This window comes from Achromobacter sp. JD417, assembly GCF_041879325.1.
GTDB classification, from domain to species: domain Bacteria; phylum Pseudomonadota; class Gammaproteobacteria; order Burkholderiales; family Burkholderiaceae_B; genus Achromobacter; species Achromobacter mucicolens.
Genome location: NZ_CP087159.1, coordinates 1136140 through 1191246 on the forward strand (window position 1 = coordinate 1136140; position 55107 = coordinate 1191246).

At 65.4% G+C, this 55107-nt stretch carries 54 protein-coding genes and 4 tRNA genes (2 of these 58 cut by a window edge); 22 read left to right on the forward strand and 36 right to left on the reverse strand.

Annotated features, from left to right (window positions below):
• The 4 genes from LN047_RS05190 to LN047_RS05205 form a co-directional block, all read right to left on the reverse strand.
• Positions 1-262 carry the beginning of an arginyltransferase gene (locus tag LN047_RS05190; protein ID WP_373981254.1) on the reverse strand. The gene continues 476 nt to the left of window position 1, outside the view, so only the first 262 of its 738 coding nucleotides appear in the window; the start codon lies at positions 260-262; the stop codon falls past the left edge of the window.
• 82 nt (positions 263-344) lie between these two features.
• Positions 345-1115, reverse strand: a complete 771-nt coding sequence (gene aat, locus LN047_RS05195; protein WP_373981255.1) for a leucyl/phenylalanyl-tRNA--protein transferase — start codon at positions 1113-1115, stop codon at positions 345-347.
• The gene (locus LN047_RS05200; RefSeq protein ID WP_056321247.1) at positions 1112-1693 is read right to left on the reverse strand and encodes an NUDIX hydrolase; all 582 of its coding nucleotides are present in this window, start codon (positions 1691-1693) and stop codon (positions 1112-1114) included. Before LN047_RS05200 ends, aat begins: the two co-directional genes overlap by 4 nt.
• 10 nt (positions 1694-1703) lie before the next feature.
• Complete coding sequence (locus LN047_RS05205) at positions 1704-2636, reverse strand: LysR family transcriptional regulator (RefSeq protein ID WP_056321249.1); 933 nt, start codon at positions 2634-2636, stop codon at positions 1704-1706.
• A 131-nt stretch (positions 2637-2767) separates the two neighbouring features.
• Here LN047_RS05205 and LN047_RS05210 point away from each other — a divergent pair, with 131 nt between their 5' ends.
• Complete coding sequence (locus LN047_RS05210; protein ID WP_062840371.1) at positions 2768-3169, forward strand: DoxX family protein; 402 nt, start codon at positions 2768-2770, stop codon at positions 3167-3169.
• 10 nt (positions 3170-3179) lie between these two features.
• Here LN047_RS05210 and LN047_RS05215 read toward each other — a convergent pair whose 3' ends face one another.
• The 6 genes from LN047_RS05215 to LN047_RS05240 all read right to left on the reverse strand — a co-directional run bounded on the left by LN047_RS05215 (position 3180) and on the right by LN047_RS05240 (position 4914).
• The gene (locus LN047_RS05215) at positions 3180-3779 is read right to left on the reverse strand and encodes a DUF2946 family protein (protein WP_373981256.1); all 600 of its coding nucleotides are present in this window, start codon (positions 3777-3779) and stop codon (positions 3180-3182) included.
• A gap of 4 nt (positions 3780-3783) precedes the next feature.
• The gene (locus LN047_RS05220; RefSeq protein WP_373981257.1) at positions 3784-4119 is read right to left on the reverse strand and encodes a hypothetical protein; all 336 of its coding nucleotides are present in this window, start codon (positions 4117-4119) and stop codon (positions 3784-3786) included.
• A 100-nt stretch (positions 4120-4219) separates the two neighbouring features.
• A tRNA-Cys gene (locus tag LN047_RS05225) sits at positions 4220-4293 on the reverse strand.
• Positions 4294-4348: 55 nt separating this feature from the next.
• Positions 4349-4424 (reverse strand) — tRNA-Gly (locus tag LN047_RS05230).
• Between the two features lie 124 nt (positions 4425-4548).
• Positions 4549-4624: transfer RNA gene (locus LN047_RS05235), tRNA-Gly, on the reverse strand.
• Positions 4625-4838: 214 nt separating this feature from the next.
• Positions 4839-4914, reverse strand: a tRNA-Gly gene (locus LN047_RS05240).
• Positions 4915-5119: 205 nt separating this feature from the next.
• On the opposite strand from LN047_RS05240, the gene murB reads away from it, so the two are divergent.
• Positions 5120-6163: a UDP-N-acetylmuramate dehydrogenase gene (murB, locus tag LN047_RS05245; protein ID WP_373981258.1), complete on the forward strand. Its 1044-nt coding sequence runs from the start codon at positions 5120-5122 to the stop codon at positions 6161-6163.
• A gap of 63 nt (positions 6164-6226) precedes the next feature.
• Here the strand turns inward: murB and dapB are convergent, their stop codons facing one another.
• A complete protein-coding gene (dapB, locus tag LN047_RS05250) occupies positions 6227-7018 on the reverse strand; it encodes a 4-hydroxy-tetrahydrodipicolinate reductase (RefSeq protein WP_373981259.1) in 792 nt (263 codons plus the stop codon).
• Between the two features lie 15 nt (positions 7019-7033).
• Positions 7034-7570, reverse strand: coding sequence for an outer membrane protein assembly factor BamE (locus LN047_RS05255; RefSeq protein ID WP_373981260.1), 537 nt, complete (start codon positions 7568-7570; stop codon positions 7034-7036).
• A gap of 154 nt (positions 7571-7724) precedes the next feature.
• On the opposite strand from LN047_RS05255, the gene fur reads away from it, so the two are divergent.
• A complete protein-coding gene (gene fur, locus LN047_RS05260) occupies positions 7725-8144 on the forward strand; it encodes a ferric iron uptake transcriptional regulator (protein WP_056321269.1) in 420 nt (139 codons plus the stop codon).
• A 117-nt stretch (positions 8145-8261) separates the two neighbouring features.
• On the opposite strand, the gene recN is transcribed toward fur, so the two are convergent.
• Both recN and LN047_RS05270 read right to left on the reverse strand, forming a co-directional pair.
• The gene (gene recN / locus LN047_RS05265) at positions 8262-9923 is read right to left on the reverse strand and encodes a DNA repair protein RecN (protein ID WP_373981261.1); all 1662 of its coding nucleotides are present in this window, start codon (positions 9921-9923) and stop codon (positions 8262-8264) included.
• Positions 9924-9935: 12 nt separating this feature from the next.
• Positions 9936-10835: an NAD kinase gene (locus LN047_RS05270; RefSeq protein ID WP_056321271.1), complete on the reverse strand. Its 900-nt coding sequence runs from the start codon at positions 10833-10835 to the stop codon at positions 9936-9938.
• Between the two features lie 140 nt (positions 10836-10975).
• Between LN047_RS05270 and hrcA the strand changes: the two genes are divergently transcribed.
• From hrcA to dnaJ, 7 genes are all read left to right on the forward strand, one after another.
• A complete protein-coding gene (hrcA, locus tag LN047_RS05275; RefSeq protein ID WP_062840377.1) occupies positions 10976-11980 on the forward strand; it encodes a heat-inducible transcriptional repressor HrcA in 1005 nt (334 codons plus the stop codon).
• Between the two features lie 45 nt (positions 11981-12025).
• A complete protein-coding gene (gene hemH, locus LN047_RS05280) occupies positions 12026-13141 on the forward strand; it encodes a ferrochelatase (RefSeq protein WP_373981262.1) in 1116 nt (371 codons plus the stop codon).
• Complete coding sequence (locus LN047_RS05285) at positions 13131-13367, forward strand: hypothetical protein (RefSeq protein ID WP_056321277.1); 237 nt, start codon at positions 13131-13133, stop codon at positions 13365-13367. Before hemH ends, LN047_RS05285 begins: the two co-directional genes overlap by 11 nt.
• 127 nt (positions 13368-13494) lie before the next feature.
• Positions 13495-14052: a nucleotide exchange factor GrpE gene (gene grpE, locus LN047_RS05290; protein ID WP_056321280.1), complete on the forward strand. Its 558-nt coding sequence runs from the start codon at positions 13495-13497 to the stop codon at positions 14050-14052.
• A gap of 13 nt (positions 14053-14065) precedes the next feature.
• Entirely contained in the window at positions 14066-14470 is a 405-nt protein-coding gene (locus LN047_RS05295; RefSeq protein WP_062840379.1) for a thioredoxin family protein, read from the forward strand.
• Positions 14471-14554: 84 nt separating this feature from the next.
• Positions 14555-16480 carry a molecular chaperone DnaK gene (gene dnaK, locus LN047_RS05300; RefSeq protein WP_056321286.1) on the forward strand — a complete coding sequence of 642 codons (1926 nt, stop codon included), beginning with the start codon at positions 14555-14557 and terminating at the stop codon, positions 16478-16480.
• 109 nt (positions 16481-16589) lie between these two features.
• Positions 16590-17720 carry a molecular chaperone DnaJ gene (gene dnaJ / locus LN047_RS05305; protein ID WP_056321287.1) on the forward strand — a complete coding sequence of 377 codons (1131 nt, stop codon included), beginning with the start codon at positions 16590-16592 and terminating at the stop codon, positions 17718-17720.
• Positions 17721-17807: 87 nt separating this feature from the next.
• On the opposite strand, the gene LN047_RS05310 is transcribed toward dnaJ, so the two are convergent.
• The 3 genes from LN047_RS05310 to LN047_RS05320 form a co-directional block, all read right to left on the reverse strand.
• Complete coding sequence (locus LN047_RS05310) at positions 17808-18089, reverse strand: DUF4148 domain-containing protein (protein WP_373981263.1); 282 nt, start codon at positions 18087-18089, stop codon at positions 17808-17810.
• A gap of 833 nt (positions 18090-18922) precedes the next feature.
• Positions 18923-19312 carry a DUF4148 domain-containing protein gene (locus LN047_RS05315; RefSeq protein ID WP_062840384.1) on the reverse strand — a complete coding sequence of 130 codons (390 nt, stop codon included), beginning with the start codon at positions 19310-19312 and terminating at the stop codon, positions 18923-18925.
• Between the two features lie 284 nt (positions 19313-19596).
• Positions 19597-22344, reverse strand: coding sequence for a pitrilysin family protein (locus LN047_RS05320; protein WP_152383575.1), 2748 nt, complete (start codon positions 22342-22344; stop codon positions 19597-19599).
• A 132-nt stretch (positions 22345-22476) separates the two neighbouring features.
• On the opposite strand from LN047_RS05320, the gene LN047_RS05325 reads away from it, so the two are divergent.
• The 3 genes from LN047_RS05325 to LN047_RS05335 all read left to right on the forward strand — a co-directional run bounded on the left by LN047_RS05325 (position 22477) and on the right by LN047_RS05335 (position 24377).
• Complete coding sequence (locus LN047_RS05325) at positions 22477-23076, forward strand: GNAT family N-acetyltransferase (protein WP_373981264.1); 600 nt, start codon at positions 22477-22479, stop codon at positions 23074-23076.
• A gap of 247 nt (positions 23077-23323) precedes the next feature.
• Positions 23324-23704, forward strand: a complete 381-nt coding sequence (locus tag LN047_RS05330) for a hypothetical protein (protein ID WP_217617783.1) — start codon at positions 23324-23326, stop codon at positions 23702-23704.
• 115 nt (positions 23705-23819) lie between these two features.
• Entirely contained in the window at positions 23820-24377 is a 558-nt protein-coding gene (locus LN047_RS05335; RefSeq protein ID WP_373981265.1) for an N-acetyltransferase family protein, read from the forward strand.
• Positions 24378-24402: 25 nt separating this feature from the next.
• Here LN047_RS05335 and LN047_RS05340 read toward each other — a convergent pair whose 3' ends face one another.
• Both LN047_RS05340 and LN047_RS05345 read right to left on the reverse strand, forming a co-directional pair.
• Entirely contained in the window at positions 24403-25575 is a 1173-nt protein-coding gene (locus LN047_RS05340) for a VWA domain-containing protein (RefSeq protein ID WP_373981266.1), read from the reverse strand.
• A 25-nt stretch (positions 25576-25600) separates the two neighbouring features.
• On the reverse strand, positions 25601-26482 hold the full coding sequence (locus LN047_RS05345) for a MoxR family ATPase (protein WP_062840388.1): 882 nt from the start codon (positions 26480-26482) through the stop codon (positions 25601-25603).
• Between the two features lie 175 nt (positions 26483-26657).
• Between LN047_RS05345 and LN047_RS05350 the strand changes: the two genes are divergently transcribed.
• On the forward strand, positions 26658-27011 hold the full coding sequence (locus LN047_RS05350) for a cytochrome c (RefSeq protein ID WP_142050644.1): 354 nt from the start codon (positions 26658-26660) through the stop codon (positions 27009-27011).
• Positions 27012-27023: 12 nt separating this feature from the next.
• Positions 27024-27386 (forward strand): cytochrome c, encoded by a 363-nt coding sequence (locus LN047_RS05355; RefSeq protein WP_062840389.1) that lies wholly within the window; start codon positions 27024-27026, stop codon positions 27384-27386.
• Positions 27387-27449: 63 nt separating this feature from the next.
• Here the strand turns inward: LN047_RS05355 and LN047_RS05360 are convergent, their stop codons facing one another.
• A complete protein-coding gene (locus LN047_RS05360) occupies positions 27450-27875 on the reverse strand; it encodes a DUF1841 family protein (protein ID WP_062840390.1) in 426 nt (141 codons plus the stop codon).
• Positions 27876-28080: 205 nt separating this feature from the next.
• Between LN047_RS05360 and icd the strand changes: the two genes are divergently transcribed.
• The 3 genes from icd to LN047_RS05375 all read left to right on the forward strand — a co-directional run bounded on the left by icd (position 28081) and on the right by LN047_RS05375 (position 32520).
• On the forward strand, positions 28081-29337 hold the full coding sequence (gene icd, locus LN047_RS05365; RefSeq protein WP_056321319.1) for an NADP-dependent isocitrate dehydrogenase: 1257 nt from the start codon (positions 28081-28083) through the stop codon (positions 29335-29337).
• 153 nt (positions 29338-29490) lie between these two features.
• A complete protein-coding gene (locus tag LN047_RS05370) occupies positions 29491-30750 on the forward strand; it encodes an O-antigen ligase family protein (RefSeq protein ID WP_373981267.1) in 1260 nt (419 codons plus the stop codon).
• A 213-nt stretch (positions 30751-30963) separates the two neighbouring features.
• On the forward strand, positions 30964-32520 hold the full coding sequence (locus tag LN047_RS05375) for a methyl-accepting chemotaxis protein (protein ID WP_373981268.1): 1557 nt from the start codon (positions 30964-30966) through the stop codon (positions 32518-32520).
• On the opposite strand, the gene LN047_RS05380 is transcribed toward LN047_RS05375, so the two are convergent.
• From LN047_RS05380 to kdpF, 9 genes are all read right to left on the reverse strand, one after another.
• Positions 32483-33382 (reverse strand): 4-hydroxy-tetrahydrodipicolinate synthase, encoded by a 900-nt coding sequence (locus tag LN047_RS05380; protein ID WP_373981269.1) that lies wholly within the window; start codon positions 33380-33382, stop codon positions 32483-32485. The genes LN047_RS05375 and LN047_RS05380 overlap by 38 nt on opposite strands.
• Before the next feature lie 3 nt (positions 33383-33385).
• Positions 33386-33712, reverse strand: a complete 327-nt coding sequence (locus tag LN047_RS05385; RefSeq protein WP_373981270.1) for a hypothetical protein — start codon at positions 33710-33712, stop codon at positions 33386-33388.
• A 141-nt stretch (positions 33713-33853) separates the two neighbouring features.
• Positions 33854-34615 (reverse strand): TorF family putative porin, encoded by a 762-nt coding sequence (locus LN047_RS05390; protein WP_373981271.1) that lies wholly within the window; start codon positions 34613-34615, stop codon positions 33854-33856.
• A gap of 116 nt (positions 34616-34731) precedes the next feature.
• Positions 34732-35424 (reverse strand): two-component system response regulator KdpE, encoded by a 693-nt coding sequence (kdpE, locus tag LN047_RS05395; RefSeq protein WP_152383582.1) that lies wholly within the window; start codon positions 35422-35424, stop codon positions 34732-34734.
• A gap of 9 nt (positions 35425-35433) precedes the next feature.
• Entirely contained in the window at positions 35434-38250 is a 2817-nt protein-coding gene (locus LN047_RS05400) for a DUF4118 domain-containing protein (protein WP_373981272.1), read from the reverse strand.
• 51 nt (positions 38251-38301) lie between these two features.
• Positions 38302-38910: a potassium-transporting ATPase subunit KdpC gene (gene kdpC / locus LN047_RS05405; protein ID WP_373981273.1), complete on the reverse strand. Its 609-nt coding sequence runs from the start codon at positions 38908-38910 to the stop codon at positions 38302-38304.
• A 55-nt stretch (positions 38911-38965) separates the two neighbouring features.
• On the reverse strand, positions 38966-41173 hold the full coding sequence (gene kdpB / locus LN047_RS05410; RefSeq protein ID WP_373982107.1) for a potassium-transporting ATPase subunit KdpB: 2208 nt from the start codon (positions 41171-41173) through the stop codon (positions 38966-38968).
• Between the two features lie 37 nt (positions 41174-41210).
• On the reverse strand, positions 41211-42989 hold the full coding sequence (kdpA, locus tag LN047_RS05415) for a potassium-transporting ATPase subunit KdpA (RefSeq protein ID WP_373981274.1): 1779 nt from the start codon (positions 42987-42989) through the stop codon (positions 41211-41213).
• A complete protein-coding gene (kdpF, locus tag LN047_RS05420) occupies positions 42989-43078 on the reverse strand; it encodes a K(+)-transporting ATPase subunit F (RefSeq protein WP_056321339.1) in 90 nt (29 codons plus the stop codon). Before kdpF ends, kdpA begins: the two co-directional genes overlap by 1 nt.
• 739 nt (positions 43079-43817) lie before the next feature.
• Between kdpF and LN047_RS05425 the strand changes: the two genes are divergently transcribed.
• Positions 43818-44096 (forward strand): DUF4212 domain-containing protein, encoded by a 279-nt coding sequence (locus LN047_RS05425; RefSeq protein WP_056321343.1) that lies wholly within the window; start codon positions 43818-43820, stop codon positions 44094-44096.
• Positions 44096-46186, forward strand: a complete 2091-nt coding sequence (locus tag LN047_RS05430) for a sodium:solute symporter family protein (RefSeq protein ID WP_373981275.1) — start codon at positions 44096-44098, stop codon at positions 46184-46186. Before LN047_RS05425 ends, LN047_RS05430 begins: the two co-directional genes overlap by 1 nt.
• A 34-nt stretch (positions 46187-46220) precedes the next feature.
• Here the strand turns inward: LN047_RS05430 and LN047_RS05435 are convergent, their stop codons facing one another.
• From LN047_RS05435 to trxB, 3 genes are read right to left on the reverse strand one after another with little or no spacing between them, the layout of a single operon-like run.
• On the reverse strand, positions 46221-46550 hold the full coding sequence (locus LN047_RS05435; RefSeq protein WP_056321352.1) for a multidrug efflux SMR transporter: 330 nt from the start codon (positions 46548-46550) through the stop codon (positions 46221-46223).
• Entirely contained in the window at positions 46547-47224 is a 678-nt protein-coding gene (locus LN047_RS05440; protein ID WP_373981276.1) for a Smr/MutS family protein, read from the reverse strand. The genes LN047_RS05435 and LN047_RS05440 overlap by 4 nt, the downstream gene beginning before the upstream one ends.
• The gene (gene trxB, locus LN047_RS05445; protein WP_056321357.1) at positions 47211-48170 is read right to left on the reverse strand and encodes a thioredoxin-disulfide reductase; all 960 of its coding nucleotides are present in this window, start codon (positions 48168-48170) and stop codon (positions 47211-47213) included. Before trxB ends, LN047_RS05440 begins: the two co-directional genes overlap by 14 nt.
• A 42-nt stretch (positions 48171-48212) precedes the next feature.
• Here trxB and LN047_RS05450 point away from each other — a divergent pair, with 42 nt between their 5' ends.
• Positions 48213-50594, forward strand: a complete 2382-nt coding sequence (locus tag LN047_RS05450) for a DNA translocase FtsK (RefSeq protein ID WP_373981277.1) — start codon at positions 48213-48215, stop codon at positions 50592-50594.
• Positions 50594-51229, forward strand: coding sequence for an outer membrane lipoprotein chaperone LolA (lolA, locus tag LN047_RS05455; protein ID WP_056321362.1), 636 nt, complete (start codon positions 50594-50596; stop codon positions 51227-51229). Before LN047_RS05450 ends, lolA begins: the two co-directional genes overlap by 1 nt.
• 335 nt (positions 51230-51564) lie before the next feature.
• Here lolA and LN047_RS05460 read toward each other — a convergent pair whose 3' ends face one another.
• The 4 genes in view from LN047_RS05460 to LN047_RS05475 are tightly spaced (at most 35 nt apart) and all read right to left on the reverse strand, a layout consistent with a single transcriptional unit that may run on beyond the window.
• Positions 51565-51978, reverse strand: coding sequence for a RidA family protein (locus LN047_RS05460; RefSeq protein WP_373981278.1), 414 nt, complete (start codon positions 51976-51978; stop codon positions 51565-51567).
• A gap of 35 nt (positions 51979-52013) precedes the next feature.
• A complete protein-coding gene (locus tag LN047_RS05465; RefSeq protein ID WP_373981279.1) occupies positions 52014-53486 on the reverse strand; it encodes an amidohydrolase family protein in 1473 nt (490 codons plus the stop codon).
• 13 nt (positions 53487-53499) lie between these two features.
• Entirely contained in the window at positions 53500-54372 is an 873-nt protein-coding gene (locus tag LN047_RS05470; RefSeq protein ID WP_226848319.1) for a MurR/RpiR family transcriptional regulator, read from the reverse strand.
• 29 nt (positions 54373-54401) lie between these two features.
• A protein-coding gene (locus LN047_RS05475) for an ABC transporter ATP-binding protein (protein WP_152383591.1) crosses the window boundary here: on the reverse strand, positions 54402-55107 show its 3' portion. Its footprint extends 293 nt past the window's final position; only the last 706 of its 999 coding nucleotides appear in the window; its start codon lies off the right edge, out of view; it ends in the stop codon at positions 54402-54404.

The window sequence follows — 55107 nt, forward strand, 5'->3', positions numbered from 1 at the left end:
GGCTGCGATTGGGGGCGAAGGCGGCCGCGTCCACGCGCACGGGGATACAGGCCTGGCAGTTGTCGCAATGGGGACGATAGGTAAAGAGTCCGCTGCGGCGAAAGCCCTGTTCCACCAGTTGCGAATACGTGCCCGCGTTGATCAGATGGCCGGGCGCGGCAACCTGCGACCGGGCCTGGCGACCCGGCAGATAACTGCACGGGTAGGGAGCGGTTGCATAGAACTGCAGTGTGGAGAAGGGAAGTTCTTTCAGCTGGCTCATGGGAGCTGGCTCATTGGCGCTGTCGCATGGAATATCCGTTGACGGCGGCGGGCCCGGGACAGGAATCGCTCCATATTAACGCTTAACTCGGCCGGCAATCCGTCCCCTCGGGTGTGTCCGGATGCAGCGTTCCCTGCGTATCCAACCTGCCGCGGAACCATGCGATGCCGGGTTGCATCGTGGCCTGGCGGACATGCCTCAGAAAGCGTTCGCGTGGCAGGGGGCGTGCGCCCATGCTGGCCAGATGGCGCGTCTGCTGCTGGCAGTCGATCCACTCGACGCCCTGCGCCTCCAGGTAGCGAACCAGATGCGCCAACGCGATCTTGGAGGCGTTCGGGACACGGGTGAACATGGATTCGCCAAAGAACATGCGGCCCAGGCTGATGCCGTACAGGCCGCCCGCCAACTCGCCGTCGATCCAGGTCTCGATACTGTGCACCACCCCGGCCTCATGCCACTGGCGGTAGGCCTCTTGCATGGCCGCCGTGATCCACGTGCCCGGCTGTCCGTCTCGCGGCGCGGCGCAGGCCGCCATGACCTGCGGGAACACGGTGTCGACCCGCACCTGCACCCTCGGCGCCGGGTCTTGCTCGCGCGCGGCGATCTGCCGCAGCAGCTTGCGCAGCGAGTGCGACGGCGCGAAATCCTTCACGCGCAGCACCATCCGCGGATCCGGGCTCCACCACAGGACGGGTTCGCCTTCCGAATACCACGGAAAGATGCCGTTGGAATACGCCTGGGTAAGCCGTTCCGGGGACAGATCCGCGCCTGCGGCCAGCAGGCCGTCCGGATCCGTCAGCGCGAATTCCGCAGGGGGAAACGGGGTATCGGCGGCCAGCCAGGGCAGTTTCAACGGTGAGATTCGAGGGTGTAGTGATGAGGACCGAAGGTGCCGCGTTTGCGGTCCTCGAAAAACAGGCGCAGGGTGCTTGCCACGGTGCGAAACGCCAGGTCGTCCCAGGGGATCTCGGCTTCGTCGTACCAGCGCGCTTCAAGGCTCTCCGGGCCGGGGTCCAGTTCGGGACCCACCGCCTGCGCCAGATAGAACACGTGCACCTGCTCGATCTGCGGCACGTCGATGATGGTGTAGATGTCGCCCAGCTGGATCTTGGCGCCGGATTCTTCCAGCGTTTCGCGCGCGGCGCCCTGCGCGGTGCTCTCGCCCAGCTCCATGAAGCCGGCGGGCAGCGTCCACGTGTTGTAGCGCGGCTCGATCGCACGCAGGCAGAGCAGCACGCGGTTTTCCCAGACGGGCACGGTGCCGACCACCAGCCGAGGATTCTGGTAATGGATCGCCCCGCAGTGATCGCAGATGTCGCGCTCGCGGTTGTCGCCTTCCGGCACGCGGCGGTTTACCGGCGTGCCGCACTGGCTGCAAAAGAGGGAACGGCGCGGGGCGGGAAAGTATACGAGGGGCGATTTGGCGGTCATGGGTACGATTCTAACGGCTGCGGCGGGTCGTGGCGCGCCGTCCCGGCGGCGTGGGCGCGGGGCTGCCGAATCGGGCTTCCAGGTGTTCCACGAACGACCGCACCTTGGGCGACAGGAAGCGGCGGTGCGGGTAGACGGCGACCATGGAGATGGGGGTGTGGGCGTAGCCGGTCAGCAAGGCGGTAAGGCGGCCGGCGCGAATGTCGTCGCCCACCAGGAATTCCGGTTGCAGGATGATCCCGTGGCCGGCCAGCGCGGCGGTGCGCAGCACGTCGCCATTATTGGCCCGCAGCGCCGCATTCACGCGCACCAAGTGCGTCACGCCATCCTTCTCGAAATGCCATTCGTTGCCCGTGCTTGCGTAGGCGTAGTGCAGGCAGCGATGCTGCTTCAGGTCTTCAGGCACGGCAGGGGCGCCGTGGCGTTGCAGGTACGAGGGCGCCGCGCAGACGAGCAGTTGCTGCGGCGCCAGCGGCCTTGCCACCAGCGATGAATCCACCAGCGGGCCGATGCGCACCGCGACGTCGTAGCCGTCCTCGACCAGATCCACCACGCGATCGTTCAGGTCCAGGTCGATCACCACGTCCGGATAGCGCTGCAGGTACTCGGCAATCGCCGGTCCCAGATGCAGGATGCCGAAGGACACGGGGGCGCTGACCCGCAACCGTCCGCTGGGCCGCTGGCCTTCCGCCTGCAGCGACAGTTCCAGATCGGCGACCTCGGCCAGGATGGGCCGCACCCGCTCGTAGAAGGCGCGCCCGGCATCGGTCATGCTCAACTTGCGGGTGGTGCGATTGAGCAGGCGCACGCCGTACTTCTGCTCCAGATAGGCAATCTGCCGCGTGACCACGGAGCGCGCCTGGCCCATCTTGTCGGCGGCCGCCGCGAATGAACCCAATTCAACGACCTTGGCGTAGGTCTGCATGGCGGTGTGGGTGTCCAAGATTGTTTCCTATCGAGGAACAATAATTTGCAATTCTGCATGTTTATCTTTGTTTTTGGAATCGCAAGAATACGGCTCCATGAAGGTTCGCCCCGTTTTGAGCGATCCGTTTCTGCACAAGGATGACTGCAATGATTGATTCCCGTACCGCGCCGTATGCGGCACTGCTCCTGCGCGTGGCGCTGGGCGTGATGTTCCTGGCCCACGGCCTGACCAAGCTGCTGGTCTTCACGCTGCCCGGCACGGCGCAGTTTTTCACGAAGATCGGCTTTGCCGGCTGGCTGGCCTATCCCGTGACGTTCTTTGAGGTGGCGGGCGGCATTCTGCTGATTTTGGGCGTGGTGCCGCGCTGGGTGGCCGCCATTGCCGTGGTGCAGCTCTTCGCGGCGTCGACGGTTCACTTCGGCAACGGCTGGGGATTCGGCAACCCGGGCGGCGGCTGGGAATATCCCATCTTCCTGACCGTCGCGGCTGCCGTGCTGGCGCTGCTGGGCGACGGCAAGTTCGCCCTGGTCAAGAGCGGCCGGCGCTAAACGCGCCGTTTCAGCCCGCGCCGGCGTGCGGCGCGGGGTCGAACGCCAGGCGATCGGCAACGTCCGCCTGCGCAATCGAATGCAGCGGCGCGGCTCCATAAACGCCTGGCCACGCCACGCTGATCGACTGGCCGGGCGTCAAACCCGCCAGCGCGTCCATCAGAGACGCGCCCGCCGCCGTCTGCAGGGTTTCGAGCAGCGGCTGCAGATCGCGGTCCAGCACAATGCCGGCGCCCAGGGGCGTCGATGCGAAGAGCCGGCCTGCATCATCCAGCCACCACCCGCTGACCGAGCCGACGGCCGCATCGGTATGCGTGACGAGGCCGCGATTGTCGTCGGCCAGGCGCAACACATAAGGCGCCGCGTCCAACCGCACGAATACGCGCTGCGGCCCGTTCTGGAAAAACCAGCGGCCCACATCGTCATGGTCGTAATTGCGGCCGATGAACTCCAGGATCTGCGTGTTGGTGATCGGCTCGCCCGGCCCGCCTTCGTTGGCCTGACCTTGCGGATGAAGGCGCCAACGCCCGCGCGCATCGAGCGACAGCCAGCCGTACACCGCCGGCACATTCGGCCAGCGGGCGAGGGCGTCTTTCACCGATTGATCCATGGCGTTATGGGCGTATGACGATGGTGGGCGAGATGACGATGCCAGGCTGAACGGGCATCACCGGCACGGCCACGGGCTGTGGCGCGTAGCCATACGCATGGTCGTCGCGGCATTTGCGCTTTTCGCTGTAATCGCCATTGCGCTTCCACTTGCGCTCGACCTTACAGGCGCCATCCCAGTACTTTTCCTTGTACTCGCCACCCTTGTGGCGGTGGTGATGGTGCTTGTCGTGCGCCTCCGCGGCAAGGGGCGAAAGGGCGATCAACGCGGCGGCGGACAGGCTCAGGAAAGCGGGGCGGGTAGCAAAGCGGCGCGGGTGCGATTCCGGGATGTTGTGCATGGACTCATCGTTCAAATGAAAACGGGGTCACCATAACAATCATCCGGCTGACCGGGCGTAGGGATGGGTAACGAGATGCAGGGGGGAGGGAGAAAGATGCTGGAGGCGCAAGCCGGAATCGAACCGACGTACACGGATTTGCAATCCGCTGCATAACCACTCTGCCATTGCGCCAGCACTTGCAAGAAAAAAGGAAGCGCGGTGTGTGCCGTTGCTTCCTCTTTGTATTTGGAGCGGGAGACGAGTCTCGAACTCGCGACCTCAACCTTGGCAAGGTTGCGCTCTACCAACTGAGCTACTCCCGCTTGGGGTATTACTTTGCTACTGCTTTATTTGCTTTTAGTGAAAGCCTGTATTGGTATCAGGGCTGTTCAGCAAAGAAAGCGATTGTACATGCTTTTAAGGGTCTTTGCACTGCAGACCGAAATCTGGAGCGGGAGACGAGTCTCGAACTCGCGACCTCAACCTTGGCAAGGTTGCGCTCTACCAACTGAGCTACTCCCGCATTTGCACACTGACCGCGTCGCTGAGGGTCCGTTTGAATCTTGAAAATTCTGGCGGCTGGCCGATCAGCGAGGCGAGAGTATACATTAATTTTTTCATCCATCAAGCCGAGGCGCCTGCGTTGGCGAACCCGGTGTTTCAGGCATGAAAAAAGGGCCTTTCGGCCCTTGCTTTCAACGATTTGCAGCATTGAAAAAACGCTGCAGATCAAATTCTGGAGCGGGAGACGAGTCTCGAACTCGCGACCTCAACCTTGGCAAGGTTGCGCTCTACCAACTGAGCTACTCCCGCATTGGTTCCGTAAACTGCCCAGAACCGCTTTTCTTATTCACTCTGATCAACTTGGTTATCGATCAGAAGGCGCGCAGTCTAGCACGATTTTTTGAGCTTGTCCTGAGCCGGTCTGGCTGGCTGCGATTTACGCTGTAAATCGGGTCAAGCACTCAATCAAGTAAACTGAGCGAAGACAGAAACTATAGCATACCTCGTAGCACTCATGTCAAATTCCTTCGCGGGATCCGCGCCCGATTCCTTGTCTCCGTCCGTGCAGGACCTCGCTGGTCTGAATACGTTGGGACTGGCATCCCGGGCCGATGCGTTCGTCGCGCTGCGCGAGCCCGCGCAATTGCCCGCGTTATCCGCCCTGGCGCAAACGGCGCCATCGTTGCTCGTGCTGGGCGGCGGCAGCAACGTGGTGCTGCCCGAGCGTGTGCCCGGCCTGGTTGCGCGCGTGGCCTTCCAAGGTGTGCGGCTGCTGGAATCGCGGCCGGACGCGTGGATCGTCGAAGCGGCAGGCGGCGAGAGCTGGCATGGATTCGTGTCGGCCTGCGTCGCGCAGGGATGGGATGGCCTGGAAAATCTGGCGTTGATCCCCGGCACCGTGGGCGCGGCGCCCGTGCAGAACATCGGCGCCTATGGCGTCGAGCTGCAGGAACGCCTTCACAGCCTGACGGCCTGGGATGTGCGCGAGGCGCGCTTTGTGGAAATGCAGGCGGCCGATTGCCAGTTCTCGTACCGCGACAGCGTGTTCAAGCATGATGCGCCCGGGCGCTGGATCATCGTGAGCGTGCGCTTTGTCTTGCCGCGGCCGTGGCGGCCGGTGCTGGCGTATCCCGATCTGCAACGCCATCCGCGGCTGTCGGGCGCATCGCCCAGCGCGCGCGATGTCTTCGATGCCGTGTGCGAGATCCGGCGCGCCAAGTTGCCCGATCCCGCGGTCACGGGCAATGCCGGCAGCTTCTTCAAGAACCCCATCGTGCCGGCCGCGCAGCGTGACGCGTTGGCGCAGCGCTTTCCTGGCCTGGTGTCGTACGCGCAGGCTGATGGCCGCTTCAAGCTGGCCGCAGGCTGGCTGATCGATCAGTGCGGCTGGAAGGGAAGGGCGCTGGGGGCGGCGGGCGTGCATGACCGCCAGGCGCTCGTGCTCGTCAATCGCGGGGGCGCCACCGCCGCGGACATCATGGGATTGGCGCGCGCGGTGCAGGATGCGGTGGCCGATCGCTATGGCGTGCGCCTGGAGCCCGAGCCGGTCGTGGTGTGACCGGGCAGGCTTTCCGGCATGAAAAAAGGACCCCGCGGGGTCCTTTGCTTTTGGCGCCGGAAATCACAGCCCCAGCACGGACTGCATGTCGTAAAGACCGTTGGTCTTGCCATCGAGGAAGCGCGCAGCGCGCAGCGCGCCTTCGGCGTAAGTGGCCCGGCTGGACGAGCGGTGCGTGATCTCGATGCGCTCGCCGATGCCGCAGAACGACACCGTGTGATCGCCAACGATATCGCCGCCGCGCAGCACCGAAAAACCGATGGTGCCGGGCTTGCGCACGCCGGTGTCGCCGTGGCGGCTCCAGGTGGCAACGTCGGGCAGCGCGACGTCCCAGGCCGACGCGATGGTCTCGCCCATCTTCAGTGCCGTGCCGGAAGGCGCATCGACCTTGTTGCGGTGATGGGCTTCGAACACTTCGACGTCGTAGCCGGCGTTCAGGATGCGGGCCGCCATGTCCAGCAGCTTGAGCGTCGCGTTGACGCCCACGCTCATGTTGGGGGCGAACACGATGGCGGTCTTTTGCGCGGCAACCTCGATTGCGGCGCGGCCGTTGTCGTCAAAGCCGGTGGTGCCGATGACGGCCTTCACGCCGTGCTTCACGCAAGCCTGCAGATGCTTGAGCGTGCCTTCCGGGCGGGTGAAATCGATGAGGCAGTCAGCGCCCGCAAGCGCGTCCAGGTCGTCGGTGATGGCAACCCCGGTCTGCTTGCCCAGCGTGGCGCCGGCATCGCGGCCCAGCGCGGCCGAGCCCGGCACGTCCAGCGCAACGGCCAGTTCCAGGCCGTCGGCCTTCAGGATGGCCTCGATCAACATCTGGCCCATGCGGCCGTTTGCGCCGGCGATAGCAATACGCATAAAAAATCCTTCGGTTTAGAGCAGCGGCTCGGGCGCGTTGCCAGGCTGGCCCGGGTATTGGTTGAGCGGGCTGACGGGCGCGTCGGCGTCGCGCTTCTGTTCGTCTTGTTCCTGCTCAATCCGGGCTTCGTCCCGGGCCAGGCGCTTGTCGGTCTTTTCGTCGGCAACGGCGTCCGGCGTGTTGATCTGGTAGGGCTGCAGATCGGGCTGCTTGTCGCCTTCCCAGCGCGTGAGACGGTCGTTTTCGAACCAGACGGTGAACTTGCGCTCTTGCGGGTTGCCGTAGCCCGGCTTGAAGTAGTACGGGTAGTCCCAGCGATTGGCGTGCAGCACGCTGGTGAGCGTGGGGCTGCCGAGCGCGAAGCGGACTTGTTCACGGGTCATGCCGGGCTGGAGCAGCGCAACCTGTTCCTGCGTGATCCAGTTACCCTGCTGGACCGGCGCCTTGTACGGGAAGCCCCATTTGTTCGAGGTGCAGCCCGCCAAGGCAACGGCCAGGGCGGCAACGGCCAAACCGGTCTTCAGAGAGCGGGAGGGAATACGTGCAAACATGGACACTACGCGCCCCTATTATTTGGAAGCAAGCAAAACCGTTATCATAAAGGTTTCATAAGGATAGTTCCGCGAGGCGGCATGAATTCGGCGAGCCGGCTTGCGGTGACCCCAGTCCTTGCCCATGCCAACGCGGACGGAGAGCGATTACACCATGAGCGACCAAAGCGAACTGAAAAACATGGGTTTGAAGGCGACTTTCCCGCGCCTGAAGATTCTTGATATTTTCCGCAAATCGGGTGAACGGCACCTGAGCGCCGAAGACGTCTACCGCGCCCTGATCGGCGAAAACGTCGAAATCGGCCTGGCTACCGTCTACCGCGTGCTGACGCAGTTCGAGCAGGCCGGCATCCTGGCGCGCAGCCAATTCGACAGCGGCAAGGCCGTTTTCGAGCTCAACGACGGCGACCACCACGACCACCTGATCTGCACCAACTGCGGAAAGGTCGTCGAGTTCTCGGATCCCGAGATCGAAAAGCGCCAGCAAAAGATCGCCAAGGACAACGCCTTCGCGCTGGAAAGCCACGCGATGGTGCTGTACGGCATCTGCGGCAGCTGCCTCAAAGGCCGCTAAGCCTGGGCGGGCAGCCGTGAGGCCGGTACATCCGGCTGCGTAGCCAAAAACAAAAGCCCCTTCTGATTGAAGGGGCTTTTTGCATGTTGAGGCCAGTGACGCCGGCAGGCCGCAGACTCAAGGCGTTGTCTGGCCGAACCCTTCCAGCATTTCGCGCGCGTGTTCGCGGGTGGTGGCCGTGAGCTTCATGCCGCCCAGCATCCGCGCGATTTCCTCGACGCGGGCCGGGGCGTCCAGCGGTTCGATGCTGGACCGGGTGGTGCCGCGGGACTCGGCCTTGCTGACCAGGAACTGGTTGTTGGCGCACGCGGCCACCTGGGGCAAGTGGGTGACGCACAGCACCTGATGGCGTTCGCCCAGTTCGCGCAGCAGCTTGCCGACGAATTCGGCCACCGCGCCGCCCACGCCGCTGTCCACTTCGTCGAAGATCAGCGTGGGCACGCGCGCCGCGCGGCTGGCGATGACCGACAGCGCGAGCGAGATACGCGACAGTTCGCCGCCCGAGGCGACCTTGGCCAGCGGACGCGGCGTGGTGCCGGCGTGACCGGCCACCAGGAATTCGACCTGTTCGTTGCCGTGCGCGGACGGCGCCGACGGGGCGAGCGTGGGTTCAAAGCGGCCACCCTGCATCGCGAGCGTCTGCATGGCCTGGGAGACCTGCTTGCCCAGATCCTTGGCGACCTTGCGCCGGGCGGTGGTCAGCTTGGCGGCGGCCGCGTCGTATTGCGCCTGCGCCGTGGCGGCCTGGGCGCGCAGCGCGTCGATGTCGCCGGCGGCCTGCAAGGCCGCAAGCTCCGAATGCAGCGATTCGCGCAGTTCGCACAGGGCATCGGGATCGGTGCGGAATTTGCGGGCGGTCTCGAACACCAGTCCCAGCCGTGCTTCCACGTCGGCAAGTCGCTTGGGGTCCAGGTCGACGCGGCTGACGTAGTTGTTCAGGTCGGACACGGCTTCGCTGATGGCGATGCGTGCCGATTCCAGTTCGTCATGGACGCCCTTGAGGCCCGGATCGTGCCGCAGCATCTGCTGCAGGCGCTGGTTCGCGGCCGTCAGGCGGTGATGCGCCGAATCGCCTTCGCCGTCCAGCATTTCAAGGATTTGCGAGGCGCCATCCAGCAGCGATTGCGCATGCGACAGGCGCGTGTGTTCGGATTGCAGGGCGTCCCATTCGTCCGGTCCGAGGTTCAGCCGGTCCAGTTCGTCGACCTGCCATTGCAGGCGTTCCCGTTCAGAGGCCAGGCTTTCCGCGTCTTTTTCGGCCGATTCCAGCTGGCGTGCCAAGGCGCGCCACTGCTTCCACGCCTGGCCAACCGCGTGGCGAAGCTCGCCGTGGCCGCCGTGCGCGTCCAGCAGGTCGCGCTGGGCGTCGGGACGCATCAGGCTCTGGTGCGCGTGCTGGCCGTGGATGTCGACCAGGCTGTTGCCCAGTTCGCGCAGTTGCGCCACGGTGGCCGGGGTGCCGTTGATGTAGGCGCGGCTGCGGCCTTGCGCATCGATGACGCGGCGCAGCGAGAGTTCGTCGTCGGCGTCGATTTCGCGTTCGGCCAGCCACGCCTGCAGCGCCGCCGGCGTGTCGAACACCGCGGTGATGTCGGCACGGGTCGCGCCTTCGCGCAACATGCTGGCATCGCCGCGCTCTCCGAGGGTGAGCGCCAGCGCATCGACCAGGATGGATTTGCCGGCGCCCGTTTCACCGGAAAAGACGGTAAAGCCGGGGCCAAAGTGGATCTCGGTCTGTTCGACGATGACGAAGTCGCGGATGTGCAGGGTGCGCAGCATAAGGGGCGCTAATTACTCTACGTTGTCGGAGGCTTCGGGCATCAGGTTCCAGTGCAGTTTGCGGCGCAGGGTGGAAAAGAAGCTATAGCCTTCGGGATGCACGAATCGGATGGTGTAGGGCGCGCGCTGCACGACGATGCGGTCGCCCGGTTGCAGGTCGGACCAGGTCTGCATGTCGAAGTGCACGCTGGCGCCGACTTCGACGCGGCCCATGGCCGTGAGCGTCATGTTGAGCACGCCGGTGTCCGGGATGACGATGGGCCGGTTCGACAGCGTTTGCGGCGCCACCGGCACCAGCACCATGGCGTTCATGCCCGGATGCAGGATGGGGCCATTGGCCGACAACGCATAGGCCGTGGAGCCGGTGGGCGTGGCGATGATCAGGCCGTCGGCGCGCTGCGTATACATGAAGGCGCCGTCAAGTTCGACCCGGACCTCGATCATGCCGCCGCGGCCCGCGCGGTTCAGGACCACGTCGTTCAGGGCCGACGCGGAATACATCTTCTGGTCGCCGCGCCACACGCTGCCTTCGAGCAGCATGCGGTCTTCGATCTGGAAGCTGCCTTCGAGCACGCGGGCGAGCGCGGCGTGCGCGTCCTGCAGGGCGATGTCGGTGATGAAGCCCAGGCGCCCGTGGTTGATGCCGATCAGCGGCATGCCGTAGGGCGCGAGATGGCGGCTGGCGCCCAGCACGGTGCCGTCGCCGCCCATGACCACGGTGAGCGAGGCGGTCTTGCCGATTTCCTCGAGCGTGGCGATGGGGTATTCGGTCAGCCCGGTATTGCGCGCCGTGTCCGCATCGATCAGCACATGGCGGCCCGCCTGCGTCAGCGCGTGCGCAAGTGCTCTCAGCGGTGTGTCCAGGCCGGTGTCCTGGTATCTGCCGATCAGGGCGACTATAGGAAAATGCATGGCTGCGTAGGAATGAAAAGGGCGAAACCGCAAAGCTGAACATGCCCAGAATGGGCCAATTAGCCGATTATATGGGGCCGTATATTGTGTTGCGGGACAAAAATCGCCTCAACCTGAAAAGATTCCCTAAAATAGCCGCTATGGATGACCGCGCACGCGCTTTACTGAAAGCGTTGATAGAACGCTACATCGCCGATGGGCAGCCAGTCGGCTCGCGGACGCTATCTAAAGTCTTTGACTTGTCTCCGGCCACCATCCGCAACGTCATGGCGGACCTGGAAGAGCTGGGACTGATCCACAGTCCGCACACCTCCGCCGGCCGTGTTCCCACGCCGCGCGGATACCGCATGTTCGTCGATTCGCTGCTGTCGGTGCAGTCGTACCAGCTGCAGCCGCACAACATGGGTGAAATGCTCTCGGCGGCCGAACCTACCCGCGCCGTCAATGCGGCCGCGGCGCTGCTGTCCAACCTGACGCAGTTCGCGGGCGTGGTCCTCACGCCCAAGCGCGCGCAGGTGTTCCGGCAGATCGAATTCATCCGCCTGTCCGACAAGCGCGTCCTGCTAATCATCGTGACGCCCGATGGCGACGTGCAGAACCGCATCCTTTTCGTCCAGCGGGATTACGCCGAGTCCGAGCTCCTGGAAGCCGGCAACTTCTTCAACATGCACTTCGCCGGCAAGTCGTTCAATGCCGTGCGCCAGACGTTGTCGACCGAGCTGGCCCAGTTGCGGGAAGACATCTCGCGCCTGATGCAGGCCGCCGTCGAGGCCAGCGCCGAAGCGGCCGAGGACGGCGACGCCGTGGTCATCTCGGGCGAGCGCAAGCTGCTGGACGTCACCGACATCGCGTCCGACATGGACCGGCTGCGCAAGATGTTTTCGCTGTTCGAGAAAAAGACCGATCTGCTGCAATTGCTGGACGTCTCGAGCCGCGCGCAGGGCGTGCAGATCTACATCGGCGGCGATTCGCAACTGGTGCCCCTGGAAGATGTCTCCGTCATCACGGCGCCTTACGGCGTGGACGGCAAGGTGGTCGGCACCCTGGGTGTCATCGGTCCGACCCGCATGGCCTACGAGCGGGTTATACCCATCGTGGACATCACGGCGCGCCTGCTGTCCAACGCCCTCAGCCACAACCAGTAGTCCCATTCAAAGCTACATCCTCCTTGCGGAGGAAGGGGAGTTTTTGTGTTTCTTCGCCTGTTCAAGTATCTCTGGCCTGAGCGCTACCTTCCTGAGCCCCACCAAGAAGACCCCTTCAACGAGGATCCGCCGCCGCGCGTGCCCGGCAAGGTCGGCGTGCTGCTGGTCAACCTGGGCACGCCCGACACGACGTCGCCCAAGGACATCCGCAAGTATCTCGGCGAATTCCTGTCCGACCCGCGCGTCATCGAAATCCCGCGCTATCTCTGGAAGCCCATCCTGCACGGGATCGTGCTCGTGCGCCGGCCCAAGCGGCTGGAGCCGCGCTACGCCGGCATCTGGATGGAGGGCGGCTCGCCCCTGATGGTCTATAGCCAACGCCAGACCGATGGCGTTCGCGCCGCCCTGCACGCGGCCAGCGTGGATGCCGTGGTCGAGCTGGGCATGCGCTATGGCAACCCCTCCATCCCCCAGGTGATCGCAAACATGCGCAAGCAGGGCTGCGAGCGCATCCTGACGGTGCCGCTGTATCCCCAGTACGCCGCCAGCACCACCGCCACCGTGGTCGACGCCGTCACCCGATACATGGGCAAGCTGCGCGATCAGCCGGAGATGCGCTTCATCAAGCGCTTTCACGACGAGCCCGCCTACCTGGACCCGCTCGCCGCGCGCATCGAGCGCTACTGGGCCGAACACGGCAAGCCGCAGAAACTCGTCATGAGCTTTCATGGCCTGCCGCGCTACTCCATCGAACTGGGCGATCCCTACTACCGCGACTGCATGGAAACCGCCCGGCTCCTGGCCCAGCGGCTGTCCTTGCCGCGCGACCAGATCGAGGTGACCTTCCAGAGCCGGTTCGGCTCGGCCCGCTGGCTGGAGCCCTATACCGAGCCGACCCTGAAGGCCCTGGCCGCCTCCGGCGTCACGGAGGTCGATGTGGTGTGCCCGGGATTTGTGGCAGACTGTCTGGAAACCCTGGAAGAAATCAGCCTGGAATGCCGCGACGCCTTTCTCGAGGCGGGGGGCAAACAGTTCCGTTACATTCCTGCCATCAATGACGACCCGGCCTGGATCGCGGGGCTGTCCGGTCTGGTGGAACGAAACTTGCAGGGGTGGATACCAGCAGCCACGGACTTGAAGGAGAAGGCGCATGCACCATGATCCCAAGACTGGAAAGACGGTCAAGAAGGGCAAAGTCACCACTCCCGTCGACGAGGACCGCGTCGAACACGACCTGGACGAGGCCCTGGCCGATACCTTCCCTGCCAGCGACCCGGTCGCGATTCCGTCAGATCCGGACGCCGATGACAAGCGCGTGGACCGCGCGCTGAAGGAAAGTTTTCCGGCCAGCGACCCCGTGGCCCCCGCCCAACCCAGCAAAAAGTAGCCGTTCGGTCAGCGGGCGCCCGGCCTTCGGGCCGCGCCCCGGGGAATATTTCGCTTAACCGGGCTTGAATTAGGGGTATTGGCCCCCATTCATGTCTGCGAAAGCCATTCTTTTTGGAGGATTCCCCATGACGGCACCCCACGAGCCTGCTGACCAGGCGCCCGAAGTCGGCCAGAGCGCCGATGCGGCTCCGGCCGCCCAGGACGCCGCGCAGGCCGAGCTGAACGAGTTGCGCGCCCAACTGGACGCCGCCCAGGCTACCGTCAACGAGCAGCACGACCAGCTTCTGCGTGTGCAAGCTGAAGCCGAAAACGTGCGCCGCCGCGCCCAGGAAGAAGTCTCCAAGGCGCGCAAGTTCGGCATCGAGTCGTTCGCCGAAAGCCTGGTTCCGGTCAAGGACAGCCTGGAAGCTGCCCTGGCCCAGCCCGATCAGACGGTCGAAACCCTGCGCGAAGGCGTCGAAGTCACCCTCAAGCAGCTTGCCGCCGCGTTCGAGCGCAACCTGCTCAAGGAAATCGCGCCGGCTCAGGGCGACAAGTTCGATCCGCACCAGCACCAGGCCATTTCGTCCATTCCCAACGAGCAGCCCGCCAACACGGTGGTGCAACTGCTGCAGAAGGGCTATGTGATTGCCGACCGTACCTTGCGCCCGGCGCTGGTGGTCGTGTCGGCCGGCCAGGGCTGAACCGCGTCCCACCATGACCGACCCGCGCTTTGACCCGGCCCAGGTATTCCAGGTGTTCGGCATGCGCCATGTCGACACCGCGGGATTCGATGCGGCCGTGGTGCAAGCGCCCGGGGCGGACCTGCGCTGTGTCTTCCTGTGGGGCCAGGATTGCTACAACTGCAATCTGTTCAAACAGGCGGCGCTGCTGCACCAGGAAACGCTGGTAGGGCTTGGCCTGACGTGGTTCGAAGCCGATGTCTATGCGGATGAACCGCTGGGACGCCGCTTTTCGTTGCATGGCGTCCCCACTTTTGTGCTGTACCGGTCCGGCAAGCGCCTGGGGCGCATCACCGGCTGGCCCGGATTGCCCCAGTTCACGGCGGCGATCCACCGCCTGCAGGAATCGGGCGCCGAAAATTCCAGCCCGGCGTCTTGAAAAACCCTTTGGGCAGCCCCAGTTATGGGGGGACAAGCAGTTTTCCCCAATTTTTCATAGATTTAATAATCAAGGTAACCCACCATGAGCAAGATTATTGGCATTGACCTGGGAACGACCAACAGCTGCGTGGCTGTCATGGACGGCGGGCAGGTCAAGATCATCGAAAACGCCGAAGGTGCTCGCACCACCCCCTCCATCGTTGCTTACATGGATGACGGCGAGACTCTGGTCGGCGCGCCTGCCAAGCGCCAGGCCGTGACCAACCCGCGCAACACGCTCTACGCCGTGAAGCGTCTGATCGGTCGCAAGTTCGAAGAAAAGGCAGTGCAGAAGGACATCAATCTGATGCCCTACGCCATCGTCAAGGCCGACAACGGCGACGCCTGGGTTGAAGTGCGCGGCAAGAAGATGGCGCCTCCCCAAGTGTCGGCCGACGTGCTGCGCAAGATGAAGAAGACCGCCGAGGACTACCTGGGCGAAGAAGTGACCGAGGCCGTCATCACCGTGCCCGCCTACTTCAACGACAGCCAGCGCCAGGCCACCAAGGACGCCGGCCGCATCGCGGGCCTGGAAGTCAAGCGCATCATCAACGAACCCACCGCCGCGGCGCTGGCGTTCGGCCTGGACAAGACCGAAAAGGGCGACCGCAAGATCGCTGTCTATGACCTGGGCGGCGGCACGTTCGACGTGTCCATCATCGAAATCGCCGACGTGGACGGCGAAAAGCAGTTCGAAGTGCTGTCGACCAACGGCGACACCTTCCTGGGCGGCGAAGACTTCGACCAGCGCATCATCGACTACATCATTGCCGAGTTCAAGAAGGAACAAGGCGTTGACCTGTCCAAGGACGTGCTGGCGCTGCAACGCCTGAAGGAAGCCGCCGAAAAGGCCAAGATCGAACTGTCGTCCGCGCAGCAGACCGAAATCAACCTGCCGTACATCACGGCCGATGCCTCCGGTCCCAAGCACTTGAACCTGAAGATCACGCGCGCCAAGCTGGAAGCGCTGGTCGAAGAATTGATCGAACGCACGATCGAGCCCTGCCGCGTCGCCATCAAGGACGCCGGCGTGAAGGTCTCCGACATCGACGACGTGATCCTCGTCGGCGGCATGACCCGCATGCCCAAGGTCCAGGAAAAGGTGAAGGAATTCTTCGGCAAGGATCCGCGCAAGGACGTGAACCCCGATGAAGCCGTCGCCGCTGGCGCCGCCATCCAGGGCTCCGTGCTGTCGGGCGACCGCAAGGACGTGCTGCTGCTGGACGTCACGCCGTTGTCCCTGGGTATCGAAACCCTGGGCGGCGTCATGACCAAGATGATCCAGAAGAACACCACGATCCCGACCCGGTTCTCGCAGACGTTCTCGACTGCCGACGACAACCAGCCGGCCGTGACGATCAAGGTGTTCCAGGGCGAGCGCGAAATTGCTGCGGGCAACAAGGCCCTGGGCGAGTTCAACCTCGAAGGTATTCCGCCGTCGCCGCGCGGCATGCCGCAGATCGAAGTCACGTTCGACATCGACGCCAACGGCATCCTGCACGTGTCCGCCAAGGACAAGGGCACCGGCAAGGAAAACAAGATCACCATCAAGGCCAACTCGGGTCTGTCGGAAGACGAGATCCAGCGCATGGTCAAGGATGCCGAGGCCAACGCCGAGGAAGATCACCGCGTTGCCGAACTGGCCCAATCGCGTAACCAGGCCGATGCGCTGGTGCATGCCACCCGCAAGTCGTTGACCGAGTACGGCGACAAGCTCGAAGCTTCCGAAAAGGAAAGCATCGAAGCCGCCATCAAGGACCTGGAAGACACGCTGAAGGAAGGCGACAAGGCCGCGATCGACGCCAAGGTGGAAGCCCTGTCGACCGCATCGCAAAAGCTCGGCGAAAAGATGTACGCCGACATGCAGGCGCAGCAAGCCGCCGGCCAGCAGCAAGCGGCCGACAACGCGAAGCCGGTGGACGACAACGTCGTCGACGCCGACTTCAAGGAAGTCAAGCGCGACCAATAATGGCCGGGCGCTGACCTGCCTCTGCCGCCCGGTAGCCGGAGAAATCCGCCTACCGGGCGAACTCATTCTGTAGCACTGAAAAGAAGGCTCGGTTTCGAGCCCACGGATCATGGCAAAACGCGACTATTACGACGTCTTGGGCGTGGCAAAAAACGCCTCGGACGACGATCTCAAGAAGGCCTATCGAAAGCTGGCCATGAAATACCATCCGGACCGCAATCCGGACAGCAAAGAAGCCGAAGAGAAGTTCAAGGAAGCCAAGGAAGCCTACGAGGTCCTGGGCGATGAGCAAAAGCGCGCCGCGTACGACCGCTACGGTCACGCTGGCGTCGATCCCAATGCCGCCGGCATGGGCGGCGCGGGCATGGGCGGCGGTTTCGCCGACGCGTTCGGCGACATCTTTGGCGAAATCTTCGGCGGCGGCGGCGGTGGCCGTCGTGGCGGCGGTCCCCAGGTGTACCGCGGCGCCGACCTCAAATACGCGCTGGAAATCACCCTCGAACAGGCAGCCGCCGGTTTCGACACGGAGATCCGCGTTCCCAGCTGGGAAAACTGCGACACCTGCCACGGCTCCGGCGCCAAGCCCGGCACCTCGCCCAAGACTTGCCGCACCTGCGGCGGCTCGGGCGCCGTGCGCATGCAGCAAGGTTTCTTCAGCGTCCAGCAAACCTGCCCGACCTGCCACGGCAACGGCAAGGAAATCACGGACCCGTGCCCGTCCTGCGACGGCGTCGGCCGCATCCGCCGCAACAAGACCCTCCAGGTCAAGATCCCGGCCGGCATCGACGACGGCATGCGCATCCGCTCCAGCGGCAATGGCGAACCCGGCATCAATGGCGGCCCTCCGGGCGACTTGTATGTGGAAATCCACATCAAGCAGCACAAGATCTTCCAGCGCGACGGCGACGACCTGCACTGCGAGCTGACCATCCCGTTCACCACGGCGGCATTGGGCGGCGAACTCCAGGTGCCCACGCTGGGCGGCAAGGCCGAGATCTCCATCCCCGAAGGCACCCAGTCCGGCAAGACCTTCCGCCTGCGCGGCAAGGGCATCCGCGGCGTGCGCGGCAGCTACCCCGGCGACCTCTACTGCCACGTCGTGGTGGAAACGCCGGTGCGCTTGAGCGAAGACCAAAAGAACATCCTGCGCCAGTTCGAAGCGTCGTTGAACGACGGCGGCGACCGCCACTCGCCGCAAAGCAAATCCTGGACGGACCGCGTCAAGGAATTCTTCAGCTGATCACGCCGATCTTCAGCAAAAAGCCGCGACGAGAGTCGCGGCTTTTTTTTCGGGCCTTTCGATATCGGCCCGTCCACATCCGGCTGCTTATCGAGCGACCGGCGGGTAATCCAGTTCGCCAAAGGTGTATTCGCCATTGGCCTTGGCTTGTTGAAGCTCGGCTCGCACATCCTGTTCGGTCAGGCCGGAGGTGCGGGGCAAAGCGGCGGGATAGTCCATTTCGCCAAACGTGTACTGGCCGGTCAGCTTGGCTTCCTGCAACTCGGCCGCGACCTGAGAGCCGGACTTCCCGTGTTCAGCGCCCGCCGCATGCGCGCCGGTGCTGGCCAGGGCCAGGGAAAAGAACAGCGTGGTGGCCAGGATTTTCATGTGTGAGAGCTCCAGTTTGTTTTAAGAGAGATCGAGTCCCACGTCGCTGCCTCACGACCCAGTACATATCAAGAGGGCCGATGCGGCGTACCGTAAGAAACTCGAATAAACCCGCACGCATGAAACCACCTTCCAAATAGCCAAGAAATCGAAGGGTTTCTAAAAATTACGGATATAGGGAATGGGGATTTCGGAGCCAGCCGCGCGCAGCGAACACCCGAAACCGAACCACATCGCGTAAGCGCTGCGAGGCCGCCCGCGCGGCCAACGCAGCGCGGGCCCCGCAAGATCCTCCAAACAACTAAAACCGCGAAAAAAAAACGCCAAGCAAACCACCCCCCCCGACGCCCGTCTTGTTTCCGACACCGCGAGCCCGGTGTGGCTGCGGTGCCCGGTGCGTGGGGCGTCGATAAGCCCAACGGAATCCGAAGGAATCGCCGTAGGCGATGACGAGGATGAGGCAGGGGAAGTCCGGAGCGAAGGCTCCGGACCGCAATCGTGGCCCCGCGCGCCGGGCGCCGTGGCCGCGCCGGGCGCCAAAAGAACCCAGATCCCCACCAGTCGTGAACCGACAAAAAAAGAGACCGTGACGCATCGCCACGGCCTCTTCGCTACTGCAACTACAACTACTAATACAGCAACTGCGAACTTCAACTGCTGACTGCAACTACATCACAGCAACTACAACTGCTACCTCAACTACAACTGCAACTACTGCAACTTCAACTTCGACTACAACAACTACTACTGCTACTTCCACCGCCGCTGTATGCCGAAAATACCGGCCTCAGGCCATGATGCCGCCCGAGGCCGGCCGGGCTACAGCAAGCAGCTCACCGGCTGATCGGCGGGTATTCGAGCTCGCCGAACGTGTATTGACCGCTGGCCTTCGCTTGCGCCAGTTCCTGCTGGACATCGGCGCGCGACTTCGCGGCGCCCGTGGCGGCGGCGACCGGCGGGTACTGCAATTCGCCGAACGTGTATTGGCCGCTGACCTTGGCTTGTTGCAGCTGGGCTTGCACTTCCTGCGAGCTCAGGCTGGTCTTTTGGGGCAGGGCGGGCGGATAGTCCAGCTCGCCGAAGGTGTACTGGCCGCTGACTTTTGCTTCGTGCAGTTCAGTCGCCACCTGGGCGCTGCTCTTCGCTTGCTCGACGCCGGCGGCTTGTGCGCCGACACCGGCCAGGGCCAGGGATAGGAAAAGGGTAGTGGCTAGGGTTTTCATAATGAGACCTCCAATTCGTCGTAAATGGGGACCGAATCCGGCGGCGCTCCGTCGTGTTCGTTTGCTGTTCCCGATGAACTGAATTGTCCTCGTCATCGAACCTGGGATAAACCCTTATTCCTTGAAAACATCTTTCCAAATAACCGAGTAATAGATTCAGGAGGACAAATTATCCCCATCAATGGAATGGTTGAATCCGTTTCCCGCCTTTCCACTCCACGGGATCAAATAGACTATGCAAAAAAAACCCCTGCCTAAGCAGGGGCTTCCCATGCGGCGATGCGTCAGGGCTTCTTGAAGTCACCTGCCAGCGCCGTGCTGAATCCGTCCGGACGCACGTACTTGCGCAGCGCGGCGTTCACCGCGTCAGGCGTCAAGGCCGAGATCTTCTTGTCCATCTCGGCCGACCACGCAAACGTGCGGCCACGCTCCAGATAGTCCAGCCAGGTGCTGGCCAATACATCGTCCTGCGCGCGCGCCAGATTGCGGTAGTTCAGCAGCGCAGTGATGCCCTCCGAGATTTCCTTGTCCGAGAAGCCATCCTTCAGGACCCGCGCCAGTTCCTCATTGATTGCCTTCTCGAGGCGCTCGCGATTCTGCGGCGCGTAGATCGCATAGATGCTCCAGCTTGCGGCAGGTTCGAACGACGATACCGACAGCGAGCTGCGCACGTTGTACGACAGACCTTCGGTCTCGCGCACCCGGTTCCACAGCCGCGACGTTTCCGACGCGCCGAACAGATAGTTGGCCAGATACAGCGCCGCATAATCGGCGTCCGTGTCCTGCAGCTTCAGCGGCATGCGCGACAGATAGAACGCGTTGGCCTTGTCCGGCGTATTGATGTCGAACTGCTTGGCCGGCACGTCGCGATACGGGTTCGGCACGCGGGTATAGGCAGGCGCCTTCTTCCATCCGGCAAGTCCCGCGCGCAGCGATTTTTCCACCGCTTCCGGCTCGAAATCGCCCACCGCCGAGAACTCGATGTCGCCCGCGCCGTAGAACTTCGCGTGGAACTTGGCCAGTGCCTCGCGATTCAGCGCGCGCACGCTGGCCAGCGACTCCTCGAACGTCGGCACGTAACGCAGGTCGTCGGCAGGCCACGGATTGTCGTGGCGGGCCAGCGTACGGCCGGCCAGGGCCGACGGCTCCGTCATCGCGTTCTGGATCGAGGTCTCGAGCTGACGCTGGTATTCCTCGACTTGTTCCTTCGGGAAGCTGGCGTTGCGGATGATCTCCAGCGCCAGCGCCGTCAGCTCCGGCAGATTTTCGCCCTTGGTCGACATCGCTACCTTCAGCGTCGTGCCGCCGCCGCTAAAGCCCAGCTCGGCCTGCAGCTTGTCCAGACGGTCCTGAATGTCCTGACGCGTCAGCTTGTCCGTGCCGCGCAGCAGCAGGTCGGCGGCCGCGCTGGAATTCACGCGTTGGCCCAGCAGGTCCTTTTCGTTGCCGAATTGAATCAGCATCTGCGCCTGCACGCGGCTGCCGCGCGTGGCCTTGGGCAACAGCGCCAGTTTCACCGGGCCATTGGGCAGGTCAAGCGTCGTGCGCTTGGTCAGCTTGTCGATGTTGGCCGGCGAGGGATCGAACGCCGAGGCGGCCTTGAAGTCCGGATCGCCCTTGTAGTCCTTGAACACCGCCGTGAGGTCCACGCGCTGCGTCTGCGGCGCGCGCACCGGCTTTTCGGTCGGGATGTAGCGGCCTTCGATGCGGTTGCTCTGCACCAGATAGGTCGTCGCGGCCTTTTGCACTTCGGCCAGCGTGGCCTGGCGCGCGCGGTCGCGCTGCAGGAAAAAGAGACGCCAGTCGCCCGCGGCGATCGCTTCAGATAGCGCCACGCCGACTTGTTCGGGGTCGCTGTAGGTCTGTTCCCACGAGGTCAGCCACTTGCTGCGCGCGCGGTCCAGCTCCTGCTGCGTGAACGGCTTTTTGTCGAGCGACTCCAGCGTGCCCGTCAGCGCCGTCATGGCCGCGTCCAGGTCCTTGCCCGGCGTCAGTTGCGCGGCGAACATCGCCAGTCCCGGATCCAGATTTTCCATCGTGAAACCGAACACGCCAGAGGCCAGCTTGGTCGGAACCAGCGCATGGTACAGACGGCCCGACGGCGTGTCGGCCAGGATCGTGGTGGCCAGGTCGAACGGCACGAAGTCCGCGCTGGCGCCGGCGGGGATGTGATACATCGCCGCGACCAGCGGCGTGCCGCCCGTGCGGCGCAGCGTCACCGACCGCTCGCCGTCCTGCGCCGGCTCTACCGTGTATTCCGGCGGCAGCTTGCGGTCGGGCTTGGGCAGCTTGCCCAGCGTGGCCTCGATGTCCGCCAGCGTCGTCTGCGGATCGAACTTGCCCGCCACGATCAGCACGGCGTTATCGGGCTGGTAGTACTCGTGGTAGAAGGCGCGCAGCTGCGCGATGTCCACGTTTTCAACGTCCGAGCGGGCGCCGATCGTGTTCTTGCCGTAGCTGTGCCACTGGTAGGCCGCCGACTGCATCTTCTGCATCAGGATGCGGAAAGGATTGTTCTCGCCGCTTTCCATTTCATTGCGGACCACGGTCATTTCCGAGTCCAGGTCTTCCTTGGCGATCAGCGAATTGACCATCGCATCGGCCTGCCAGCCGAGATACCACTTCAGCGTCTCGGGGTTGGCCGCGAAGCTGGCGAAATAGTTGGTGCGGTCACTGGAGGTCGACCCATTGGCCTGGAGGCCGCGGCGCGAGAACTCGCCCATCGCGTTACGCGTGGTGGACGTGCCCTTGAACAGCATGTGTTCCAAGAGGTGGGCCATGCCGGTCTGGCCGTAGTTTTCGTTGCGCGAGCCCACCAGGTAGGTCATGTTGACCGTGGTGGACGGCTTGGATTCGTCGGGTACCAGGAGCACCCGCAGGCCATTGGCCAGGCGGTATTCGGTGATGCCTTCGATCGAGGCGGCCTCCGTGACGCCGGCCGGCAGGCTGGCGGCTCCGGCCTGAAAGGCCAGGAAGGAGGAAAACAGCAGCACACCCAGGGGGCGCGGCAGCTTCGACAGGGACAAGCGCATGGCGGATCATTCCTTTGGCATGGCAGAATCCGTTGGAGTGTATACGTTGGCAATGGTTCAGGCGCTGCGGCGGGCCTCCCGCCAAAGTCGCCGCATCGCTGCAGCGCCATCCGCAATGCCGAGGAAATTCCTATGTCCCTGACCGTTGAAGTCCAAACGCCACGCCTGGTGCTGCGGCAATGGCGGGCCTCCGATCGCAAGCCCTTTGCGGCCCTGAACGCGGACCCGACAGTGACACAGTTCCTGCTGCCGCTCACGCCCCAGGAAAGCGATGCCCCGGCCGACAGGCTGGCCGCAGGCATCGACGAGCACGGCTGGGGCTTCTGGGCGGTGGAAGCGCCCGGCGTGGCGCCTTTCATCGGCTTCGTGGGCATCAAGCCGCTGGCGCCTGCGTTGCCGTTTTCGCCCGGGGTGGAAATCGGCTGGCGTCTGGCGCAGTCATTCTGGGGACGGGGCTACGCCAGCGAGGCGGCCGGCGCGGCCCTTGGTGTGGGCTTCGAGCAGGCCGCGCTGGATGAGATCGTCGCCTTCACCGCCACGGACAACCTGCGGTCCCGCGCCGTAATGGACCGCCTGGGCATGGCGGCCGACCCGCAGCCCTTCGATCACCCCGCCGTGCCGCGAGGCCATCCTTTGCGCGCCCACGTGCTGTACCGCATCGGGCGGGACGCCTGGCGCCGCCGGCGCGAAGCGGGGGGCGCTACAGACGCTGCGGTGTTTGCGGCGGCATAAGCGGCGCGAAGCCGCATCCGGCTTGATGCTGCGGCGCAGCAACTCTGATTTCCCAGGGGATTTGAATCGGTTCCGGTCGCGGGTGTAAGCTTTTAAGCACGCATTCGCTGTTGTTGACGGGATGCGCGACAGCCGTTTTACCGGCTTCCCGTCCAACGCCAGACGCCGCCGCAGCGCGGCGCCGGTGCTTGTCGTTCGCGCCTTCGCCGCCGGCATCCTGCTGGCGCATTCTACGGAGGAACGACCCATGCTGACCGAGATCGTCACGCGTGCCTTGTCCCAACTGACCGGCAATGCCCTGAATGGCGACGGCATCAAAGGACAGTTTCAGTACGCTTATGCCAGTGATGACGGCCAATACGTGGCCATATTGACCCATGACATGACCACCTACGTGGTGGACCTGAGTTCCCAGCGGTATTTCGCGGAGTGCGGCGGATCGCCTCGCGGATTTGCCGGCCATGTGCTTGAAATGGAGGGCGCCACCGCGCGCTCCCATCCGTGGCCCGCCGCGCAAGATTTGTTCGACCTGGACATGGACGCCGACGAATTGGCATGGCGGCAGTGCCCGGGTTTGCGCCATGCGGCAAACGGCGCGCATCGATCTGTGGAGAGCCGCGCCGCCTGAGAGTGGCCAGAAGCGGCAACATTTCACTGAACCGGCGACATCGCCGGTTTTTTTTCGCCCTGTGCCCGGTTCATGCCGGTAGGCGGCGCGCGGCCCGGTCGCTAAAATCCCGGCCATGACGACGCCCGCCGAACTCCGCGCCCCGCGAGGCACCACCCTGGTCTCGTGCACGCACGCGCGCCACGCCGACCAGATCCTGGCCATTTTCAATGACGCCATTGCGAACTCCACCGCGCTGTACGACTACAAGCCGCGGCCGCGCGAGGCCATGCAGGGCTGGTTCCAGGCCAAGGAGCAGGGCGGTTTTCCGGTCTTGGGTCTGGAAAACGAAGACGGCGAATTGATGGCGTTCGCGAGCTACGGCACGTTCCGCGCGTTTCCGGCGTTCAAGTATTCGGTCGAGCATTCCGTCTACGTGGACGGGCGCTTTCGCGGACGCGGCCTGGGCGAGGCGATGATGGGCCTCCTGATCGAACGGGCGCGCGCCGATGGCGTGCACGTCATGGTCGGCGGCATCGATGCGTCCAATCAGGGCAGCATCCGGCTGCATGAAAAGCTGGGGTTCGTGCACGCCGGCACCATCCGCGAGGCCGGCTTCAAATTCGGCCGCTGGCTCGACCTGGCCTTTTATCAGCTGACGCTTAACACGCCGGAAAACCCGGTCGACGGCTGAGATCGGCGGCTGGCGCCCTCGGCCTCTACTTCGACAGCATCCGCATCGCCTGCTCCAGCCCGGCGACGGTCACGGGATACATGCGGTCCTGCATGATGTCGCGCATCAAGGCAATGGACTGGCGGTACTGCCAGGAAGCCGTGGGCTCGGGGTTCAGCCACACCGACTTGGGCCAGGCGTCCAGCAACCGGCGCATCCATTCGGCGCCGGGCTCCTTGTTGTAGTGTTCGACAGAGCCCCCGGGCTGCAGGATCTCGTAGGGACTCATGGTGGCGTCGCCCACGATGATCAGGCGCCAGTCCGGGTTGTACTTGCGCAGCACGTCCCAGGTGTCGAAGCGCTCGTTCTGGCGCCGGCGGTTGCTCTGCCACAGGCTTTCGTACGGGCAGTTGTGGAAGTAATAGACCTCGAGGTTGCGGAACTCGCTGCGGGCCGCCGAGAACAGTTCCTCGACGCGGCCGATGTGGTCGTCCATGCTGCCGCCCACGTCCAGGAGCATCAGCACTTTGACCGTGTTGTGGCGTTCCGGGACCATGCGCAGGTCCAGATGGCCGGCGTTGCGCGCGGTGCTGGCGATGGTGTCGTCCAAGTCCAGTTCCAGATCGGCGCCTTGGCGCGCGAAGCGGCGCAGGCGGCGCAATGCCACCTTGAAGTTGCGCGTGCCCAATTCGACCTGGTCGTCGTAGTCCTTGAACTGGCGCATGTCCCAGACCTTGACCGCCGTGCGGTTGCCGGCCGATGCGCCGCCCACGCGGATGCCTTCGGGGTGGTAGCCGCCGTTGCCGAAGGGCGACGTGCCACCCGTGCCGATCCATTTGCTGCCGCCCGCGTGGCGCTCCTTCTGCTCATCCATGCGCTCCTTGAAGAGCTCCATGAGCTTGTCCCAGCCGTGCTTTTCGATGGCGGCCTTTTCTTCGGGCAACAGGCTTTTTTCGAACTGCTTGATGAGCCAGTCGAGCGGGATCTCCTTGCCTGCGGGCAACGCGGCCTCGATGCCGCGGTAGTACGCGCCAAACGCCTTGTCGTAGCGGTCGTAGAGCGATTCGTCCTTGACCAGCGTGGCGCGCGCCAGGAAGTAGAACTCGTCCAGCGTGGGCGACATCAGGTCCTGGCGCAAGGCGTCCACCAGCGTCAGGTATTCCTTGACCGAGACCGGCAGCTTGTGTGCCCGGAGGTGATAGAAGAAGTCGATCAGCATGTGCGTGCCGCCCTTGGATGCGGGATCAGCGGCGCTGGCCGCCGCGCGTCATGGCCGCCAGGCGTTCAAGAAGATGCACGTCCTGCTCGTTCTTGAGCAGCGCGCCGGCCATCAGCGGCACGGCGGTGGCGGTGTGCGCGTCGATCTGCGCGGCCGAGACGTCCTCGGCCAGCAAGAGGCGCAGCCAATCCAGCAGTTCGGACGTGGACGGCTTTTTCTTCAGGCCCGGCGCATCGCGCAGCGCGAAGAACGTGTCCAGCGCGGCGCGCAGCACGTCCTGCTTCAGATCCGGATAGTGGACCGCCACGATGTCGCGCATCGTGTCGCGATCGGGAAAGCGGATGTAGTGAAAGAAGCAGCGGCGCAGGAACGCGTCGGGCAGGTCCTTTTCGTTGTTGGACGTGATGATGACGAGCGGACGGTGGCGCGCGGAGATGGTCTCGCGCGTCTCGTACACATGGAACTCCATGCGGTCCAGTTCGCGCAGCAGGTCATTGGGAAATTCGATGTCGGCCTTGTCGATCTCGTCGATCAGCAGCACCACCGGCTCGTGCGACTGGAACGCCTGCCACAGCGTGCCCTGCACGATGTAGTTGCGGATATCGCGGACTTTCTCGTCGCCCAACTGCGAATCGCGCAGCCGCGAGACGGCGTCGTATTCATACAGGCCCTGGTGCGCCTTGGTGGTGGACTTGATGTGCCATTGCAGCAGCGGCCGTCCCAGCGCGCGGGCCACTTCCTCGGCCAGCATCGTCTTGCCGGTGCCGGGTTCGCCCTTGATGAGAAGCGGGCGTTGCAAGGTGAGGGCGGCGTTTACTGCGAGCTTGAGATCGTCGGTGGCGACGTAGCTGTCGGTGCCATCGAAGCGGACTGGCTTGGCGGAGGAGGCGGTCTGGGCTGCGGGCATGATCTGATGGCTTCTGTGGTTTGATTGGGATCAACACTAACGCAAGGTATTAATCCTGAGCAATTATCGTACAATCAGGCGGTTTTGCTTTGGGTTCCACCCGCAACGTGTTTGCAGAGGGCCTTTTCGTGTGAGCAGGCCCTAGTCCTTAGCCATACCAAGAAGAGTCATTCCAATGAAGTTGCGAACCTCTCTGAAGTACACGGTTTCCGTGTTGGCCACGATGGCGTCCTGTGCGATCGCCGGCCAGGCTGTTGCTGCAGACGCAGCGCCGGTCGGTAATGTCCAGAATGCCCGAGACAAGGTTTCGATGTGCATCGGTTGCCATGGCATCCCAGGCTACAAGGCATCGTTTCCCGAGCTTTACCATGTTCCGATGATTGCTGGCCAAAACGCCAAGTACATCGAAACGGCCCTCAACGAGTACAAGAAAGGCGCGCGCAGCCATCCCACGATGGATGCCGTCGCCGGCAGCTTGACCGACCAGGATATCGCCGACCTGGCCGCGTACTACTCGAATCTCAAGTAAGGGGGCAACACCATGAACCGCACCATGCTTGCCCTTGCGGGCGCGACCCTGGCCATTTCGGGCGCAGCCGCCCAGGCGCAGGACCTGGCGGCCGGCAAGGCCGTCTTCGACAAATTCAACTGCGCCTCGTGCCACGGCGCCGACGCCAAGACGGCGGTGGATCCCGCCTATCCGACGCTGGCCGGGCAGCACGCCGATTACCTGGTGCATGCCCTGAAGGCCTACAAGCGTGGCGCCTCCGGCAGCGCGGCCACGGCCAATGTGCGCAAGAACCCGATCATGGGCGCCTTTGCCACGCAACTGTCCGACCAGGACATCTCCAACGTGTCGGCGTGGCTGGCGTCGCTGCCCAGCGACCTGGGCGTCCGGCGCTAAGACGCGCCCGCTGCGGCGGGTGTGCAAGGAAAAACCCTCGCGAGCGAGGGTTTTTTGTTTGGGTCAGAGGCTGGCGCGGCGGCGGATCAGGTCGATGTAGGTGTCGCTGTCCAGCGGCGTGCCCAGGCGTTGCGCTTCCCAGACGACCTGGCCCAGGCATTCCATGATTTCGTGGGCGGCGTGGTGCGCGTCCGAGCGCGCCGTCAGCTGCTGGTAGGCCTGGCGGATGCCGGGCGGATGGTCGATGGACAGTTGTTCCGCGATTGCCAGGTGCATGGACAGGTGCAGGAACGGATTGGTCCGGCCTTTTTCCACCGCATATTCGGCCGTCATGGCCTCGGGGCTTTCGAGGTCTGCGTGGTATTCCGGGTGCTCGATGATCCAGTCCAGCGCGATCGCCTCCAGCGGGGTCAGGACCTCGTTGGCGCGGTGCTTGCGCCAGGTTTCGATAAAGAATTCGCGAACTTGGTCGCGGGAGGGATTGAACATCGGGAGGGAGCCAAAAGCAGGATGGAGTCGCTTTATTTTACCGCCCCACGACGCAGCTCAGGTTTCGCCCGGCGCTTTGCGATATAGAATGGGCTGCTATCCGCCATCCGGTGTGCGGTTCGCAGGAGGCGGTATGACCCGCGGAATCGGACGTGGTCCGATCCTGGCGCGTGCAGAAAAACCACCCGGAGCAAATGGAGCATTCATGTCCTACCAACATATCAAGGTTCCCGCCGGCGGCCAGAAAATCACGGTCAACGCCGATTTCTCGCTGAATGTGCCTGACCAGCCCGTCATCCCCTTCATCGAAGGCGACGGCACGGGCGCCGACATCACCCCCGTCATGATCAAGGTCGTCGACGCGGCAGTGCAGAAGGCGTATGGCGGCAAGCGCAAGATCCATTGGATGGAGGTCTACGCCGGCGAAAAGGCCACCAAGGTCTACGGCCCGGACGTGTGGCTGCCCGACGAAACCCTGGAAGTCGTCAAAGACTACGTGGTTTCCATCAAGGGCCCGCTGACCACGCCGGTCGGCGGTGGCATCCGGTCGCTGAACGTGGCCCTGCGCCAGCAGCTGGACCTGTACGTGTGCCTGCGCCCGGTGGCGTACTTCAAGGGCGTGCCGTCCCCGGTGCGTGAGCCCGAAAAGACCAACATGGTGATCTTCCGCGAGAACTCGGAAGACATCTACGCCGGCATCGAATACATGGCCGAAAGCGAGCAGGCCAAGGAACTGATCCAGTTCCTGCAGACCAAGCTCGGCGTCAAGAAGATCCGTTTCCCGAATACCTCGTCCATCGGCATCAAGCCGGTGTCGCGTGAAGGCACCGAGCGCCTGGTGCGCAAGGCCGCCCAGTACGTCATCGACAACGACCGCACGTCGCTGACGCTGGTGCACAAGGGCAACATCATGAAGTTCACCGAAGGTGGCTTCCGCGATTGGGGCTACGAGCTCCTGCAGAAGGAGTTCGGCGCGCAGCTGATCGACGGCGGCCCGTGGTGCAAGTTCAAGAATCCCAAGACCGGCCGCGAGATCATCGTCAAGGACGTGATCGCCGACGCGTTCCTGCAGCAGATCCTGCTGCGTCCCGCGGAATACGACGTCATCGCCACCCTGAACCTGAACGGCGACTACATTTCGGACGCGCTGGCCGCGCAAGTGGGCGGCATCGGCATCGCCCCGGGCGCCAACATGTCCGATTCCGTGGCCATGTTCGAGGCCACCCACGGCACGGCGCCCAAGTATGCCGGCAAGGACTACGTGAACCCCGGTTCCGAAATCCTGTCCGCCGAAATGATGCTGCGCCACATGGGCTGGACCGAAGCCGCGGACCTGATCATCTCCAGCATGGAAAAGTCGATCCAGTCCAAGAAGGTCACGTACGACTTTGCCCGTCTGCTTGAAGGCGCGACGCAAGTGTCGTGCTCCGGCTTTGGCCAGGTGATGATCGAAAACATGTAAGCCGCGAAAAGGGCCCCCCGCAAGGCTGTCTGCCGTGCAAGGCCCGGCTCCCGCTCTTTCGCCAAACCCGCCCGCCTTCATGGCCGGCGGGTTTTCTCTAACCACCGGCATGACGCGCATCGTGCGTGCTTTGTTCTTTTCAGGTTGATTGTTGTGCCCCGACTGTATGTAACCCTGGCCGCCTGGCTGGTGCTGCTGATGCCCGCCCTGGCGCTGACCAGCCCCGTGGGCGGCCCCGCCGTTCTGTATCTGAGCGCCTTGATCGCCCTGACCGCGATCACCATGAACGCCGTCAAGCGCTACGAGCCCATGGATTTCCGCGCGCTCTGGCCCCTTTCCCTGGCGCTGCTGTCGCCGCTGGCCTGTCTGCTGATCACCTCGGCCGTGAAAGGCATGTGGAGCAGTTCCGAGCTTGAGAAACTGCTTCGGTTTGCCTTGGCGCTTCCCGTCCTGTGGTTGCTGCTGCGCGCGCCGCAACGCCTGCTTCGCCATATCGAATGGACCATCCTGGCCGGCGCGCTGGCCGGGTCCATCCTCTTGATCGTGACGATGCTCTCGGGCGGCCGCGGCGCGGTGGTCGAGGTGGGCGGACGCTACAACGCCGTGGCCTTTGCCAACATGGTGCTGCTGTTGGGCGGCATGACCTTGCTGTCGCTGGGCTGGGGGCCGGGCTCGCGCTGGCCGCGCCTGGAGACGGCGGTCAAGCTGGTGGCCGTGGCGCTGGCCGTGGTCGCGACCTGGCTGTCCGAAACCCGCAGCAGCTGGATGCTGTTGCCCATTCTGGGTCTGGTCTTTCTGCTTGGGCTGCGCAACTGGCGCCGGCGCCACAAGGTGTACTGCGCGCTGGCTGTCTGCGTGGCGCTCGTCGCCAGCGCGGCGGCCATCTGGACCTTCAGCAGCCGCATGCAGCAGATCACCCACGACGTTCAGGGCTTTTCCACGTCGGCCAACCGCGATACCTCGTTCGGCATCCGGCTGCAGCTGTGGCATGCCTCGTTCCTGATGTTCGAAAAGAGCCCGATCGTGGGCATCGGCCCCAGCCGGTTCCGCGAGGAACTGCGCGAACTGCAGAAGCAGGGCATCGTGACGCAGGAAGTGGTGGATGGTTTTGGCGAGCCGCACAACGACCTGCTGGCCGCCATGGCGGGATACGGCCTGCTGGGTCTGTTGAGCATGCTGGCGCTGTATCTGGTGCCGGCGGGCGTGTTCTTCCGGCGTCTGGCCAGCGACGACCGGGTGATCCGGGTGGGCGCGCAAATGGGGCTCCTGTTCTGCCTGAGCTACTGCGCCTTCAGCATGACCGAGATGATGTTCCGCAATATGCGCAGCGTGCCCACCTATGCGCTCATCATGGTGGCGCTGATTGCCCTGACGACGGCGCGGCCGCAGCGTGTCACCCCGCCCGGGGGCTAGGGCACGCGGGCATCGTCCCGCCGTCCGGTTTGAAGCAGAACGCAAGGCGCGAGTCGCCTTGCGTTTTTTTTTATGGAAATTGAGCTAGATCAAAGTGACTAGTCAAATCGAATTCAAACGAAGTTTGAAATAGTATCCTCGTCGACCAATCTACATAAAAAGTCACAATCCGCCGATTTTTGTTTCGAGTCGCGGTCATGCAGAAGAGAGTCGATGAGTCATTCCAGCTTGCGCAGGGAACTGTTGTGGTTCGTGTTTGCCATTGGCGCCGCCGTCCTGGCGCTGGGCGTGTGGGACGCCTGGCAGCGGCGCGCCGAGATGATGGAGGACCGCAAGACGGAGCTTCGCCACGTGATCGACATGGCTGCGGGCGTCGTCAGCGCGGGCAAGCGGCGCGTGCAGGAAGGCGTGCCGCTGGCCGAAGCCAAGCGCGATGTGGCGCGCCAGCTGTCGGCAATGCGGTACGGCGCAGATGGGTATGTGGGCGCGTTTGGCGACGACTACGATCTATTGGTGCATCCCGACGCGAAGCGGGTGGGCACGAACGTGCGCGCCACGCGCGACAGCGACGGGCAGCCGCTCTTTGAAAACCTTTACGCGCAAGGCAAGGCGGGCGGCGGTTACGTGCGTTACCTGTTCCCGCGGCCGGGCGCCGAGGATCCGCTGCCCAAGCTGACCTACGCAGCCTACGACCCGGAATGGGGCTGGCTGATGTTCACGGGCCTGTATGTCGACGACGTCGACGCGGCGTTCTACGGCACGCTATGGCGGCAGGGCAGCGTGACGCTGGCCTTGCTGGCCCTGGTGCTGGCGGCGGCGCTGCGCTTTTTCAGCACGCACATCCTGCGGCCGCTCGATGAGGCGGTGGCCGTGTGCGAGCGGGTGGCCAATGGCGATCTGTCCAGCGCCATCTCGCACCATCATCGCGGCGAAATCGGCCGGCTGTTCGGCGCAATGGCGCGGATGCAGCAGCGGCTGGACGCGGCGGTGCGCACCATCGTGCATTCCACCGCGTCCATTGCAGCCGCCTCGCGCCAGATCGCCGCAGGCAGCGTGGACCTGTCGGACCGCACGGAACAGCAGGCGGCCGCCTTGGAACAGACCGCGGCCAGCGTGGAAGAGATCACCGCCACCGCCCGGCAAAGCGCCGAGCACGTGCGCGAGGTCAGCGCGTTGGCCGCCGAGGCCGCGCGTCTGGCCCGGCAGGGCAGCGACGAGACGCAGCACGCCATCGACGCCATGCGCGAGATCTCGCACAGTTCGCAGCGCATCGACGAGATCATCCGGCTGATCGACGAGATCGCGTTCCAGACCAATATCCTGGCGCTGAACGCCGCCGTCGAAGCCGCGCGGGCGGGCGAGCAGGGCCGCGGATTTGCCGTGGTGGCGGGCGAAGTCCGGGCCTTGGCCCAGCGCTCGGCTACCGCCGCCAAAGAGATCAAGACGCTGATCGAGGCCTCGTCCGCCTCCGTGGCGCGCGGCAGCCAACGCGTGGAGCAGGCCAGCGCCACGATGGGCAGCGTGCTGGAATCGGCGGCTACCAGCGCGCCGCTGATGAGCGAAATCGCCACGGCGTCCGGCGAGCAAAGCGCGGGCATCGAGCAGATCAACGTCACCGTGACGCATCTGGACGGCGCCACGCAGCAGAATGCGGCGCTGGTGCAGGAGTTCGCGGCCTCGGCCGCCACGCTGCACGGACAGGCGGGCGACCTGGCGCGCGCCGTGTCGATCTTCAGGCTGTCTGCAACCGGTCAGCCGATGCCGGGATGAGGTCCAGGGCGCGCCGCAGCCGCGCGCTCAGTTCGCGGCTGGCGGGCATCATGGGCAGGCGCAGCTCGTCGGCGATGAGGCCCTGCATGGCCAGCGCGCGCTTGACCGGCGCGGGATTGGGCTCGCTGAACAGCAGCCGGATCAGGGGGCGCAAGGGGTCGAAGCATTCGCGCGCGGCCTGCGCTTCGCCTGCCTGTGCCAGCGCCATCAGCGCGACAAAGCGTTCCGGAAAGAGATGCGCGGCCGCGGGAATGGCGCCGCGTCCACCCGCCAGGAAGTGATCCAGCAAGGCCAGATCCTCGCCGCACAGCGCATTCAGCCGGCCCCGCGCATTCAAGGCGGCCAGCACGGCCGGATTGCATTCCTTCACCGCGCCGAAGTTGGGCAGCACCGCCAGCGCCTCCATGGTTTCGACCGTCATGGCGACGCCTGCGCGTTTGGGGATGTTGTACAGGATGATGGGGCGCTCTGTCGCCCACGCGATCTGCCGGTAGTGCCACAGAATTCCGGCCTGCGACGGACCCAGGTAATACGGCGGCGGGACCAGGTAGCCGGCCGGCGCGTAGCGGTCCAACCGGCGCACCGCCGTGGCCACGCCCCGGGTGTCGACGCCGCCCACGCCCAGGACCAGCGGCAGCGCGTGCGAGTCGCAGTTGATGGCCTCGATCATCTCGATCTTCTCCGGCATGCTCAAGAGGTTGCCCTCGCCGGTGGAGCCAAAGAGCACCAGGCCGGCGATGCCGGCGTTGCGGTAATAGCGAGCCAACGCCTGCGCGGCGTCCAGATCCACGTGGCCGCCACGCATGGGCGTCACCATCGGCAGCCACAGGCCCTCGAGCATGGGTTTGGGACTCGGGTGCATGGCTCAGCGCTCCGTGACGGCAGTCGCCGGGCGCGCCGGCCCGAACTCCGCACTGGGCAGGCCGCGCATGACCGCGGCCATCATGGCGTCCAGTTCGCCGCGTTCGCATTGCAGTTCCAGCGTGCTTTGGGCGTGCGCGTGGTCCACCGACAGCAGGTAGACGCCAATGCGGCCGCCCAATGCGCGGTGCAGGGCCAGCCGCACGTTCAGCGCGTCCAGCGTATCGATGCGCACGGTCAGCGAGATCAGGCGGCATTGCGGCTGCGGCGCGGGCGAGGCGTCAGCGGGGGCGGCTATCGGAACCTGGCGAAGGCGCGGTCGGGGAATCATGGCGGTTTGAGGGCGGGGGCCGTTGAGGGCGTCCCGCGTATCCGGTGGGTTGATGACGATTCCACTATAGGAATCGCGCCGTAAAACCTGCCGATAAATGCGCGTGTGCCGCGTAAAAACCGCGTCAACGGCAGGCGCCGGTCAGAACGTCTTGGTCACCGATAAGAGACCGGTGGTGCGCCCCATGTCGCGGCCCCGGGTATTGGTGTAGACGGCGCGGTCGGCGTTGGTGTCCAGATAGGCCAGCGACACCGATAACCCCTGGCCGAAGTCCTTGGTCAGGCCCAGCTTCCAGTCGGTATAGGACCCATTGTCGACGTTGCGCACGATCTGGCGGCCCGCATGGGCGTTGAGGACGAGGCCCCAGATGCCGGTGTCGAAGTTGCCCGCCAGGTCGAAGTATTGGCTGTACTTGCTGTCGGCAAAGCCGAACAGGTTGGTCAGCGCAAGGGAGTACTTGAACATCACCGGGCCGTAGCCGATGCCGGCGTAGAGTTCGGTGGTGTCGGGGCTGGTGTAGCCGGAGGGATAGTCGCCCGGGTAGTAATACTGCAGCACACCCAGGTCCACGGGCACCTTGTCCGTCAAATTGCCCTTGTAGCCGCCGTAGAAGTCCATTTCCACCGGCGCGGAGACGTCGCTGTTGCTGTCATTCAGCCAGCTGATGCTGGAGTTCCAGTTGCCCAGGTAAAAGCCGCTGGCGTGCGCGAGGTCGAAGCCGCCTTGGATGGCGGGCTGGTTGTTGGTCTGCATGAGGCCGCGATAGCGGTACTGGCTGGCGAGCGTGACGTTGGCCGTCAGGGAATACGGCGACACGGCTTCGGCGGCGACGGGGGCGTCGGCGGCTTGCGCCAGGGGAACGAGGGAAAGCAGCGCCATTGCGGCGAGGGTGTTGCGGGGCATGGGAAGCCTCCTTGTGTTGAGCGGACCGCAACAATAGGAGGACTGGCATAAAGCGCGAGACAAGAGTCGCGCCTTGCGCGTAAAGCGCGCGTCAAAATGGCGGCGCGCGCGAAACCTCAGCCCGCAAAGCGATAGCCCACGCCGATCTCGGTCAGCAGGAACACGGGTTGCGCCGGGTCGGCTTCGAGCTTCTGGCGCAGATGGCCCATGTAGATCCGCAGGTAATGATTGCTCTCGACATGAGACGGCCCCCACACCTGCCGCAGCAATTCGCGGTGGGTCATGACCTTGCCCCGGTGGGCCAGCAGCGCCGCCAGCAGGCGGTATTCCATCGCGGTCAGGTGCACGTGCTGGCCGGCGCGTTCGACGACGCGCCGCGAGAAGTCCACGCGCACGTCGCCAAACGCGATCTCGGCTGCATTGCCCGCGCCGCCCCGCCCATGCCTGCGCAGCAGCACGCGCAAACGCGCCAGCAGTTCACTGACGCCGAAAGGCTTGGCAAGGTAGTCGTCGGCGCCCGCGTCCAGCGCCGCGACCTTGTCGGCTTCTGCGCTGCGCGCGGACAGCACCAGCACGGGCACTTCGGTCCAGCCGCGCAGCTCGCGGATGAGCGTCATGCCGTCATCGTCAGGCAAGCCCAGGTCCAGCACGATCGCATCGGGCTGGCGGGTGCCCGCCTCGATCAGCCCGCGTTTGACGCTGTCGGCCTCGTGCACGACGCAGCCCTCGCTTTCCAAGGCCTGGCGCACGAACCGCCGGATGTTGGCGTCGTCTTCGATGATGAGGACTATGGGCTGGAAATCGAACATTGGGGGTACTCAGGCGGTTTCGGGTTGGATCTCGGGCGGAGCGCCCAGCGGCAGGCTGAAGACGAATTGCGCGCCGCTGGCCTGGCCGGGCGTGTGTTCGACCCAGATGCGGCCGTGGTGGGCGGCGACGATGGCTTCGCACACCGCCAGTCCCAGGCCGACGCCAGGCGTGGCGGACTCGCGTTCGCCGCGCGTGAATTTTTCGAAGATGCGGCGTTCGGCGCCGGGCGCCACGCCGGGGCCGTTGTCGGCAATGGCCACGCGCATTTCGCGCCCTTGCGTTTGGGCTCCCGGGGTTTCGGCCTCATGCACGGAGGCATGAATGCGCAGCGTGCTGCCGGCAGGCGTGTACTTGGCCGCGTTCTCCAGCAGATTGCACAGCACGCGTTCGATCAACACGCCATCGCACTCCACCAGCGGCAGCGCGGACAGCGGCGCGACCAGGACCTCGCGGCCGGCCAGCGGTTCGCGCATGGCCGCCAGCGCGGCGCCGACCAGCTCTTCGATGGATTGCCATTCCAGGCGTAGCGGCGTATCGCGGTTTTGCAGCCGCGCCATGTCCAGCAGATTGACCACCAGCGCGTGCATGCGCTGCGCCTGATCGCGCATGGCGCGCACCGTGTCCTGCACGCCAGCGGGCAGCGCCTGCCGCTCGCGCATCAGCGTGTCGGTCATGCCCACCAGGCTGGTGAGCGGCGTGCGCAGGTCGTGCGAAACCGCGGCCAGCAGCGAGTTGCGCAGTTTTTCGGATTCCATGCTGACCACGGCCTGCTGCGCAACCTCGACATAGTGCAGGCGTTCTAGCGCAATGGCGATCAGGGTGGCGTAGGCCTCGACCTGGCGGCGCGTGTCTGGATTGGCGTAGAGGCTGCGGCGGGGCGCGTCCAGCACCAGCACGCCGCGGGTGCGCATCGGCGCCTTCAGCGGCAGGTACAGCAACCCGCTGTTGGACAGGGTGGCGGTGCCGGCGCCCGCAGGCTGGCCGTGGTCGTACACCCACTGCGCCAGCGCCGATTCGGGCGCGGACATGTCGCTGTCGGCGGGCATGGCCAGTTTCAGGCGGTCGTCCAGGCCCAGGATGTAAAGCGCGCAACGCGCACCAAAGGTGGCGTGCACGAACGAGCCGGCCAGCGCGACGATCTGTTCGGGCAGCAGGGCGGACGACAGTTCGCGCGCGAATTCGTAGAGGCTGCGCGCGTCGGCCTCGCGCTTGACCGACGCCTGCGCCTGCAAGCGCAGGCCGGCGGTAAGCTGGCCGATCAGCAAGCCCACGCCAAGCAGCACGCCGAAGGTCAGCAGGTACTGCACGTCCGACACGGCGAACGAAGACAAGGGCTGCACGAAGAAGAAGTCGAACAGCCCGACGCTGACGACGGACGCGAGCGCGGCCGGCCCGCGTCCGTGGCGCAGCGCCACGGCGGCCACCGCCAGCAGGAACAGCATGACGATGTTGGTCTGGTGCAGCGCGGGGAAGACGAGGGAGGACAGCGCCGTGGCCACGGCGCAGTAGCACAGCGCCCACACGTACCCCGCCAGTGGCCGGGCGGCGCGTTCGTCGTCGGCTGCGCGCGCGCGGCGGCCCAGCGTGAGCGGGTCGCGTTTGGCGGGCGCGTGCTGGGGCACGGGCGGCGCGCCCAGCCGGATGATGTCGATCTCCGGGCACCCGGCGGCGAGCTGGTCGGCGAAGCTGTGGCGCCGCCACAGCCAACCGTGCGACATGCCGGCGGTCAGCAACGCCGTCAGCGACAGGCGCAGGCGCTGCCATCCGGCGGCGCGGGTGCGGCCCACGATCACCTTGGTGATGTTGTGGCGGCGGACATAACGCACGACGGCGTCGACCATGTCGCCGCCTGCCAGCGTCTCGGTGCGCGCGCCCAGCGCGTCGGCGAGCGCCAGGCCGTGTTGCAGCCGCTCGGCCTCGGCGGCGGCGGGCGGCGCGGCGCGCGGCGTGTCGATGGTGACGACATGCAGATCGCAATCGAGCTGCTGGCTCATGCGATGGGCGCTGCGGATAACGTACTCGGCGTCGGCGTCGGACCCGATGCAGGCCACGATGGCTTCGCGCGTGCGCCACACGGATTCGATGGCGCGGTCGCGGCGGTAGGCCTGCACATCGTCGTCCACGTGCTCGGCCGTGCGCCGCAGCGCCAGCTCGCGCAACGCGATCAGATTGCCCTTGCGAAAGAAATTGCGGGAGGCGTGCCGCGCCTGTTCGGGCAGGTAGACCTTGCCTTCCTTCAAGCGGCGCAGCAGTTCGTCGGCCGACAGGTCGACCAGCATGACCTCGTCGGCCGCGTCGAACACGTCGTCGGGCACCGTTTCCCAGACGCGCACGCCGGTGATGCTGCCCACGGCCTCGTTCAGGCTGTCCAGGTGCTGCACGTTCAGCGTGGTCCAGACGTCGATGCCGGCCGCTAGCAGCTCCTGGATGTCCTGCCACCGCTTGGCATGACGTGAGCCGGGGGCGTTGGAGTGGGCCAGTTCGTCGACCAGCACCAGCGCCGGACGGCGGCGCAACGCGCCGTCCAGGTCGAATTCCTTGAGCACATGGCCGCGGTAGGCAACGTCCCGAAGCGGCAGGACCGGCAGGCCATCGAGCAGCGTCGCGGTCTCGCGGCGGCCGTGGGTTTCGACGATGCCGGCAAGCACGTCCGTGCCCTGTGCGGCCTGCGCGCGCGCCGCCGCCAGCATGGCGTAGGTCTTGCCCACGCCGGCCGACGACCCGAAATACACGCGCAGCTTGCCGCGCACCGCCTGCCGCTCGGCGGCGTCCAGGGTTTTCAAGAGCGCGTCCGGATCGGGACGCTCGCCAGTGATGTCAGCCATGAACGCGCAAGGAAGGGGAGGAAACGGCTGGCAATACTATACGCCGCCTCATCAGCGCGGCCCGCGCAGCTTGTCCAGCGCCAGGTTCAGCGTCAGCACGTTGACCGCGGGGCTGCCCAGCACCCCCAGCCAGGGCGTGGCGGTGTGGGCCTGAATCAGCGCATCGACCTCGCTGCGCGGCAGATTGCGGACCCGCGCCACCCGGTCCGCCTGATAGGCCGCGGCGGCCGGACTGATGTGCGGGTCCAGCCCGCTGCCCGAGGCGGTGACCAGGTCGGCCGGGACCGGCGCGGCGTTGTCCGGATCGGCCGCCTTCAACGCGGCGATGCGCGCCTGGATGGCCTCGGCCAGCGCCGGGTTGCGCGGGCCAAGATTGGAGCCGCCGGAGGCCGCCGCGTTGTAGGGCATGGGCGCCGTGGCCGACGGGCGGCCCCAGAAGTATTGCGGCGAGGTGAACGATTGGCCGATCAACGCGGATCCGATCACCTTGCCGTCCTGCTCGATCAGCGAGCCGGCGGCCTGGTGGGGCAACACGGCCGACGCGATGCCGGTGGTCAGAAACGGATAGACCAGGCCGGTGATGAGCGACAGCGCGGCAAAGACGGTCAGCGCGGGGCGCAGGATGCCGCCTTGGCGCGGCGCGGAAGTTGCGGTGGTCATGAGGAATTCCTTTGCGTGGAGGCTTGCAAGGCAGTGGCGGGGATGACGGCGGCCGTCACGCCCACCCCAGCGCGGCCAGCACCATGTCGATGAGCTTGATGCCGGCAAACGGCACGATGAGGCCGCCCAGGCCATAGATGAGAAGGTTGCGACGCAGGAGCACCGAGGCGCCCAGCGGGCGGTAGCGCACGCCCTTCAAGGCCAGCGGGATCAGCACCACGATGATCAGCGCGTTGAAGATCACGGCCGACAGGATGGCCGAGGACGGCGTCGCCAGGCCCATGATGTTCAGCACGCCAAGCTGCGGATAGACGGTGGCGAAGGCGGCCGGGATGATGGCGAAGTACTTGGCCACGTCGTTGGCCACGCTGAACGTGGTGAGCGCGCCGCGCGTCATCAGCATCTGCTTGCCGATCTCGACGATCTCGATGAGCTTGGTCGGGTTGGAATCCAGGTCCACCATGTTGCCGGCTTCCTTGGCGGCCTGGGTCCCCGAATTCATCGCCACCGCCACATCGGCCTGCGCGAGCGCGGGCGCGTCGTTGGTGCCGTCGCCCGTCATGGCGACCAGGCGGCCTTGCGACTGGTAGTCGCGGATGAGCTTGAGCTTGGCCTCGGGCGTGGCTTCGGCCAGAAAGTCGTCGACGCCGGCTTCCGCCGCGATGGAGGCGGCGGTCAGCTTGTTGTCGCCGGTGATCATCACGGTCTTGATGCCCATGCGGCGCAGTTCGGCAAAGCGCGACTGGATGCCGGGCTTGACGATGTCCTTGAGCTCGACCACCCCCAATGCGCGATTGCCGTCGCTGACCATCAGCGGCGTGCTGCCGCGCCGCGCCACGTCTTCGGCCAGGCGCAGCGCCTCGGCGGGCACCGTGGCGTCCTGCGCGGCCAGCCAGGCCTGGATCGCGTCGACCGCGCCCTTGCGGATCCTGCGCTCGCCGAGGTCCGCGCCGCTCATGCGCGATTGCGCGGTGAACGGCACGAACTCGATGCCCGCGATGCGCGGCGCGGGCGCATGGATGGCCTTGTCCGCCAACGCCACGATGCTGCGGCCTTCCGGCGTTTCGTCGGCCAGCGAGGCCAGGCGCGCGGCATCCGCGAGTTCTCGCGCGGACACGCCGGGCGCCGGCAGGAAGGTGGACGCCTGGCGGTTGCCGAAGGTGATGGTGCCGGTCTTGTCCAACAGCAGCACATCGACGTCGCCCGCGGCTTCGACCGCGCGGCCGGACGTTGCGATCACGTTGGCGCTCATCATGCGGCTCATGCCCGCCACGCCGATGGCCGACAGCAGGCCGCCGATGGTGGTGGGTATCAGGCAGACCAACAGCGCCACCAGCACGGTCACCGTGACCGCCGCGCCCCCGCCCGCCGCCGCGACGGCGTAGAGCGAGAAGGGCATCAGCGTGACGACGACCAGCAGAAACACCACGGTCAGTCCCACCAGCAGGATGGTCAGCGCCAGCTCGTTGGGCGTCTTCTGGCGCCGGGCGCCCTCGACCATCGAGATCATGCGGTCCAGGAAGCTCTCGCCGGGATCGGCGGCGATGCGCACGAAGATCCAGTCGGACAGCACGCGCGTGCCGCCGGTGACGGACGAGAAATCGCCGCCCGACTCGCGGATGACGGGCGCGGACTCGCCCGTGATGGCGCTTTCGTCGACGGAGGCCACGCCGGCGATGACCTGGCCGTCGCCGGGCACCGTGTCGCCGGCTTCGACCAGCACGACGTCGCCGCGGCGCAGCAGGCCCGATGGCTGGTTGACGGCTTGGCCGCGCCAGTGCGCCGGGTCCGCATCCAACGCGTCCTCGTCACGAAAACCCTTGAGCAGGTGCGCGTCGATGGTGGTGCGCAGGCCGCGCAGCGTGGCCGCCTGCTGTTTGCCGCGGCCTTCGGCCAGCGCCTCGGCGAAGTTGGCGAACAGCACGGTGAACCACAGCCACACGGCGATGCCCAGGATGAATCCCGCCGGCGCCTCGGCCTGGCCGCCGAGGGCCATGATCCACAGGACCGTGGTGAGCAGGCTGCACACGTAGACCACGAACATCACGGGGTTCTTGACCTGCGCGGCGGGCGACAGCTTGCGCAGGCTGTCCAGAAGCGCGGGACCCACCAGCGCCCGCGACCAGAGGCCAAAGGGTCGGGTCGCGTCAGGTCGGGCCGCGTCAGTCCGCGCCGCGCTCTGCTTGCCCGCGTTCGGTTGACCCGGTTCGCCGGGCACGGACGCGCGGGCGGCTGTACTGCCGTCAGATCCGATGGTTTGCATTTCAATCTTGGCCATGTTCTTTCCTAGCTTTCTTGCATCAGGGTTGCAGGTGTTCCGCGACCGGGCCGAGAGCCAGCGCGGGCACATAGGTGAGGGCGCCGACCAGCAGCACGGCGCCGATCAGGAGCGTCACGAAAAGCGGGCCTGTGGTCGGCATGCTGCCGGGGCCGGCGGGGAGCCGGCGCTTGGCCGCCAGCGAGCCGGCCATGGCCAGCACCGCGACGATCACGGCGAACCGGCCGAACCACATCGCGATGCCCAACAGGACGTTGTAGAAGGGCGTGTTGGCCGACAGCCCCGCGAAGGCGCTGCCGTTGTTGTTGCCGGCCGACGAGAGCGCGTACAGGATTTCCGAGAAACCGTGAATGCCGGGATTGAGCACGCCAGCCTGGCCCGCCGCCACGGACACGGCCAGCGCCGTGCCGCCCAGCACCAGCAGCGGCGTGGCCAGGATGACGATGGAAACCATCTTCATGTCGAAGGCCTCGATCTTCTTGCCCAGGTACTCGGGCGTGCGGCCGATCATCAGTCCGGCGATGAAGACGCCCAGGATGGCAAAGGCCAGCATGCCGTACAGGCCCGAGCCCACACCGCCGAATACGACTTCGCCCAGCTGCATGAGCAGCATCGGCGACAGACCGCCCATCGCGGAGAACGAATCGTGCATGCCGTTCACCGCGCCGCAGGACGCCGCCGTGGTGACCGTGGCAAAGAGCGACGTGGCCGCAATGCCCAATCGCGTCTCCTTGCCTTCCATGTTGCCGCCGAACGTCGCGGCGCCGGCTTGGACGGCCATGGGATTGGGCTGCTGCTCGAAATAGGCGGTGGAAAGCGCAAAGACGGCGAATAGCGCCGTCATCGCGGCCAGGATGGCGATGCCCTGGCGCCGGCTGCCCACCATCTCGCCAAAGGAAAAGCACAGCGCGGCGGGTATCGCCAGGATGGCAAGCATCTGCAGGAAGTTCGACAGCGGCGTGGCGTTCTCGAAGGGGTGCGCCGAATTGGCGTTGAAGAAGCCGCCGCCGTTGGTGCCCAGCAGCTTGATCGATTCCTGGGACGCGACCGGCCCCATGGCGATGGTCTGCGTGCGCGTGGTGGCCGGGTCGGTGACCGGTGCGCCGGCCGCGTTCAGCACGGGCTGGCCTTGCGCGTCCACGCGGGGCTGGTCGTAATGCACGGTCTCGACCGTCTGCACGTCCTGGTAGGGGCTGATGTTCTGGATCACGCCCTGACTGACCAGCGCGAGCGCCAGCACGAGCGACAGCGGCAACAGCACATACAGCGTGCAGCGGACCATGTCGGCCCAGAAATTGCCCACGGTGGCCGAGCAATGCCGGGCCAGCCCGCGGATCAGCGCAAACACCACGGTGATGCCGGTCGCCGCCGACATGAAGTTCTGCACCGTCAGCGCCAGCATCTGCGTCAGGTAGCTCATCGTGGACTCGCCCGCGTAGCCCTGCCAGTTGGTGTTCGAGACGAAGCTGATGGCCGTATTCAGGGCGGAATCGGGCGACACGGCGCCCAGGCCGGCGGGGTTCAGCGGCAGCAGCCCCTGCACGCGCTGCAGGGCATAGACGGCGGCGATGCCGACCAGGTTGAAGACCAGCACGGCAGCGGCATAGCGTTTCCAGCCCATTTCCGCATTGGGGTCGATGCCCGCCAGCCGGTAGATGCCGCGCTCGAGCGGCCGTCCCCAGGCCGTCAGCCGCGAACGGCCGTCTTCCATCGCGACGCGGATGTAGCGGCCCAGGACGGGCGCGATCGCAAAAAGGACTGCCAGGTACAGGACCAGCAGCCCGACGAATTCGGGGGTCATCAGAATTTCTCCGGTTTGAACAGCGCGACCAGCAGGTACACGAACAGGAATGCGGCCGTCAGGCCGCTTAGCCAGTAGAGCCAGCTCATGACTGCCCTCCGGCCGACAAGGCGTCGCAGAACCGGACGAGCGCCCAGGTCAGCCCGGCCATCGCGGCAAAGAGCCCGATATAGACGAGATCCACGTTTTTTCTCCCCGGGAGGCTTGCTCCCTTCGAACAGGCCTGCGCGGCAAAAGGCGGATGCGTGCCGGGCAGGCGAGGTGACCATTGAAGACACCGGCAGGTTACGGAGCGGGGGGTAAAAACGGGGTATAGCTTGGTGGGCGGGGTGTAAACGCCGTGTAAAGAGCGGCTGGCAAGCTTGTGGCTGTCGTGCCCGGAATCGGGCATCCTGGCGTGCACGGGTTCGGACGCCGGGCGCCATCGGCCATGCTCATGAACTGAGCAGTGCTCAAGAATTAGGCCGTGCGCGGGGCGGTTTGGGCCAAAAAATCCCAATATTTAGAACGGCAGGGCCAAAGTGCACTTATATGGTGCAGGGAATATGTAAATGAATGCTCCGTCTTAGGGCATTCCCCTAGTGTGGCAATCCCGCATCTGGTGCAGAATCTCTTCCCATGCAGGTGAGGAGACAAAGCCCTGCATGGGCAAATACCGGCGGCACCGGTAAATAAAAAAAGTAAAGCAGTACTCAAAAAAAGCAAACGCACAACGGCTGGCACCAGGAAGTGCCAGCCGTTGTCGCATAAAAAGCCGGCAAATCAAGCTTCAGGGCTTTTCAAGCGCTGCGTTTGGCGATATTTAGATGGGACCTGCTCATCCACGCTATGCCGCAAACGCGCCTTACTCCCTCCCGGACATCCGTCACGCCTTACTGGCGCCGCAACCTGCGGCTGATCCTGCTGCTGCTCGCCATCTGGGCGGCGCTGACCTTCATTCCCTCGTTTTTCGCCCGCCGGCTCTCGTTCGACTTCATCGGCTGGCCCTTCGCCTTCTGGATGGCCGCCTATGGCGCCCCGCTGGCCTATCTGATCATCATCGCCGTCTACGCCCGGGTCATGAATCGCGCCGATGAGCGCGCCGACGAAACCGGGGAGCCGCGCTGATGCCGTTTTTCACGGGAGACACCCCCCAGGAGTTCCGCATCCGCCTGCGGCGCATCTATGTGCTGTACACGGCAGGCTTTGCGCTGATGATCCTGCTGATGGCGCTGGCCGAGATCCTGGGCATGCCGCGCAACTGGATCGGCTATGTGTTCCTGCTGGTCACCGTCAGCCTGTACGCCGGCATCGGCATTGTCTGCCGCACGTCCGATCAGGTGGAGTACTACGTCGCCGGCCGGCGCGTGCCGGCCATCTACAACGGTATGGCGACGGCGGCCGACTGGATGTCGGTGGCGTCCTTCATCGGCGTGGCGGGCACGCTGTATCTGACCGGCTATGGCGGGCTGGCCTACATCATGGGCTGGACGGGCGGGTACGTGCTGGTGGCGATGCTGCTGGCCCCCTACCTGCGCCGCTTCGGCCAGTACACCATTCCCGATTTCATGGGCGCGCGTTATGGCGGCAACCTACCGCGCCTGGCCGGGGTCTTCTGCGCCGTTCTCTGCTCGTTCACGTATCTGGTCGCCCAGATCTACGGGGTGGGCATCATCACCACGCGGATGACGGGCATTTCATTCGAGCTGGGCATCTTCGTTGCGCTGGGCGGCATGCTGGTGTGTTCGTTCCTGGGGGGCATGCGCGCGGTCACGTGGACGCAGGTCGGGCAATACATCATCCTGGTCATTGCGTACCTCGTGCCGGTGATCTGGCTGTCGGTCAAGCACACCAACATGCCGTTGCCGCAACTGTCGGGCGGGGCCGTGCTGCAGCAGGTGACCGAAAAAGAGGTCTACCTGCAGAACGATCCGTCCGAGATCGAGGTGCGCACGATCTGGCAGCAGCGCGCCGACGAGATGGCGCGCCGCCTGCAGACGCTGCCCGAATCGTGGACCCTGGAAAAGGACAAGCTGCGCAGCCGGCTGGCCCAATTGAACGCGGGCGACGCGCCCATGGTCGAGATCCGGTCGGCCGAACGCGAACTGGCCGCCTACCCGCCGACTGTCGACGATGCGCGCACCACGTGGTCGCAGGCCAAGGCGACCTTCGAGGCCCGCGCCGCGCCGCCCACGCCGCACGCCGAACCGTTCCCGGCCAAGGACCCCGAGGAACGCAGCAACATGCGCATCAACTTCCTGGCCATGGTGCTGTGCCTGATGCTGGGCACCGCCGGCATGCCGCACATCCTGATGCGCTCATACACCACGCCGTCCGTCATCGAGGCGCGCAAGTCGGTGTGCTGGTCGCTGCTGTTCATCCTGCTGCTGTACTTCATGGCGCCCGCGCTGGCGCTGCTGGTCAAGTTCGAGATCTATACCCAGGTCGTGGGCTCGAACTTCCTCAGTCTGCCCAACTGGGTGCACGCCTGGAGCGCGGTCGACACCAACCTGCTCGACGTCACCGACATCAACCGCGACGGCGTCGTGCAGCTGAGCGAAATCAGCATGGGCGCGGATGTGGTGGTGCTGGCCATGCCCGAAATCGGCGGCTTGCCCTACGTGATCTCCGGGCTGGTCGCGGCCGGCGGTCTGGCGGCGGCGCTGTCCACGGCCGACGGATTGCTGCTGACGCTGTCCAACTCGCTTTCTCACGACATGTGGTACCGGGTCGTGTCGCCGCGCATGTCGGCCGCGCGCCGGGTGATGGTGTCCAAGATCCTGCTGCTGGTGGTCGCGTTTGGCGCGGCGTGGGTCGCGGCCCGCAAGCCCGCGGACATCCTGTTCATGGTGTCGGCCGCGTTTTCGTTCGCGGCCTCGTCGTTCTTCCCGGCGCTCGTCATGGGGGTGTTCTGGCGGCGCGCCAACAAATGGGGCGCCACGCTGGGGATGGCCGCAGGCTTGGCCGTGACGTTTGCCTATATGACGCACACGCACCCGTGGCTGCGGGAATCGGTGCTGGGCATCGCGCGCACGCAGCCCGTGGACCTGTGGTGGGGCATCCAGCCCATCGCGGCGGGCGTGTTCGGCGCGCCGGTGGCGTTCCTGACGATCTTCGTGGTGTCGCTGCTGACCCCGCCGCCCGACCGGGCCACGCTGGCGCTGGTCGATTACCTGCGCAATCCGGATGCGCGGCATCCGCGGCCGGACAACAGTTAGGTGCGCGACGGGCCGCCCGGCGGAGCGAGCGTCGTCAATGCGAGACGGATTTGGAGAAGACGTTCATCACCACCACGCCGGCGATGATGAGGCCGATGCCGATGAGCGCGGGTGTGTCCAGATGCTGCTTGAACAGCACCGCGCCCACGATGGAGATCAGCACGATGCCGACGCCGGACCAGATCGCGTAGGCGATGCCCACGGGAATCTCGCGCAGCGTCAGCGACAGGAAGTAGAACGAAATCAGGTAGCCGAAGACGGTGATGACCGACGGCACCAGCCGAGTGAAACCTTCGGATCCCTTGAGGGCGCTGGTGGCGAAGATCTCGGCGACGATCGCCACCGCCAGGTAAAGCCACTTCATTTGCGCGGCCCCTCGGACTGGCGCAGCAGCACCAACAGGGCGCCCGCGCCGCCTTCGCGCTCGGGGGCCTCGGAGAACGCCATGACGTCGGCCTTCTGGACCAGCCACGTCCGGGCCTTGTCTTTCAGCACCGGCTCCAGGCCTTCCGAGTTGTAGCCCTTGCCGTGCACGATGCGCACGCAGCGGATGCCGTGTTCCTGGCACTCGTCCAGGAACGACAGCAGGGCATGGCGCGCCTGCTCGACGCGCAGCCCGTGCAGATCGAGTTCCGCGCCGGCGCGCCATTGGCCGCGGCGCAAATTGCGCGCGGTGTCGGGCGCCACGTCGCCGCGCACGAAGGCGGTGCCGCCTTCGGACAGCAGGTGCGTGATCTCGCCGCCGTCAGAGACGCCCGCGTCGGCGCGGTTGGGCGTTTCGCCCAGCGCGTTGGCGCGGCGTAGCGCAGGCGCGGGTTCGGGGGCGGGCTTGTGCTCGACGCGTGGCGCGTGCCGGATCGGCGTGACGGACTTCATCGAGCGCTTGAACGCCGCCAGGTCGTCCTCAGGGGGCGACGCGGGGCGCGCGGCCGAAGCCGCCGCCGCCCGTTGCGGGGCAAGGGCGGCGCGCTCGCGTTCTTCCTGCAGGTCCTTCTTCAGGCGTTTCAGGTCGGCCACGCCGACCTTACTGCCCCGCATTCTCCAGCCACCGTTGGGCGTCCAGGGCGGCCATGCAGCCCGTGCCGGCGCTGGTGATGGCCTGGCGGTAGACGTGGTCCTGCACGTCGCCGGCGGCAAACACGCCGGGCACCGAGGTCATGGTGGCCATGCCGGACAGGCCGCTCTTGGTGACGATGTAGCCGTCCTTCATCTCGAGCTGGCCCTGGAAGATTTCCGTGTTGGGCTGGTGACCGATGGCGATGAAGGCGCCCGTGACGGCCATGTCTTCGGTGGCGCCGGTGTCCACGTGGCGAACACGCACGCCGGTCACGCCGCTGTCGTCGCCCAGGACTTCTTCCAGTGTGTGGAACAGCTTGAGTTCCATGTTGCCGTTTTCGACCTTGCTCATCAGCTTGTCGACCAGGATCGGCTCGGCGCGGAACTTGTCGCGGCGGTGGATCAGCGTGACCTTGCGGCAGATGTTGGACAGGTACAGGGCTTCCTCGACAGCGGTATTGCCGCCGCCGACCACCACCACGTCCTGGTTGCGGTAGAAGAAACCGTCGCAGGTGGCGCAGCCGGACACGCCGCGGCCCATGAAGGACTGCTCGGACGGCAGGCCCAGGTACTTGGCCGAGGCGCCGGTGGCGATGATGAGGGCGTCGCAGGTGTAGACCTTGCCGGTGTCGCCGGTCAGGGTGAAGGGGCGCTTGGAGAGGTCGACCTTGGCGATGTGGTCGAACAGCATTTCCGTGTTGAAGCGTTCGGCGTGCTTCTGGAAGCGCTGCATCAGGTCCGGACCCTGCACGCCATCCGCGTCGGCCGGCCAATTGTCGACGTCCGTGGTGGTCATGAGCTGGCCGCCTTGGGCCAAACCTGTAACAAGAACAGGGTTAAGATTGGCGCGTGCCGCATAGACGGCCGCCGTGTAACCGGCGGGGCCGGAACCGAGTATCAAAACTTTAGCGTGCGTAGGCGTGGACATGGGCAGGTATCTTTAGGGTAACGCCCAATTATAATGAGCCGCATGCCGCGTATCTCGACTGCTTCTCCGCGCGCCTCGCGCAACACCCGCAACGGACCCTCGCCGCTGCAAACGCGCATTTCCGCGTTGTTGCGTGAAGCCCGCTGGATCCTCTTTGCCGCCCTGGCGGCCTGGCTTACCCTGGTGCTCGCCACCTGGAGCGCGTCCGACCCTGGCTGGTCGCACTCGGTTCCGGGCGATGTCGTGCGCAACCAGGGCGGACGCCTGGGCGCCTACCTGGCGGACATCCTCCTCTATCTCTTTGGTTTCTCCGCCTGGTGGTGGGTCGTCCTGCTGCTGCATCGCGTGCGGGCTGGCTACCGGCGCCTGGCCGCGCAGTTGCGCGTGGCCAACAGCAAGCAACCCGAAGTGCTGCCGCGCGTTCACTGGGAAGAGGGCATTGGCTTTTTCCTGCTGATGATGGGCTCGCTGGGCATGGAAGCCCTGCGCCTGGCCAGCCGCGGCACGCACCTGCCCGGCGCGTCGGAAACGACTAGCGGCGCGGGCGGCGTCATCGGCCAGATGCTGGCGGACCTCATCGGCAGCAGCATCGGCTTTACCGGCGCCACGCTGGCCTTCCTGGTCATGCTGGCCATCGGACTCAGTCTGTTCTTCTCGTTTTCGTGGCTGGCGGTCGCCGAGCGCGTCGGTTCCTGGCTGGAAGGCCTGGTCCGCAAGATGCGCAACTCCTACACCGCGCGCCAGGACCGCAAGGTCGGTGAAGTCGCCAAGGCCGTGCGCACCGAACAGGTGGTGGCCAAGCAGGAAAAACTGGTGCACGAGCAGCCGGTCCGCATCGAACCGGCCATCACCGTGGTGCCCAAGTCCGAGCGCGTCGAAAAGGAAAAGCAGCAATCCCTGTTCTTCCCGCCCACCGGCGGCGCCGAAGGCGATCTGCCCACCCTTGGCCTGCTCGATCCGCCCCTGAACAACCAGGAAACCGTGTCGGCCGAGACCATCGAGTTCACCTCGCGCCTGATCGAAAAGAAGCTGGCCGACTTTGGCGTGTCGGTCACCGTGGTCGCGGCGCAGGCCGGCCCCGTCATCACCCGCTACGAAATCGAGCCGGCCACCGGCGTGAAGGGCAGCCAGATCGTCAACCTGGCCAAGGACCTGGCGCGCGCGCTCAGCCTGGTCAGCATCCGGGTGGTCGAAACCATACCGGGCAAGAACCTGATGGGGCTGGAGCTGCCCAACCCGCGCCGCCAGATGGTGCGCCTGTCCGAAATCCTGGGTTCGCAGACCTACCACGCCAGCCATTCGGTCGTGACCATGGCGCTGGGCAAGGACATCGCCGGCAACCCGGTGGTGGCCGACCTGGCCAAGATGCCCCACCTGCTGGTGGCGGGCACCACCGGTTCGGGCAAGTCGGTCGGGATCAACGCCATGATCCTGTCGCTGCTCTACAAGGCCGACGCCTCGCATACCCGCCTGATCCTGATCGACCCCAAGATGCTCGAAATGAGCGTCTACGAAGGCATCCCGCACCTGCTGGCGCCGGTGGTCACCGACATGCGCCAGGCATCCAACGCGCTGAACTGGTGCGTGGGCGAAATGGAAAAGCGCTATCGCCTGATGAGCAAGATGGGCGTGCGCAACCTGGCCGGCTACAACACCAAGATCCGCGACGCGATCAAGCGCGAGGAACCGATCCCCAATCCGTTCTCGCTCACGCCGGACCAGCCCGAGCCCCTGTCGCCGCTGCCCACCATCGTGGTCGTCATCGACGAGCTGGCCGACCTGATGATGGTCGTGGGCAAGAAGATCGAAGAACTCATCGCCCGCCTGGCGCAAAAGGCGCGTGCGGCGGGCATCCACCTCATCCTGGCCACGCAGCGTCCCAGCGTGGACGTGATCACCGGCCTCATCAAGGCCAACATCCCCACGCGTATCGCGTTCCAGGTGTCGTCCAAGATCGACTCGCGCACCATTCTTGACCAGATGGGCGCGGAAACCTTGCTCGGCCAGGGCGACATGCTCTACATGCCACCCGGCACCGGTCTGCCGGTGCGTGTGCACGGGGCGTTCTGCAGCGACGACGAAGTCCATCGCGTGGTCGAAAGCCTGAAGTCGCAGGGCGAACCCAACTACGTCGAGGGTCTCCTGGAAGGCGGGCTGGACGGCGATGGCGCCGAGGGCGCCAGCAGCGTCACGGGCATCGGCGGGGACGCGGAATCCGACCCGATGTACGACCAGGCCTGCGAAGTCGTGCTCAAGCACCGCCGCGCGTCCATTTCGCTGGTGCAGCGTCATCTGCGGATTGGTTACAACCGTGCGGCACGGTTACTCGAGCAGATGGAGCAATCGGGTATGGTGTCGGCGATGCAATCCAACGGGAACCGCGAGATCCTGGTTCCCGCAGCCGCCGCACGAGAGGAAGCATGATGAAGACGTTTCAACGCCTGGCCGCCGTTGCGGTGCTGGGCCTGACTCCGGCCCTGGTCCCCGCCCTGGCGCTTGCAGCCAGCGCGCAAGAGCAATTGCGCAACTTCGTGTCCACGGTCACGGCGGCCACCGGGTCGTTTTCGCAGTACACCGTCAACGACCAGGGCCGCACCCAGCCCGCGCAGACCGGCGTGTTCTCGTTTCAGCGCCCCGGTAAATTCAAGTGGGCCGTGCAAAAGCCCTACGAGCAACTGGTCATTTCCGACGGCCGCCAGGTCTTCCAGTTCGACCCCGATCTGGCCCAGGTCACCGAGCGCAAGGTCGACGCCGCCATCGGCACGTCGCCCGCGGCCATTCTTTTCGGCTCGGGCTCGCTGGAACAGTCCTTCGACGTCAGCGCGCTGCCGGCCAAAGATGGCGTCGACTGGCTGCGCGCCAAGCCGCGCACGGCCGACGCCGGTTTCTCGCGCGTGGACATCGGCATGAAGAACAACCTGCCCGTGCGCGTGGAACTGCTCGACTCGTTCGGCCAGACCACCCGCGTCGACCTGTCGGCCATCCAGCCCAACCCGCAACTGCCCGCCAAGGAATTCCAGTTCACCGCGCCCAAGGGCGTGGATGTGGTGAAGATGTAGGGGCAGTGTTGGCCCAATGCAGAATGCCCGGGAAACCGGGCATTTTTTATTTGGCATGCCGTGTCTGGCGGTAGCCGCGCATTGAACCCGGTGTCTGACACCCGCGTGAGACGGCCGTCAGCTTGAGCCGGCGCCGCAGGGGTGTCAGACACCTTCCGCGCATTGAACCCGGTGTCTGACACCCGTGTGAGACGGTCGTCAGCTTGAGCCGGCGTTGCAGGGGTGTCAGACACCTTCCGCGCATTGAACCCGGTGTCTGACACCCGTGTGAGACGGCCGTCAGCTTGAGCCGGCGTCGCAGGGGTGTCAGACACCTACCGCGACCTGCCTGCGTGTCAAGCGCGCTTATACGCCACGCAGTCGACTTCCACCTTTGCATCCACCACCAAACTCGACTGCACGCAGGCACGCGCCGGCGGATTTGCGCCGAAGTATTCCTTGAACACCTTGTTGAACGACGCAAAGTCACGCGCGTCGTCCAGCCAGACGCCGCAGCGCACGACGTGTTCGGGGCCGTAGCCGGCTTCCTGCAGGATGGCCAGCACCTGCTGGATGGCCTTGTGGCTTTGCGTCACGATGCCGCCTTCGATGACTTCGCCGTTTTCCATCGGCACCTGGCCGGAAACGTACAGCCAGCCGTCGGCACCGACCGCGCGGGCAAAGGGCATGTGCGAGCCGCCCTGGCCGGTGCCGCCGGCCACGCCGTAGCGGGTGATGCCGTTGTTGTCGGGAGTGGGGGTAGCGCTCATGAAGGATTCTCCTTGAAGTGGTCCGGGGGCGGCCGCTACGACGCAGCCGCAATGGCGGGATAGGATGCGCGCAGGTCGCCGCTGCGCGGCAGCCAGCGGCCGGCGCGCTCGCCGGTGGCCTGGCCCTTGCGGTACGACAGGACACCATTGACCCAAACGGCCTCGATGCCCGCCGCGGTCTGCACGGGCGAGGCAAAAGTCGCGCGGTCGATGACGGTATCGGGGTTGAACAGCACCAGATCCGCGTGGTGGCCCTCGCGCACGAAGCCGCGCTCGGCCAGCCCGAAGCGCGCGGCGGACAGCCCCGTCATCTTGTGCACGGCCTGCGCCAGCGGAAACAGGCCCACGTCCCGGCTGTAATGGCCCAGCACGCGCGGAAAGGCGCCCCACAGGCGCGGATGCGGCATGGGATCGTTGGGCAGTCCGTCCGACCCCACCATCGTGAGCCGGTGCGACAGCACGCGGCGCACGTCGTCCTCGTGCATGTTGTGATACACCGCGCCAGCCGGTTGCAGCCGCTTGGCGGCCTCCAGCAGCGTGACGCCCCAGTCCGCCGCGATGGCGGCCAGCTTGCGGCGCGCCTGTTCCGGATGCGGCTCGGACCAGGTGATGTCGATATCGAATTCGTCCGTGACCTGCTTCAGGTCCAGCGTCGACGAACTGGCGGAATACGGATAGCAGTCGCAGCCCACATGCTGCATGCGTCCCGCGTTTTCCAGCGCGAACAGCACCTCTTTCGTGCGGCCCCAGTTGCCGGCGCCTGCGCACTTCAGGTGCGACACCACCACCGGCACGCGCGCGTGCAGGCCGATGTCGAAGGCCTCCTGCATGGCTTCCAGGATGGCGGCGAATTCCGAACGCAGGTGAGTCGTGTACAGCGCGCCGAATTCGTCCAGCGCCTCGGCCAGCAGCTTGACCTCGGCCGTGTCCGCGTCGAACGCCGAGGCATAGGCCAGGCCGGTGCTCAGGCCGATCGCGCCGTGCGCCAGGGCGTCGCGCAGTTGGGCGCGCATTGCCAGCACCTCGTCGCGCGTCGCGGCCCGGTCCAGCCGGTCCATGTGGTTGCTGCGCAAGGCCGTATGCCCCACCAGGGCGGCAACGTTCACGGCCGGCCGTGCGGCTTCGATCGCGCGCGTGTAGTCCGCAAAGGTGGCGTAGCGGAAGTCCTCGCGCTTGCCCAGCAGGTTCATCGGATCGGGCGGCTCGCCGCGCAGCGCGACCGGCGAGGCGCTGATGCCGCAATTGCCCACCACCACGGTCGTCACGCCCTGCGACAGCTTGGGCAGCATGTCCGGCGTGCGGATGACGTTGGTGTCGTCGTGGGTGTGGACGTCGATGAAGCCCGGGGCCAGCGCGAGATCGGTGCCGTCGATGAGCTGGCGCGCCGGCGCGCCGGGCAGCTCGCCGATCGCGGCAATGCGGCCGCCGGCCAGCGCGACGCTGGCGCGGTATTCGGGGCCGCCCGAACCGTCCAGGATCCGGACGTTGCCAATAAGGGTGTCGTACATCGTGGATTCCCGATCAATCGCCCAGCGGCAGGCGGTTCGGCCCGCCGCGGTGTTCGTCCAGCGCCAGTTTGATGCGGCGCAGGCGTTCGCGGTTTTCTTCCTGGTTCAGCATGGCCAGTTCGGTCGACAGCAGGTCGATGGCCAGCATCATCGCGTAGCGCGAGGCCGAAGGCTTGTAGATGAAGTCGGTCTCGTCGGTGCGGATGGGCAGCACCACGTCGGCCAGCTTCGCCAGTTCGGACGACGCATCGGTGATGGCGACGATGCGCGCGCGGTATTGCTTGACGATGCGCGCGGCGCCGACGATCTCGGGCGTCAGGCCCGAGGCCGACAGCACCAGCACGGCGTCGCGCTCGTCGAGCGTGGCCGCCACCATACGCAGCAGCACGGCGTCGCTGTAGACCGCGATGGGATAGCCCAGCCGCACCAGGCGCGACTGGACTTCCTGCGCCAGCACTGCCGACGCGCCGCCCATGCCGAAGACGTAGATCATGCGCGCGCCGTCCACGATGGACGCGGCGGCTTCGAATAGCTGCTCGGTGAACGTCGGCAGATGCGCGCGCAGGGTGCTTTCGATGTCGGCGTAGATGCGCGCGTAGAACGTGCTTTCCTCGGCCGGGGCGCTGGGGTCCAGGAACCGGCTGCCCACCGTGCTGGCCTGCGCCAGCTTCATCTTCAGGTCGCGCGTGTCGTCGCAGCCGACGGTGCGCGCAAACCGCGAGATGGTGGCGATGCTGACGCCGGCTTTGGCGGCAAGCTGGTCCACCGTGGCGCTGGCGCTCCAGATGATGTCGTCCAGGATGGCGTCGGCAACCTTGCGTTCTGTCACGCTCAATGCGTCCCGCCGACTGCGTATCTGGAAGACGATGTCGCGGATGATGTTCATGTGTGGTTCCTGGATCAATTCGGGCGGACTCATGCCGCGAGCGCGGGATCGTCGAGGCGGATGCAGGACACGTGGTGGTCCGCGCTCACGCCAACGGCCGGCGGCACTGCCGCCGCACAGGCGTCGATGGCATGGGGGCAGCGCGTGCGGAACACGCAGCCGGAAGGCGGGTTGACCGGGCTCGGGATGTCGCCCTTCAGGAGGATACGCGAACGCGGGGCGCGCGGATCCGGCACGGGGGCGGCGGACAGCAGCGCGCGGGTGTAGGGATGGCGCGGGCGCGCATAAACCTCGCTGGTCGGCCCGCGTTCCATGACGCGGCCCAGATACATCACCACGACGTCGTCGCACAGGTAGTCGACCACCGCCAGGTCGTGCGCGACAAACAGCATGGTCAGGCCCAGGTCGCGCTGCAGGTCCTGCAGCAGGTTCAGCACCTGCGCCTGCACCGAGACGTCCAGCGCGGATACGGGCTCGTCGGCCACGATGAAATCCGGCTCCACCGCCAGCGCGCGGGCAATACCGATGCGCTGGCGCTGTCCGCCGGAGAACTCGTGCGGATAGCGGCGGCTGTGGTCCGCGTTCAGGCCGACGCGTTCGAGCAATTCGCCGATCCGCTCGGCGCGGCGGTGCTGCGCCAGCTTGTGGGTGTCCAGGGCTTCCCCCAGGATCTCGGCCACCGTCATGCGCGGGTTGAGACTGGCGTACGGGTCCTGGAACACGATCTGCATGCGG

What these genes read in the sequence shown, in the direction of transcription:
- LN047_RS05460 (WP_373981278.1), bottom strand. Translation starts at nt 51,978, where the DNA reads ATGAGCGCTACCCCCACTCCCGACAACAACGGCATCACCCGCTACGGC.
- LN047_RS05310 (WP_373981263.1), bottom strand. Translation starts at nt 18,089, where the DNA reads ATGAAAATCCTGGCCACCACGCTGTTCTTTTCCCTGGCCCTGGCCAGC.
- LN047_RS05255 (WP_373981260.1), bottom strand. Translation starts at nt 7,570, where the DNA reads ATGTTTGCACGTATTCCCTCCCGCTCTCTGAAGACCGGTTTGGCCGTT.
- dnaK (WP_056321286.1), top strand. Translation starts at nt 14,555, where the DNA reads ATGAGCAAGATTATTGGCATTGACCTGGGAACGACCAACAGCTGCGTG.
- LN047_RS05345 (WP_062840388.1), bottom strand. Translation starts at nt 26,482, where the DNA reads ATGCCCGCAGCCCAGACCGCCTCCTCCGCCAAGCCAGTCCGCTTCGAT.
- LN047_RS05340 (WP_373981266.1), bottom strand. Translation starts at nt 25,575, where the DNA reads ATGCTGATCGACTTCTTCTATCACCTCCGGGCACACAAGCTGCCGGTC.
- murB (WP_373981258.1), top strand. Translation starts at nt 5,120, where the DNA reads ATGTCAAATTCCTTCGCGGGATCCGCGCCCGATTCCTTGTCTCCGTCC.
- kdpE (WP_152383582.1), bottom strand. Translation starts at nt 35,424, where the DNA reads ATGTTCGATTTCCAGCCCATAGTCCTCATCATCGAAGACGACGCCAAC.
- recN (WP_373981261.1), bottom strand. Translation starts at nt 9,923, where the DNA reads ATGCTGCGCACCCTGCACATCCGCGACTTCGTCATCGTCGAACAGACC.
- kdpC (WP_373981273.1), bottom strand. Translation starts at nt 38,910, where the DNA reads ATGACCACCGCAACTTCCGCGCCGCGCCAAGGCGGCATCCTGCGCCCC.
- LN047_RS05360 (WP_062840390.1), bottom strand. Translation starts at nt 27,875, where the DNA reads ATGTTCAATCCCTCCCGCGACCAAGTTCGCGAATTCTTTATCGAAACC.
- LN047_RS05390 (WP_373981271.1), bottom strand. Translation starts at nt 34,615, where the DNA reads ATGCCCCGCAACACCCTCGCCGCAATGGCGCTGCTTTCCCTCGTTCCC.
- LN047_RS05325 (WP_373981264.1), top strand. Translation starts at nt 22,477, where the DNA reads ATGTCCCTGACCGTTGAAGTCCAAACGCCACGCCTGGTGCTGCGGCAA.
- LN047_RS05430 (WP_373981275.1), top strand. Translation starts at nt 44,096, where the DNA reads ATGCCGTTTTTCACGGGAGACACCCCCCAGGAGTTCCGCATCCGCCTG.
- trxB (WP_056321357.1), bottom strand. Translation starts at nt 48,170, where the DNA reads ATGTCCACGCCTACGCACGCTAAAGTTTTGATACTCGGTTCCGGCCCC.
- LN047_RS05470 (WP_226848319.1), bottom strand. Translation starts at nt 54,372, where the DNA reads ATGAACATCATCCGCGACATCGTCTTCCAGATACGCAGTCGGCGGGAC.
- fur (WP_056321269.1), top strand. Translation starts at nt 7,725, where the DNA reads ATGAGCGACCAAAGCGAACTGAAAAACATGGGTTTGAAGGCGACTTTC.
- LN047_RS05375 (WP_373981268.1), top strand. Translation starts at nt 30,964, where the DNA reads ATGAGTCATTCCAGCTTGCGCAGGGAACTGTTGTGGTTCGTGTTTGCC.
- LN047_RS05330 (WP_217617783.1), top strand. Translation starts at nt 23,324, where the DNA reads ATGCTGACCGAGATCGTCACGCGTGCCTTGTCCCAACTGACCGGCAAT.
- kdpB (WP_373982107.1), bottom strand. Translation starts at nt 41,173, where the DNA reads ATGCAAACCATCGGATCTGACGGCAGTACAGCCGCCCGCGCGTCCGTG.
- LN047_RS05435 (WP_056321352.1), bottom strand. Translation starts at nt 46,550, where the DNA reads ATGAAGTGGCTTTACCTGGCGGTGGCGATCGTCGCCGAGATCTTCGCC.
- LN047_RS05285 (WP_056321277.1), top strand. Translation starts at nt 13,131, where the DNA reads ATGCACCATGATCCCAAGACTGGAAAGACGGTCAAGAAGGGCAAAGTC.
- LN047_RS05200 (WP_056321247.1), bottom strand. Translation starts at nt 1,693, where the DNA reads ATGACCGCCAAATCGCCCCTCGTATACTTTCCCGCCCCGCGCCGTTCC.
- LN047_RS05350 (WP_142050644.1), top strand. Translation starts at nt 26,658, where the DNA reads ATGAAGTTGCGAACCTCTCTGAAGTACACGGTTTCCGTGTTGGCCACG.
- LN047_RS05215 (WP_373981256.1), bottom strand. Translation starts at nt 3,779, where the DNA reads ATGGATCAATCGGTGAAAGACGCCCTCGCCCGCTGGCCGAATGTGCCG.
- LN047_RS05335 (WP_373981265.1), top strand. Translation starts at nt 23,820, where the DNA reads ATGACGACGCCCGCCGAACTCCGCGCCCCGCGAGGCACCACCCTGGTC.
- hrcA (WP_062840377.1), top strand. Translation starts at nt 10,976, where the DNA reads ATGGATGACCGCGCACGCGCTTTACTGAAAGCGTTGATAGAACGCTAC.
- kdpF (WP_056321339.1), bottom strand. Translation starts at nt 43,078, where the DNA reads ATGAGCTGGCTCTACTGGCTAAGCGGCCTGACGGCCGCATTCCTGTTC.
- LN047_RS05295 (WP_062840379.1), top strand. Translation starts at nt 14,066, where the DNA reads ATGACCGACCCGCGCTTTGACCCGGCCCAGGTATTCCAGGTGTTCGGC.
- icd (WP_056321319.1), top strand. Translation starts at nt 28,081, where the DNA reads ATGTCCTACCAACATATCAAGGTTCCCGCCGGCGGCCAGAAAATCACG.
- LN047_RS05440 (WP_373981276.1), bottom strand. Translation starts at nt 47,224, where the DNA reads ATGCGGGGCAGTAAGGTCGGCGTGGCCGACCTGAAACGCCTGAAGAAG.
- LN047_RS05320 (WP_152383575.1), bottom strand. Translation starts at nt 22,344, where the DNA reads ATGCGCTTGTCCCTGTCGAAGCTGCCGCGCCCCCTGGGTGTGCTGCTG.
- dnaJ (WP_056321287.1), top strand. Translation starts at nt 16,590, where the DNA reads ATGGCAAAACGCGACTATTACGACGTCTTGGGCGTGGCAAAAAACGCC.
- LN047_RS05400 (WP_373981272.1), bottom strand. Translation starts at nt 38,250, where the DNA reads ATGGCTGACATCACTGGCGAGCGTCCCGATCCGGACGCGCTCTTGAAA.
- LN047_RS05465 (WP_373981279.1), bottom strand. Translation starts at nt 53,486, where the DNA reads ATGTACGACACCCTTATTGGCAACGTCCGGATCCTGGACGGTTCGGGC.
- LN047_RS05450 (WP_373981277.1), top strand. Translation starts at nt 48,213, where the DNA reads ATGCCGCGTATCTCGACTGCTTCTCCGCGCGCCTCGCGCAACACCCGC.
- LN047_RS05355 (WP_062840389.1), top strand. Translation starts at nt 27,024, where the DNA reads ATGAACCGCACCATGCTTGCCCTTGCGGGCGCGACCCTGGCCATTTCG.
- LN047_RS05425 (WP_056321343.1), top strand. Translation starts at nt 43,818, where the DNA reads ATGCCGCAAACGCGCCTTACTCCCTCCCGGACATCCGTCACGCCTTAC.
- LN047_RS05315 (WP_062840384.1), bottom strand. Translation starts at nt 19,312, where the DNA reads ATGAAAACCCTAGCCACTACCCTTTTCCTATCCCTGGCCCTGGCCGGT.
- LN047_RS05270 (WP_056321271.1), bottom strand. Translation starts at nt 10,835, where the DNA reads ATGCATTTTCCTATAGTCGCCCTGATCGGCAGATACCAGGACACCGGC.
- lolA (WP_056321362.1), top strand. Translation starts at nt 50,594, where the DNA reads ATGAAGACGTTTCAACGCCTGGCCGCCGTTGCGGTGCTGGGCCTGACT.
- kdpA (WP_373981274.1), bottom strand. Translation starts at nt 42,989, where the DNA reads ATGACCCCCGAATTCGTCGGGCTGCTGGTCCTGTACCTGGCAGTCCTT.
- LN047_RS05380 (WP_373981269.1), bottom strand. Translation starts at nt 33,382, where the DNA reads ATGCACCCGAGTCCCAAACCCATGCTCGAGGGCCTGTGGCTGCCGATG.
- dapB (WP_373981259.1), bottom strand. Translation starts at nt 7,018, where the DNA reads ATGCGTATTGCTATCGCCGGCGCAAACGGCCGCATGGGCCAGATGTTG.
- LN047_RS05385 (WP_373981270.1), bottom strand. Translation starts at nt 33,712, where the DNA reads ATGATTCCCCGACCGCGCCTTCGCCAGGTTCCGATAGCCGCCCCCGCT.
- LN047_RS05220 (WP_373981257.1), bottom strand. Translation starts at nt 4,119, where the DNA reads ATGCACAACATCCCGGAATCGCACCCGCGCCGCTTTGCTACCCGCCCC.
- LN047_RS05210 (WP_062840371.1), top strand. Translation starts at nt 2,768, where the DNA reads ATGATTGATTCCCGTACCGCGCCGTATGCGGCACTGCTCCTGCGCGTG.
- grpE (WP_056321280.1), top strand. Translation starts at nt 13,495, where the DNA reads ATGACGGCACCCCACGAGCCTGCTGACCAGGCGCCCGAAGTCGGCCAG.